At 55.7% G+C, this 56,392-nt stretch carries 53 protein-coding genes, 1 tRNA gene and 4 pseudogenes (1 of these 58 running past the window's edge); 38 read left to right on the forward strand and 20 right to left on the reverse strand.

The window, feature by feature from the left end; all coding sequences use genetic code 11:
* The 7 genes from PPTH39_RS21490 to PPTH39_RS21520 all read left to right on the forward strand — a co-directional run.
* Window positions 1–261 carry the 3' portion of a hypothetical protein gene (locus tag PPTH39_RS21490; protein WP_130872432.1) on the forward strand. The gene continues 138 nt to the left of window position 1, outside the view, so the window shows 261 of its 399 coding nt (coding positions 139–399); its start codon lies off the left edge, out of view; the stop codon is at window positions 259–261.
* Window positions 239–3,268 carry a host specificity factor TipJ family phage tail protein gene (locus PPTH39_RS21495; protein WP_130872433.1) on the forward strand — a complete coding sequence of 1,010 codons (3,030 nt, stop codon included), beginning with the start codon at window positions 239–241 and terminating at the stop codon, window positions 3,266–3,268. The genes PPTH39_RS21490 and PPTH39_RS21495 overlap by 23 nt, the downstream gene beginning before the upstream one ends.
* A 28-nt stretch (window positions 3,269–3,296) precedes the next feature.
* Window positions 3,297–3,761, forward strand: coding sequence for a hypothetical protein (locus PPTH39_RS21500; RefSeq protein WP_130872434.1), 465 nt, complete (start codon window positions 3,297–3,299; stop codon window positions 3,759–3,761).
* Between the two features lie 280 nt (window positions 3,762–4,041).
* Window positions 4,042–5,997: a GDSL-type esterase/lipase family protein gene (locus PPTH39_RS21505; protein WP_165446542.1), complete on the forward strand. Its 1,956-nt coding sequence runs from the start codon at window positions 4,042–4,044 to the stop codon at window positions 5,995–5,997.
* A gap of 200 nt (window positions 5,998–6,197) precedes the next feature.
* Window positions 6,198–7,895, forward strand: coding sequence for an SGNH/GDSL hydrolase family protein (locus PPTH39_RS21510; protein WP_165446543.1), 1,698 nt, complete (start codon window positions 6,198–6,200; stop codon window positions 7,893–7,895).
* A 69-nt stretch (window positions 7,896–7,964) separates the two neighbouring features.
* Window positions 7,965–8,570 (forward strand): glycoside hydrolase family 19 protein, encoded by a 606-nt coding sequence (locus PPTH39_RS21515; RefSeq protein WP_130872437.1) that lies wholly within the window; start codon window positions 7,965–7,967, stop codon window positions 8,568–8,570.
* Window positions 8,571–8,596: 26 nt separating this feature from the next.
* Window positions 8,597–8,941, forward strand: a complete 345-nt coding sequence (locus PPTH39_RS21520) for a hypothetical protein (protein ID WP_130872438.1) — start codon at window positions 8,597–8,599, stop codon at window positions 8,939–8,941.
* Between the two features lie 259 nt (window positions 8,942–9,200).
* Here PPTH39_RS21520 and PPTH39_RS23920 read toward each other — a convergent pair whose 3' ends face one another.
* The gene (locus tag PPTH39_RS23920; RefSeq protein ID WP_130872440.1) at window positions 9,201–9,491 is read right to left on the reverse strand and encodes a DUF3892 domain-containing protein; all 291 of its coding nucleotides are present in this window, start codon (window positions 9,489–9,491) and stop codon (window positions 9,201–9,203) included.
* Between the two features lie 284 nt (window positions 9,492–9,775).
* On the opposite strand from PPTH39_RS23920, the gene PPTH39_RS21535 reads away from it, so the two are divergent.
* On the forward strand, window positions 9,776–10,756 hold the full coding sequence (locus tag PPTH39_RS21535; protein WP_106117533.1) for an IS5 family transposase: 981 nt from the start codon (window positions 9,776–9,778) through the stop codon (window positions 10,754–10,756).
* A gap of 638 nt (window positions 10,757–11,394) precedes the next feature.
* Window positions 11,395–11,679 carry a hypothetical protein gene (locus PPTH39_RS21540; protein WP_130872441.1) on the forward strand — a complete coding sequence of 95 codons (285 nt, stop codon included), beginning with the start codon at window positions 11,395–11,397 and terminating at the stop codon, window positions 11,677–11,679.
* Between the two features lie 288 nt (window positions 11,680–11,967).
* Here the strand turns inward: PPTH39_RS21540 and PPTH39_RS21545 are convergent.
* Window positions 11,968–12,666: pseudogene (locus PPTH39_RS21545) on the reverse strand (tyrosine-type recombinase/integrase); the annotation flags it as partial.
* 192 nt (window positions 12,667–12,858) lie between these two features.
* Here PPTH39_RS21545 and ykgO point away from each other — a divergent pair.
* Entirely contained in the window at window positions 12,859–13,014 is a 156-nt protein-coding gene (gene ykgO / locus PPTH39_RS21550; RefSeq protein ID WP_095020762.1) for a type B 50S ribosomal protein L36, read from the forward strand.
* Window positions 13,015–13,134: 120 nt separating this feature from the next.
* Here ykgO and PPTH39_RS21555 read toward each other — a convergent pair whose 3' ends face one another.
* A complete protein-coding gene (locus PPTH39_RS21555; protein ID WP_232527680.1) occupies window positions 13,135–13,440 on the reverse strand; it encodes a hypothetical protein in 306 nt (101 codons plus the stop codon).
* A gap of 418 nt (window positions 13,441–13,858) precedes the next feature.
* Here PPTH39_RS21555 and PPTH39_RS21565 point away from each other — a divergent pair, with 418 nt between their 5' ends.
* From PPTH39_RS21565 to PPTH39_RS21585, 5 genes and pseudogenes are all read left to right on the forward strand, one after another.
* Window positions 13,859–14,395: a hypothetical protein gene (locus PPTH39_RS21565; RefSeq protein WP_095002910.1), complete on the forward strand. Its 537-nt coding sequence runs from the start codon at window positions 13,859–13,861 to the stop codon at window positions 14,393–14,395.
* A gap of 698 nt (window positions 14,396–15,093) precedes the next feature.
* Window positions 15,094–15,348: an antitoxin gene (locus tag PPTH39_RS21570; protein WP_130872442.1), complete on the forward strand. Its 255-nt coding sequence runs from the start codon at window positions 15,094–15,096 to the stop codon at window positions 15,346–15,348.
* Window positions 15,345–15,659, forward strand: a complete 315-nt coding sequence (locus PPTH39_RS21575; RefSeq protein WP_130872443.1) for a type II toxin-antitoxin system RelE/ParE family toxin — start codon at window positions 15,345–15,347, stop codon at window positions 15,657–15,659. Before PPTH39_RS21570 ends, PPTH39_RS21575 begins: the two co-directional genes overlap by 4 nt.
* 462 nt (window positions 15,660–16,121) lie before the next feature.
* Window positions 16,122–16,514, forward strand: a pseudogene (locus PPTH39_RS21580) (lysis protein); the annotation flags it as partial.
* A 150-nt stretch (window positions 16,515–16,664) separates the two neighbouring features.
* Window positions 16,665–17,459, forward strand: coding sequence for a DNA adenine methylase (locus PPTH39_RS21585; protein ID WP_130872444.1), 795 nt, complete (start codon window positions 16,665–16,667; stop codon window positions 17,457–17,459).
* 224 nt (window positions 17,460–17,683) lie between these two features.
* Here the strand turns inward: PPTH39_RS21585 and PPTH39_RS21590 are convergent, their stop codons facing one another.
* The gene (locus PPTH39_RS21590; RefSeq protein ID WP_095023646.1) at window positions 17,684–18,268 is read right to left on the reverse strand and encodes a hypothetical protein; all 585 of its coding nucleotides are present in this window, start codon (window positions 18,266–18,268) and stop codon (window positions 17,684–17,686) included.
* 242 nt (window positions 18,269–18,510) lie between these two features.
* Between PPTH39_RS21590 and PPTH39_RS21595 the strand changes: the two genes are divergently transcribed.
* Window positions 18,511–18,771 (forward strand): hypothetical protein, encoded by a 261-nt coding sequence (locus PPTH39_RS21595; RefSeq protein ID WP_095023647.1) that lies wholly within the window; start codon window positions 18,511–18,513, stop codon window positions 18,769–18,771.
* A 65-nt stretch (window positions 18,772–18,836) separates the two neighbouring features.
* Here the strand turns inward: PPTH39_RS21595 and PPTH39_RS21600 are convergent.
* Window positions 18,837–19,987, reverse strand: a protein-coding gene (locus tag PPTH39_RS21600; RefSeq protein WP_130872445.1) for an IS3 family transposase whose coding sequence is annotated in 2 segments (ribosomal slippage) — window positions 18,837–19,750 and window positions 19,750–19,987 — 1,152 coding nt in all. Because the reading frame shifts where the segments join, the coding sequence is not laid out codon by codon here.
* A 429-nt stretch (window positions 19,988–20,416) separates the two neighbouring features.
* On the opposite strand from PPTH39_RS21600, the gene PPTH39_RS21605 reads away from it, so the two are divergent.
* Window positions 20,417–21,508 carry a hypothetical protein gene (locus PPTH39_RS21605; protein WP_130872446.1) on the forward strand — a complete coding sequence of 364 codons (1,092 nt, stop codon included), beginning with the start codon at window positions 20,417–20,419 and terminating at the stop codon, window positions 21,506–21,508.
* Between the two features lie 548 nt (window positions 21,509–22,056).
* On the opposite strand, the pseudogene tnpC reads toward PPTH39_RS21605, so the two are convergent.
* Window positions 22,057–22,866 (reverse strand): annotated as a pseudogene (gene tnpC / locus PPTH39_RS21620) (IS66 family transposase); the annotation flags it as partial.
* Between the two features lie 8 nt (window positions 22,867–22,874).
* Window positions 22,875–23,021: pseudogene (locus PPTH39_RS23925) on the reverse strand (IS30 family transposase); the annotation flags it as partial.
* Window positions 23,022–23,323: 302 nt separating this feature from the next.
* Between PPTH39_RS23925 and PPTH39_RS21630 the strand changes: the two are divergent.
* From PPTH39_RS21630 to PPTH39_RS21640, 3 genes are all read left to right on the forward strand, one after another.
* Entirely contained in the window at window positions 23,324–24,130 is an 807-nt protein-coding gene (locus PPTH39_RS21630) for a shikimate dehydrogenase family protein (RefSeq protein ID WP_120266123.1), read from the forward strand.
* 229 nt (window positions 24,131–24,359) lie between these two features.
* Window positions 24,360–25,160 (forward strand): IclR family transcriptional regulator, encoded by an 801-nt coding sequence (locus PPTH39_RS21635; RefSeq protein WP_130872447.1) that lies wholly within the window; start codon window positions 24,360–24,362, stop codon window positions 25,158–25,160.
* A gap of 73 nt (window positions 25,161–25,233) precedes the next feature.
* The gene (locus PPTH39_RS21640) at window positions 25,234–25,968 is read left to right on the forward strand and encodes an MFS transporter (RefSeq protein WP_232527681.1); all 735 of its coding nucleotides are present in this window, start codon (window positions 25,234–25,236) and stop codon (window positions 25,966–25,968) included.
* A gap of 89 nt (window positions 25,969–26,057) precedes the next feature.
* Here PPTH39_RS21640 and PPTH39_RS21645 read toward each other — a convergent pair whose 3' ends face one another.
* The 5 genes from PPTH39_RS21645 to PPTH39_RS21665 form a co-directional block, all read right to left on the reverse strand.
* Window positions 26,058–27,029, reverse strand: a complete 972-nt coding sequence (locus tag PPTH39_RS21645; protein ID WP_095031007.1) for an ExeA family protein — start codon at window positions 27,027–27,029, stop codon at window positions 26,058–26,060.
* Window positions 27,019–28,656 (reverse strand): DDE-type integrase/transposase/recombinase, encoded by a 1,638-nt coding sequence (locus PPTH39_RS21650; RefSeq protein WP_198417417.1) that lies wholly within the window; start codon window positions 28,654–28,656, stop codon window positions 27,019–27,021. Before PPTH39_RS21650 ends, PPTH39_RS21645 begins: the two co-directional genes overlap by 11 nt.
* A gap of 4 nt (window positions 28,657–28,660) precedes the next feature.
* Entirely contained in the window at window positions 28,661–29,221 is a 561-nt protein-coding gene (locus PPTH39_RS21655) for a recombinase family protein (protein ID WP_095031005.1), read from the reverse strand.
* A 227-nt stretch (window positions 29,222–29,448) separates the two neighbouring features.
* Window positions 29,449–29,718 carry a hypothetical protein gene (locus tag PPTH39_RS21660; RefSeq protein WP_095031004.1) on the reverse strand — a complete coding sequence of 90 codons (270 nt, stop codon included), beginning with the start codon at window positions 29,716–29,718 and terminating at the stop codon, window positions 29,449–29,451.
* A gap of 1 nt (window position 29,719) precedes the next feature.
* Entirely contained in the window at window positions 29,720–31,960 is a 2,241-nt protein-coding gene (locus PPTH39_RS21665; RefSeq protein WP_095031003.1) for an S-type pyocin domain-containing protein, read from the reverse strand.
* 466 nt (window positions 31,961–32,426) lie between these two features.
* Between PPTH39_RS21665 and PPTH39_RS21670 the strand changes: the two genes are divergently transcribed.
* From PPTH39_RS21670 to PPTH39_RS21685, 3 genes are all read left to right on the forward strand, one after another.
* Window positions 32,427–32,705 (forward strand): hypothetical protein, encoded by a 279-nt coding sequence (locus PPTH39_RS21670; protein ID WP_130872448.1) that lies wholly within the window; start codon window positions 32,427–32,429, stop codon window positions 32,703–32,705.
* A gap of 725 nt (window positions 32,706–33,430) precedes the next feature.
* Complete coding sequence (locus PPTH39_RS21680; protein WP_095018644.1) at window positions 33,431–33,856, forward strand: SRPBCC family protein; 426 nt, start codon at window positions 33,431–33,433, stop codon at window positions 33,854–33,856.
* Window positions 33,853–34,281: a MarR family winged helix-turn-helix transcriptional regulator gene (locus PPTH39_RS21685; protein WP_095018645.1), complete on the forward strand. Its 429-nt coding sequence runs from the start codon at window positions 33,853–33,855 to the stop codon at window positions 34,279–34,281. Before PPTH39_RS21680 ends, PPTH39_RS21685 begins: the two co-directional genes overlap by 4 nt.
* Before the next feature lie 197 nt (window positions 34,282–34,478).
* Here the strand turns inward: PPTH39_RS21685 and PPTH39_RS21690 are convergent.
* A tRNA-Leu gene (locus tag PPTH39_RS21690) sits at window positions 34,479–34,565 on the reverse strand.
* 291 nt (window positions 34,566–34,856) lie between these two features.
* Here PPTH39_RS21690 and PPTH39_RS21695 point away from each other — a divergent pair.
* On the forward strand, window positions 34,857–35,903 hold the full coding sequence (locus PPTH39_RS21695) for an EamA family transporter (protein ID WP_095020707.1): 1,047 nt from the start codon (window positions 34,857–34,859) through the stop codon (window positions 35,901–35,903).
* 46 nt (window positions 35,904–35,949) lie between these two features.
* Window positions 35,950–36,546 (forward strand): DedA family protein, encoded by a 597-nt coding sequence (locus tag PPTH39_RS21700; RefSeq protein ID WP_095003319.1) that lies wholly within the window; start codon window positions 35,950–35,952, stop codon window positions 36,544–36,546.
* Here the strand turns inward: PPTH39_RS21700 and PPTH39_RS21705 are convergent.
* The 3 genes from PPTH39_RS21705 to PPTH39_RS21715 form a co-directional block, all read right to left on the reverse strand.
* Window positions 36,533–37,255 (reverse strand): anti-sigma factor, encoded by a 723-nt coding sequence (locus tag PPTH39_RS21705; protein ID WP_095020706.1) that lies wholly within the window; start codon window positions 37,253–37,255, stop codon window positions 36,533–36,535. The two genes, PPTH39_RS21700 and PPTH39_RS21705, sit on opposite strands and share 14 nt — an antisense overlap.
* Window positions 37,252–37,818, reverse strand: coding sequence for a sigma-70 family RNA polymerase sigma factor (locus PPTH39_RS21710; protein ID WP_095018709.1), 567 nt, complete (start codon window positions 37,816–37,818; stop codon window positions 37,252–37,254). Before PPTH39_RS21710 ends, PPTH39_RS21705 begins: the two co-directional genes overlap by 4 nt.
* A gap of 77 nt (window positions 37,819–37,895) precedes the next feature.
* Window positions 37,896–38,435 carry a DUF3455 domain-containing protein gene (locus PPTH39_RS21715; RefSeq protein WP_095025410.1) on the reverse strand — a complete coding sequence of 180 codons (540 nt, stop codon included), beginning with the start codon at window positions 38,433–38,435 and terminating at the stop codon, window positions 37,896–37,898.
* Between the two features lie 226 nt (window positions 38,436–38,661).
* On the opposite strand from PPTH39_RS21715, the gene PPTH39_RS21720 reads away from it, so the two are divergent.
* Both PPTH39_RS21720 and PPTH39_RS21725 read left to right on the forward strand, forming a co-directional pair.
* Entirely contained in the window at window positions 38,662–39,198 is a 537-nt protein-coding gene (locus PPTH39_RS21720) for a DUF4174 domain-containing protein (RefSeq protein ID WP_095018690.1), read from the forward strand.
* A gap of 228 nt (window positions 39,199–39,426) precedes the next feature.
* Complete coding sequence (locus PPTH39_RS21725; protein WP_095020704.1) at window positions 39,427–40,038, forward strand: LysE family translocator; 612 nt, start codon at window positions 39,427–39,429, stop codon at window positions 40,036–40,038.
* Here the strand turns inward: PPTH39_RS21725 and punR are convergent.
* Window positions 39,974–40,933 carry a DNA-binding transcriptional activator PunR gene (gene punR / locus PPTH39_RS21730; protein ID WP_095020703.1) on the reverse strand — a complete coding sequence of 320 codons (960 nt, stop codon included), beginning with the start codon at window positions 40,931–40,933 and terminating at the stop codon, window positions 39,974–39,976. The two genes, PPTH39_RS21725 and punR, sit on opposite strands and share 65 nt — an antisense overlap.
* Window positions 40,934–41,052: 119 nt before the next feature.
* Here punR and punC point away from each other — a divergent pair, with 119 nt between their 5' ends.
* The 8 genes from punC (at window position 41,053) to PPTH39_RS21770 (ending at window position 51,391) form a co-directional block, all read left to right on the forward strand.
* Window positions 41,053–42,234, forward strand: coding sequence for a purine nucleoside transporter PunC (punC, locus tag PPTH39_RS21735; RefSeq protein ID WP_095026752.1), 1,182 nt, complete (start codon window positions 41,053–41,055; stop codon window positions 42,232–42,234).
* A gap of 261 nt (window positions 42,235–42,495) precedes the next feature.
* The gene (locus tag PPTH39_RS21740) at window positions 42,496–43,473 is read left to right on the forward strand and encodes a WD40/YVTN/BNR-like repeat-containing protein (protein ID WP_095023740.1); all 978 of its coding nucleotides are present in this window, start codon (window positions 42,496–42,498) and stop codon (window positions 43,471–43,473) included.
* Window positions 43,470–45,896, forward strand: coding sequence for an efflux RND transporter permease subunit (locus PPTH39_RS21745; protein ID WP_130872449.1), 2,427 nt, complete (start codon window positions 43,470–43,472; stop codon window positions 45,894–45,896). The genes PPTH39_RS21740 and PPTH39_RS21745 overlap by 4 nt, the downstream gene beginning before the upstream one ends.
* Window positions 45,897–46,051: 155 nt before the next feature.
* Complete coding sequence (locus tag PPTH39_RS21750) at window positions 46,052–47,296, forward strand: helix-turn-helix transcriptional regulator (RefSeq protein WP_370688638.1); 1,245 nt, start codon at window positions 46,052–46,054, stop codon at window positions 47,294–47,296.
* Between the two features lie 90 nt (window positions 47,297–47,386).
* Window positions 47,387–48,154, forward strand: coding sequence for an SDR family oxidoreductase (locus PPTH39_RS21755; RefSeq protein WP_095003329.1), 768 nt, complete (start codon window positions 47,387–47,389; stop codon window positions 48,152–48,154).
* Between the two features lie 16 nt (window positions 48,155–48,170).
* On the forward strand, window positions 48,171–49,004 hold the full coding sequence (locus PPTH39_RS21760) for an SDR family NAD(P)-dependent oxidoreductase (protein ID WP_095003330.1): 834 nt from the start codon (window positions 48,171–48,173) through the stop codon (window positions 49,002–49,004).
* Between the two features lie 208 nt (window positions 49,005–49,212).
* Window positions 49,213–50,250: a Rieske 2Fe-2S domain-containing protein gene (locus PPTH39_RS21765; protein ID WP_095003331.1), complete on the forward strand. Its 1,038-nt coding sequence runs from the start codon at window positions 49,213–49,215 to the stop codon at window positions 50,248–50,250.
* Between the two features lie 127 nt (window positions 50,251–50,377).
* Window positions 50,378–51,391: an AraC family transcriptional regulator gene (locus PPTH39_RS21770; RefSeq protein WP_095018694.1), complete on the forward strand. Its 1,014-nt coding sequence runs from the start codon at window positions 50,378–50,380 to the stop codon at window positions 51,389–51,391.
* A 133-nt stretch (window positions 51,392–51,524) separates the two neighbouring features.
* Here PPTH39_RS21770 and PPTH39_RS21775 read toward each other — a convergent pair whose 3' ends face one another.
* Window positions 51,525–52,301 carry an IclR family transcriptional regulator gene (locus PPTH39_RS21775; protein WP_095003333.1) on the reverse strand — a complete coding sequence of 259 codons (777 nt, stop codon included), beginning with the start codon at window positions 52,299–52,301 and terminating at the stop codon, window positions 51,525–51,527.
* A gap of 171 nt (window positions 52,302–52,472) precedes the next feature.
* Here PPTH39_RS21775 and PPTH39_RS21780 point away from each other — a divergent pair, with 171 nt between their 5' ends.
* From PPTH39_RS21780 to PPTH39_RS21790, 3 genes are read left to right on the forward strand one after another with little or no spacing between them, the layout of a single operon-like run.
* Window positions 52,473–53,234 carry an ABC transporter substrate-binding protein gene (locus tag PPTH39_RS21780; protein WP_095018695.1) on the forward strand — a complete coding sequence of 254 codons (762 nt, stop codon included), beginning with the start codon at window positions 52,473–52,475 and terminating at the stop codon, window positions 53,232–53,234.
* 59 nt (window positions 53,235–53,293) lie between these two features.
* Window positions 53,294–53,950 carry an amino acid ABC transporter permease gene (locus tag PPTH39_RS21785; RefSeq protein WP_095003335.1) on the forward strand — a complete coding sequence of 219 codons (657 nt, stop codon included), beginning with the start codon at window positions 53,294–53,296 and terminating at the stop codon, window positions 53,948–53,950.
* Window positions 53,947–55,239: an NAD(P)/FAD-dependent oxidoreductase gene (locus tag PPTH39_RS21790; RefSeq protein WP_130872450.1), complete on the forward strand. Its 1,293-nt coding sequence runs from the start codon at window positions 53,947–53,949 to the stop codon at window positions 55,237–55,239. The genes PPTH39_RS21785 and PPTH39_RS21790 overlap by 4 nt, the downstream gene beginning before the upstream one ends.
* A gap of 44 nt (window positions 55,240–55,283) precedes the next feature.
* Here PPTH39_RS21790 and PPTH39_RS21795 read toward each other — a convergent pair whose 3' ends face one another.
* Together PPTH39_RS21795 and PPTH39_RS21800 are read right to left on the reverse strand one after the other, a co-directional pair.
* Window positions 55,284–55,505 (reverse strand): YgdI/YgdR family lipoprotein, encoded by a 222-nt coding sequence (locus PPTH39_RS21795; protein WP_130872451.1) that lies wholly within the window; start codon window positions 55,503–55,505, stop codon window positions 55,284–55,286.
* Between the two features lie 188 nt (window positions 55,506–55,693).
* Window positions 55,694–56,368 carry a histidine phosphatase family protein gene (locus PPTH39_RS21800; RefSeq protein WP_095003338.1) on the reverse strand — a complete coding sequence of 225 codons (675 nt, stop codon included), beginning with the start codon at window positions 56,366–56,368 and terminating at the stop codon, window positions 55,694–55,696.
* Window positions 56,369–56,392 lie beyond the last annotated feature (24 nt).

Consider the following 56,392-nt stretch of genomic DNA (forward strand, 5'->3'; position numbering starts at 1 on the left):
CGTCACAACCCCAAGGCCTGCACCAAAGCCTTCCGCGAACTCTCGGGGGTGATGGAAGTTTGCGAGCCTGAGTCCGGCGCGATCGCGGCGGTGCTGCGCGGTGACCTCTGCATCCATGTGGGTGTGGTGGTCGATATCGACGGCCGGCTGGCGGTGCTGGAAACCAACCCCAACTCGGGCCCGCGCTGCCTGTACCTGCGGCAGTTTGAAGCCACTTACCTGAAGGTCATTTATTACCGTGATCAGCGTATTCCCCAATAAGCTCGACGGTGCGGCCCTTGAGGTGCACAAAACCAGCCGGCGTATGACCCTTGCTGCCTGGCTGAAAACCATCGCGCCCAGCTACGAACCCCGTGAGGCGCCGCCGGTGAGCATCACCGTCAATGGCGAGCTCATCGAGGCGTACTGCTGGGCCGAGTTTGAGTTTGCGCCGGCCGATGACGTCGAAGTGCGCGTTGAACCAAAAGGTGTGGTGGCCGCCGTCGCGGCAGTGATCGCGGCCATCCTCGTGGCTGTGGTCATGTCGCGCAATATGGCGGTGATCCCCGGTACAGCAACCATGGGGCAGGGCAAGGGCCTTGATGAAGTCTCGGCTAAGGGCAACAAGGTAAAACTGGGCGACCTGATCCGAGAAATTGCCGGCCACCAGCGCGTGTATCCGAGCTACCTGACGCCGTCCGTGCGCCGCTTTGTTGACCGTCGGGCGCAGTGGGTGGAAATGCTGCTGTATGTCGGCAAGGGCAAGTACCAGATCCCGCTCAACAAGGTGAAGGTGGGCGAAACGCCGCTGATCAGCCTGGGCGCCGATGCGCAATTCACTCTGTACAACTCGGGCGATGACCTATCCGGCGAGACGGCTGCTCAGTGGTGGCACAGCGCGCCGGAAGTGGGCGCCAGTGCCAACGGCTCGGCCGGTTTACAGTTGACCGTCTCCACAACCCTGACCCGCTTTGTCACCGCGTCCGTGCTGCAATTCAACGGCTACAGCATCTCGATCCCGACAGGCTCCGGCTCATTCCCGGAGGACTGGACCAGCAGTCTGCTGATCAACGTGCTGTCGCCTTACCCCTACACCGTGATTGATGGCGGTGAGGGACGGGACATCATCACCGGCGACCTGGCCATGCTTGCGCCGTACCCGGGCATGCTGATCGAGGTCAACGGAGAAAACGCGGGCAACTATGTGGTGCACTCGTACACCCCGTATTCCCCGGCCATTCCGCCAAGCGCGGGCACGGCCTCAACGCTCACTGCCAGCGCGGCGCCGTCTCGTTATGACTTCGACGTCACGCCGCTGACATTTACCGTGCGCCTCGGCACGACGCCGTACTCGGTCGAGCTGGCCAGTGATGTAATCGACTTGGCGGGGCTGGTCGCGGCCTTCAATGCGGCAAAAGGATCGGCGCCGTTCGTTGCGAGCGCCTCATCCGGGCGCCTGCGGATCACAGAGCTTTCGCCCTTCACCGGGCTGGCCCTGGCCGCGTCAGGCGGCTCAAGCGTGCTCGGCTCAAGCCCGGCCAGCGTAAAGGGCGCCGCGACAAGCAGCGGCACCCCAGAGCGCCGCGCCGAGATGACCCTCAACTACGACAGCGGCCAGCCGGTCAACGGCCTGGCAATGGGGGAGGGCCTGGCCACCATCGGCCCGCGTGGCCTGCGCTATCGCATCATTACTACGGCTGTCGGCACTCTCACGGTAGAGCGCCTGACGTCCAGCGGCGATATCGACGAAGACTGGCCCGGGTTCAGCCTGCAGGAGACGATCCACGGCCGCATTGAACTGGACTCGTCAAACCTTGAGGGCGGCTATCGCGGCTCGTTTGCCGCGTGCCCTGAAGGCGAGCTGGTCACCGAGATCGAGTGGGACGTGTTTTTCACCGGCGGCCTGATCGGCAATGGCAAGAAGGGCGACCAGTACGCCGTTTCCTCCGGTCATCAGTTTGAGTATCGGGACATGGCCACGTCAGGCGCCTGGACGGTGCTGCCCCAGTCCGTCACCGGCAACTCGATGGATGCCCAGGGCTTCACCTATCGCCAGACCTTGCCCTATCCCATGCGCCCAGAGTGCCGCATCAAGCGCATGCCCAAGGTGGGCGGGGTCAACTCGGGCGAGGTGATGGATGACGTCATGTGGTACGGCCTGCGCGGCAAGATGATGGGCGCGCCGACGCGCTACAACGATATGACCGTTATTGCCGTGCGCGTGCGCAACGGTGACCGGCTCTCGGCGCAATCTGAAAGCCTGGTCAGTGTCGAGGCTACCCGGGTGCTGCCGGTGCGCTCGGGCGGTGCCTGGGCCGTGGAGACACCGACGCGGGATATCGTGCCGTGGTTCCTCTACATCGCCAAGTCGGCCGGCTACACAGATGCCGACCTAGATCTGCCCGAGCTCGACCGACTGCACGAGGTCTACCGCGCTCGCGGCGACACTTTCGACATGACGATTGATGACGCCAGTACGGTCAAGGACGCGATGAACGACGCGCTGGCTGCCGGGTTCTCCGAGCTGACCATCAACCGCGGGCTGCTGCTGCCGGTGCGCGACGAACCGCGCACGCAGTTCGAGCATATGTACACGCCGCAAAACATGACCAAGGGCCTCAAGCGCCAATTGGTGTTCCCATCGAGCGACGACTTTGACGGGGTTGATGTCGAGTACTTCAGCTCGATCACCTGGGCATGGGAAACCGTCGAATGCCGCTGGCCCGGTGACCTGGGCAACAAGGTCGAGAAGGTCAAGGTGCCGGGCATATCCGATCGCACCCGCGCTTGGCGTATCGGTATGCGCCGCCGTGGGCACCAGAAATTCCGCAATGACACCTATCGCTGGGAAACCGAACTCGACGCGCTCAACTCCGGTTACATGAGCTACGCGGCGGTTGCCGACGATGTGCCGGGGTATGGCCAGAGTTCGATTTTGCTCAGCGTTGAGGCAGTACCTGGTGGGATCGCACTTGAAAGCACCGAGCCATTTGATTGGTCCGCCGGCGGGCCGCATGTGATTGCGTTGCGCAGGCAGGACGGCACGCTCTCAGGGCCGTGGCCTGCTGCCCACGTCGATGACTACCGGGTAAGCGTAAACAGCCTTGACTTCGACCCGGATACCAGTTGGGACCCGGAGCCGCCGCATCTGCTGTTTGGCCCTGTCAACCGCTGGAGCTACCCCACGCTTGTCACGGTCGTGAATCCATCCAGCGGCGGCAACGTCACGGTAGAAGGAATGCCCTATGACGCCCGGGTTTATCAGTACGACAACAGCGCGCCGACATGAACCCACCAGCGGCATAAAGAGGCAGTGAATGATTGCATATCCAGAGTTTCTGCCCGAGCCGCAGCGTGACGGTTATGGCTTCCAGCCAGTAAGCCCGATGGCCCGTTCTGAACTCCAGAGCGGGCGGGCCAGGCAGCGCCGACGATTTACCTCGGTTCCCACCGTGGCTTCTGTTACCTGGTTGATGGATGACGGCGAAGCTCAGCTATTTGAGGGGTGGTTTGAACACATCCTGCTGTCGGGCAGCTTGTGGTTTCAGTGCCCACTCAAAACGCCCTTGGGCATGGATGAGCACAGGGCGCGATTCGTTGATATCTACGAAGGGCCGATTTTGGTCGGTGAGAGCTTTTGGCGCTTTACCGCGAAGCTGGAATTGTTCAAGCGGCCGATTCTGGGTGCGGAGTGGGTTATCGAAGCTCCGGACTACGTTGCTATGGTGGATATCTTCGACGTAACCATGAATCGAACTTGGACCAAGCACACAGAGGTCTGAGTCTTCGAAGTTACAGCCAGTTCTGACCGTTGTATCTCTACATCTTTTCGCCGGCAGCTCGCCGGGAACTTTTAAACAGCGCAGACGGCACTGCATTTTTTGCGACGGCGTCTGCGCGCCTGCGAGAAATATACCCATGGCTCACAATACTGGTAATCCGATCGGATCGACTTCCCCAAAAGACTTGTCAGATAACGCTCGGAATTTGGATCTATTGGCGCTTGGGGATTCCCCGTCATACCCAGACCGTAAGGGTGTATCGCGTAAGTCGTGGAAGGGGATGGAGCAGGAGCACGCAACAGATCAGGCTGGCCGTGAAACGACATTTAATGTTTCGCAAGCGAAGCGCGCAAATGATTTCACTGATTTTCTGAACTCAAGCGGATACGAAACCCCTGTTGATTATGCGTCCGGGATCAACATCACGCGCGTAACACAGCAGGTCCGTTATCTCGGTGAACTTTATAGGCCTAAAGATTCGTCAATCCCTTTTGTCACCAACACTTTTGCGGCGGATGAGGCAAAGCTGGTTTCCAATGGTGATAACTATCTCAGGAGTGAATTAAGCAATCCGGGTGAGCCAGGAAAAGGGGCTTCGATGGTCGGATGGAAAGGCACAGATCTGATTTCGGGGCTCAGCCTCAACGGCTCACGCAAAAAGGTTTGCTACAACGGCGGCCAACTGAGCCAGTTGATGCATGACCTTGAGGATCCGCTCTGCCAAGCTATTTTTATGAAGTTTGTGGGCGACTCAATCACTTGGGGTATGACTGTTCCAGGCAGTGCGCCAACCTCTCCAAGGTCTGGACAGTTGGCGGATGTCAGAAACAACATGTCCAGCCCAAGCTGGCTGAACCTGTTTCACCAATGGCTGGGCAGAAACTACTTCAGGCTGTCAGCACCTACCGCTACCGGGATAGGTGAGGTTAGCTATAGCCGGTCAGTTGATCTCTGGCCCGCATCCCCGCTGTTCGTCTTATCAGCCTTCGCGACATCTGAGGGAGTGATATCGAATACAAACGCAACATTAAGATCTTTTATCGATTATGTAACAGATGGAAAGTCGATCGAATTCGACATGTATGGAGCCTCCTTCACTTACGTTTATTCCCAGCTAACAAACGGAGCTGACTACGAGCTTTTTGTTGATGGTATTAGCCAGGGCGTATTCGGTACTTCCGGGACGTCCATGTTTCGCGCCTCCCGTGGTCATAACTTCGCTGTAGGGAGTCACAAGATAAAAATTACAAAGCGAGGCCCTGTATCCACTGCTTTGCGTACCGAGGCAATTCGCATCAATAAGATTCTCACAGTAAAAAATGACGGGATCATCGGGCGATCAACAGCAGACTGGCTGCCGGGGAAGGGGTTGCTTGATGAGTCTGTGCAGACCCGCGACAAATACGTTTTTGTGATGCTTGGCACGAATGACCGCGCCCAGACCAACCAGCCGACCAGCCCTTCACGAATTACCGAAAATCTATTTAGCATCGTCAACTGGCTCAATACACAGCGGCCACTCGCAAATCCGATTTTACTCTGTGCAAATGAGGCTAATCAGGATGCTGAAAGCCCATACTTTTACGATATGAACAGCGTCAGATCCGCCATAAGCGCAGTGGCAACTGCTCGATCCATAGATATGGTCGACTTTTACGAGGTCACCCGCGAGGCGCTTTCTGAAGGGGCTAATTATTTGGCGGATTCTGACCCTCTTCATCCAGGGGCCTTGGGGCATTACCTAATGTTCAGGGGGATTTCTGATGCCGTGCGAAACGCCGACTCAGCGACATTTGGATTTGGTCAAAATACTGTGTCCAGGCCTGCGTACGATCTGAACGACTTATCTTTGAGAGGTGATTACTACGCAGGTAGCGTCACGCTTAATAATCCCTCAGTAGAGTCCGCTTTGGTTCGAGTAAGTCCCCAGGGCGATGGTAGGGTCGTTCAGTTGATCTACCCGTACAGTGGAGCGAGATCCTGGAGAAGAACGCGTCTTCAGAATGGAGCCTGGGTCTCAAGGGAGGATGCTTTGAGGTCGGAGGTTATGCAGCTATCGGGCGGCGCGATGTCTGGTGTCTTCAGAGTCGCGCAATACTCTGTAGGTAGTCTCCCTGCCGTCACTGGTAACACAGGTGGATTCATAATGGTGACCGATACGGTAGATGGTCCTAGGCCTTGCTATTGCGCTGGAGGGGTTTGGCGACGGTTCGATAACAACTTGGGCGTTTCTTAGCGCTGGTGATAGGGCTGAGGAAAGTAGCGGACATTTTTACTGCGTCCCTGATCCAAGCATCATGGCTGACTGCAATCTTGCTGTCAGCCATTCTCAAGCGATGGCTAGCATGTTGATGTGATGGATAATTTTTTTGAGGTGTCAAATGGCTATCATGTGGCGGCCAAATGATGGCGCTCAGAAAAATTAAGGAAAAACACATGACAGATCAGGCTCAGAAGCCCTCATCTACAACAGGTACTGAAAGCCACTCGATAGCTTCAGAGTCAGTGGCAAATTCTGTATTGGAGGTGCAGGCCACATCAGACATGCCAGGTCCTCGTAGAAAGATGAATGTCATCGGCGGACAGTTGGCGCAATTACGTAGCGACCTCGAAAATTCGTTATGTCAGCGTATCGATGTTAACGAAATTGGCGACTCCATCACATGGGGTATGTCCACCACAGGTCAAAGCGCTACAGATCCACGGACGGGGTCGCTTACTGATCCACGAAACAATATGACAGCTCCTAGCTGGTCGAATTTATTTCACCAGTGGATGGGGGACCAGTTCTTTCGAATGAGTGCACCAACGTCTGCAGAGCCAGGAAAAGTCGTCTACAGCAAGTCGCTGGACCTATGGCCATCAAGCCCCAGCTTTACGCTATCTGCATTCGCAACCTCTGAAGGTGAGCTGGCCAACACCAACGCTACGCTTCGCCGTTACATTGATTATGTTACTGACGGTAAATCAATTAGCTGGAATATGTACGGAGATGAGTTTACATTTGTGTACTCTCAACTAGGCAATGGTGCTGAGTACGAATTATTTGTAGATGGCGTTAGCCAGGGCAGATTTACTACTGCTGGGACTGCTGCATTTAAAACCTCCCGTACACATTTACTTAGTCTTGGTAAACACAAAGTACAGATAGTGAAGCGCGGGAATCTGTCATCAACACTGCGTATAGAAGCAGTACGCATAAATAAGACGCTGAATTTCCGGAATAATGGAATCATCGGCAGAAGTACAGCGAACTGGCTTCCAGGGGCTGGTTTGCTTGATAGTGCTGTTACGACGTCGGACAGCTATCTGCTCATAATGCTTGGTACTAATGACAGGGCCCAGACGAATCAACCGACAAGCCCAAGTAGAATTACTGAAAATCTTTTTGCAATTTTATCTTGGCTTCAAACCCAAAGGCCTCTTGCACGTCCAATTCTTCTTTGCGCAAACGAGGCCGATCAAGACGTGGGGGCGACGTACTTCTACGATATGCATGACGTTCGCGGAGCGATCAGTGTTGCAGCTCACTCAAAAGCTGTTGACTTTGTTGATTTTTACGAAGTAACACGAGCAGCATTAACAGCTGGTCTGCCTTACTTGTCAGATGGTCTCCATCCAAACGATCTTGGGCACTTCTTGATGTCGAGGGTTATCATCGACGCCGTGTGCAATGCTGAGCTTGGAGCGTTTGGAAATGGAGTCCCACTGTCTTCCAGACCAGTGCTTGATTTGAACGATCCGTCTTTAGCCGGTCCAGGGTACGCTGGCAGTTTGACCCTCAATAAGCCTTCAACCCAACCTGGCTTCGTTGTTCCATTCCAGCAGGGGGATGGCCGAGCATTCCAGTGGTATCTCCCCCTTAACGGTGATCGCCCAATAATGCGTGTATGCACAGCCACCGGGGCATGGATATCCCGGGAGATGGCGATGCGCGCTGAAACATTACAAGTTGCCGGTGGCACTATGTCCGGCGTATTCAAAACGGCAACGTACACTCTGTCGACTTTACCATCGGTAAGCGGTAATGCAGCTGCTTTGATTTGGGTTAGTGACCTTACTGATGGTGCATTCCATTGCTACTGTGATGGCGCAGTTTGGCGAAGAATGGATACTAAAGCTATCGCATCCTAATACTTAGACCCCGCAAGTAAATTCAATTAAGCCCACACGTTGTGGGCTTTTTTCCGCCCGGAGAATGCCATGCCCATCACCGTGCAGCAACTGCTGCAGATATTCCCAAGCGCCGGCCAAGATGCTGGCGTTTTTGTTCCTGTCTTAAACGCCGCGATGAACCGGTACCAGATTGTTGGGCTGAAGCGAGTCGCGGCCTTTATCGCCCAGGTTGGCCACGAGTCTGGCCAGTTGACGCGCCTCGTGGAGAACCTGAACTACAGCGCTGATGTTTTGCGTAAAACCTGGCCAAGTCGTTTCGATGTGGAATTAGCCAAAGCAGTCGCACGCAAGCCCGAGCAGATCGCAAACATCGCCTACGGCAACCGTATGGGTAACACCGTCCCCGGCGACGGCTGGAGGTACCGCGGACGCGGCCTGATCCAAGTCACCGGTAAGAATAACTACCGCGCTTGCGGTGAGGTTCTGGGCCTGGACTTGATCGCGCAACCTGAGCTGCTGGAAAAACCACAGCACGCCAGCATGTCAGCTGCGTGGTTCTGGGCAACCAATGGGCTCAACACCCTGGCCGATGCTGGCAAGTTCGACGCAATCACCCAGCGCATCAATGGTGGCCAAACCGGCGCTGCGGATCGTCAGGCGCTGTATGCTCGGACGCTGAAGGTATTGGCGTGACGCAGGGGCCTTGGAAACTGACAGGTATGGGGCTTGCACTGGCCCTGCTGCTGGTGTTGGGCGCCGCTGGCGGGGCCTGGCTGGCTGCATGTTACTACCGACCGCTGCTTGATACCGCAAACGCAGGCCTCACCACGGCCAAGCAGGCCCGCGGCAACCTCGAAACCCTTGCGGGCGAGCAAGGAAGGAAGCTTAGCGAACTAGTTCTGGCTGGTGAGCTGCGGGAGCGGAGTGCGGCAATGGTCATAGCTAAAGCCAAGGAAGAGGCCCAGCCAGACTACGCGGCAGCCAATAAATTGCTGCAGGAGCGAACTGGTGGTGATCCAGCTGAAGCTGCAGCATCGATCATTGATCAGGAACTTGGCTTATGAAGTGGCTGCTGATGGTGTTGGTGGTCGTAATTGCAGGGTGCGCTAACGGAGAGCCTGAGGTACGAATTATCCGTATTGAGGTGCCGGTGTCAGTCCCTTGCAAAACTCAGGAAGTAGCGGTTCCAGCTTGGGCTGTAATCGGTTTAAAGAAAGTCGATTCACTGGAAATGAAGGTAAGAGCGTTGCTTGCTGAGCGACGGCAGCGGGTCGGGTACGAACGCGAGCTGCTTGCCGCCGTGGGTAGCTGTCGTTAGACGTGTCAGAACTCAGGCAGGGCTCCTAAATTGTCTCCCCTGGAACTGTTCTTGTTTGTAGTAAGGAAAGTATTTTCGAAGAGGTGCACGCGAGCCCCCATGGCCCAACGGCCGTCAGCGTTTTGGACTCTTGTTTGAAAGGTAGCCTTATCCAATCGAATGAGATCAGCGACAAATGCTCGTTCTACCGTCCTGGTAGAACCAATTTTCCCAGGAAGCTCTTCGCGGACGTGCACATATTCAATGTGTTCTTTTTCCTTACTGTATCTAACAGCAGTAATGCAAAAGTCAGTCATTTTTAACCCTACATGGATGGCGATATGCCTCTATTAAGGTGGGGAGCTTTCAAGGACATTGCAATGCTAGGCAGAAAATATCGCTCTAGCTGCTAGGTGCCCATGAGGGAAAAGGTTATGTCTGTGGGGATTTTCTTGCTCGGTAGGAACCCAGTGCGGCATAGATCGAGATCTATGGGCTCTGGGAGCCTACTGAGAGGTCTTTATTTAAGCGTGTTTAGGGAATCTCCGAACAAGTTTTCAAATGTGCTGAAATACGCCTGACCACCTGATCCGAGCCGCCTATGAGCCAGATGAGCTTTTCCGATTTCGAATACGCCGGCAAGCGCAAGCAGACACGCCGCGAACGCTTCCTCGCCGAGATGGATCAGGTCGTGCCCTGGACGGGTCTGCTGGGCCTGATCGAGCCGTTCTACCCCAAGGCCGGTGGCGGCAGAAAACCCTATCCTCTGGAAACCATGCTGCGTATTCATCTGTTGCAGAATTGGTTTTCCCTGAGCGATCCGACCATGGAAGAAACGCTCTACGAAATCACGCCCATGCGCCAGTTTGCACGTTTGACCTTGAGCGCCCCGATACCTGAAGACACCACGATCATGAATTTCCGGCACTTATTGGAAAAGCATCAGCTTGCACCTGCAATCCTCGCGGTCATCAATGGTTATTTGCAGGGCAAAGGCATGTCTCTGCGTCAGGGCACTATCGTCGATGCCACCATTATTCATGCTCCCAGTTCGACTAAAAACGAAGAGGGAAAGCGCGACCCCGAGATGCATCAGACCAAAAAAGGTAACCAGTATTTCTTCGGAATGAAGGCCCATATTGGCGCTGATGTCGAGTCCGGCTTGGTTCATCACGTCCACGGCACCGCCGCCAACGTCGCCGATGTCACACAGGTCGCCGAGCTTTTGCATGGCGAAGAAAATGCAGTGTATGCAGACGCCGGATACACCGGCGTTGAGAAGCGTGAAGAGCATGAAAATCGTGAAGTGATCTGGCAAATCGCGGCGCGCCGCAGCACCTATTCCAAGTTGAATAAACGCAGCGTGCTCTACAAGGCCAAGCGCAAGATTGAGTACTGCAAAGCCCAGACACGGGCCAAGGTCGAACATCCGTTTCGGGTGATCAAATGCCAATTTGGGTACGTGAAAGTGCGCTTTCGTGGGCTGATGAAAAACACGGCTCAGTTGACCACATTGTTCGCCCTGTCGAACCTGTGGATGGCTCGAAAACAACTGATGGGTATGGGCGAGTTGCGCGCTTAACATGGAAAACCGGGCGAAAAACGCCCTCGATGAACACTGCATCAGGTCGTTTTGAGCAAATAGCGCTGCGTGCCGTGCAAATTACGACTTGCGGCCGCCGCGCAGCAAGTTGATCGGAGCATCCTTAACGGGCACTAAAGCTGTTTTTTTGCACAGTGCTTTATGATGAAACATTTTGCGGAAGATTCGCTCACTGGATGGCGAGCGGTGAGCGAGCAACATTTTGACTTATTCACCAACCATGGCGGCCATTGGCCTAGGCTTGTGGATCTGCGATCGCTGTGAGTATTGCGAGTGTGGCGGGAAAAGGATCTGAGGTCTGATTATGGTTTTCTCCTATATCAGCATTAGGTGATACCTTTAAGCCATCATTCTAAAAATGGAGGTTACGGCTGTGGTAATACGCATAACTAACTGTCGAGATGTAGAAATCACGGGCACGAAAATATTTGGGCCGGACAATGGATTTGAAATTTTTGACTCCGAAGATGTCAAAGTGAAAAATGTGTATTGCGAGACACGCACGGCTGTTTATGGCGAACGAGTGAGGGGGCTTAAGGTGACAAACCTCTCGCATGATGATCGAGGTGGGATTAATCGTCTGACATTGCTTGCAGTCTTGGTTCGGAGAGCTGCTCATGGCAATGTTTGACCTCAGGGATTCAAGCGAAATAAAGCTTGAGCGCTGCCAGACTACTTCTGAAACATTACTTTCTGGTGAGAATGTTAAAGATGTGGTGGCGACAGACTGTAAAGCAGGCGCAAGCGTAATTTCGCAGAGTCCACCGTTACCGCCAGTCCCAATCTCCAGCTTGAGGAAAGCGCTGAATTTTGCCATGGGGCAGCTATGGGCTTTAGGTCTGGGGATTTTAATTGCTGTTGTTGCTGCTGTCGTAATTTTTAGGTTTGGATTAATCCAATAGCCAACTGGGTTGTTTTCCCGGCAGAACGTCGGGAGAGTTGAGAAAACCCCCAGTGACTTTCCGAGTGACATCGTTACTCGGTATCCAGCAGCGTTGGGCGTCGTTGCAGCGAGCGCCGGTTGCTGGAGTCCCGTATTTACTGGCGCTGAGTAAGTCCAGCTTGAATGGGGTGCTAGGGGTCGAGTGTTCGAATCACTCCGTCCCGACCATATTCTTCAATGACTTAGGCCAATGTCCCCGACATTGGCCTTTTTCATTTTCGGGAGATTTTCGGGGCTTTTCCGCTTTTCATCCCTGCCTCCTCTTCAAAATTGTCAGAACCGGACCTCGTGAGTCGGTTGCTGATACCATATTTGCAGCCTCAATCAGTTGCCCCAGCTCGGCGCCGGAGTAGTGACTGGTGATGCTACCGCTCTTGTGCCCGAGCAATGCCTTGCGGTCTTCCTCGGTTACGCCTGCTGCCCGAAGCCGTCGGCCAAACGTGTGTTTCAAGTCGTGAATCCTGATCGACTGATAGCCAGGGTGAGCGGGGCGAAGGTTTTTCTCCTGCCAGAGTTTCGCCGCTCTCACTCGCGCCTTCTTCCAGGCTGAGTCATTCATCCGGTGCATTGCGGAGCCGTTGTAGGGGAATACCCATTCCTTGCTGATACCGCGCTGCTTCTCAATGATCGATATGGCCACGGTGTTGAGCACCACCAGACGCTCATCACCATTCTTCACTCCCGACCGCTCATGCCGGCCGCCAAAATCGGCCGGTATCAGAAACACACTGGTGCCCAGTTCCGCTCCCGCAATCTCCCAATCCCACTTCAATGTGCAAACCTCCTGCTCGCGACAGCCCGTGTTCACCTTGAACAAGGCCATCGTCTGCAAGTGGGCGGGCAACTCGCCAAAAAGAATCGACTGCTCTTCCCAGGACATGGGGTAGGGCTTGCGGCTCGATTTCTTCTCTTCCAGTTTTGTCAGCATGGGCACGCTGTCCAGCCAAAGCAGCTTTTGTGCACCGGGTATCGGTCTTATCGACTTGATCCCAGATCCGCATATTCATGGACACGACAAAATCCTTGCCGCGATCTACGCAGCATCAAGAAGGGGTAGGGGAAATATGAGTTGCTAAACATTATCATTCGTATTTAAGATATGTTATTACGTTTCAACTCACCGCAAGGAGCCTCACCGATGAAAGTGCTGTCCTCACTCAAAGAAGCGAAAAATCGTCACCGTGACTGCCAGATCGTTAAGCGCCGTGGCCGTATTTATGTGATCTGCAAAACCAATCCGAAATTCAAGGCTCGCCAGGGCGCAGCGAAGAACAAGAACAAAGGCAAGGGCTGACCTTACGCAACGTCGGCTTTGCGTTGATCCGCCCGGTCGGCAGCAAGGTCTGTCGCCAGTTCCTCGGCGCGGGCCTGGCCGTACTCATTGGCTCGGGGACGAATCAGTGACTCGGCAAGATCATGCAGGGCTGTAGGGTGTTGCCTGGACTTGGCTGGGTCCAGAGCCGTGTATGCAGCGTCCACCGGCAACGATTTCGCAAATCATCTGCTCGATCGGATATTCGCGGTTGTCGGTCAGCAGAGGGGCGATGTGTTCTTGTGCGCCGAGGTGTTCGGCCAGTGCTTCGTATAGTGATTGTGGTGTCACCAATGTCACCTGTTTACCGAAGGGGCGCGGCGCCGTGACGGTGTCGCCGCAGATCAGGCTGTTGATGGCATCGTAAAGCAAGTCCGGGCCTTCGACGGTATCCAGAAAGTCAGTCATGGCAGCGGCTCCTGTTCGAGTTTACGTGCGAAAGCACAGGCATCGTTATGCTCGCGGCGAAAGCCTTTCACCTTGCCGGTACCGGTATCGACGATGTGGAAGAACTCGCCACTCACTGGCTCTACCCGGTAGCGCGGGGCGTTCTTCGGTGGGGTGGCGCCGTCAAGCCCAGGCGAAGCGCGACGAACATATTGCGGCGCTGGTTTATTGCGAGCGCTACATCATAGTAAGCGCGTTGACTTGGGGTCATGGTCGCCTGCAGAGCTGTGGATTATTCATCTTCACTTCTTTCGCTGACATTCATGGGGGTGAAATGAGTTTTTGAAGTTGGCTAGGATTTAGTATTTATGCGCTGAAATTTAATGAACCCTTTGAAGGGGAGAGCTTCTAAAGTCATTCAGTCCATCGGAGGCGTGCTGTGACTAAGATCATTACTGAGGAAATCCGGCTTCATCAGGAGTCGCCCTCAGACGTTTTTCTATTTGGCACTCCTAAAGATCGTCTAGATTTCTATCGGAGAGAAATTCACTATGAAACAAGTTTGCTCTCGAATAGAACGAACGCATATTTAACGGCCCAATCGTTCTTGGTTATTGCGTTTGCCTCTTCAATGGCGAACCTCAATCCCAGATGGGGCGAGCTTTTTACCTTGGTTGTACCAACCTTGATGGCCATCCTAGGAATATTTAGCTCATTGCATGCCTGGCCTGGGTTTAGGGCCTCGTATGTCATCATTGATCATTGGCATTTCAAACAAAGTCACTTATTGCGAAGTGACCCGGTTATGGGGGAGGCCTATGATGACTCACCCTTATTTAACGAAAAAGAATCGAGTCAGCAGGGGTATCGCAAATCGCTAATGTTCTCTATGAGGACACCATGGCTATTTGTAATTTTTTGGGCGCTGCTTGCAGGTTTTTGTATTTATGTTCAGCTCACTAATTCTAGTCCGTGAGCCTGGTAAACCTTTTCTATGATGGCTGACATTTCACCGTAGACTTTCCACAGCTTTCATTCCCTCCAACCTGCTCAGCGAGCGGCCTGCAGTGATGCTTTCCGTTCAGGCTGCGCTATGCGTCTCGCGCTCTGCCTGAATGCGCAGGTAAATCTCCTCCCGGTGACCCACCGCGTGTGGCCAATCAGAAGATTAACTTTATGACGCGGGAGCTATACGACAAGGCAGCAGCGCTTAAAAGCGCAGCGTTTGCAGCTGTTGTGGGTTCCGTGGCGAGCAGAGCGATTATTGATTAAGGGACGAATGCCAGCGGCAGCTTTATAAAGTTTGCAGATGGCATGTTGATCACATGGGGTATACGCATCATCAGTTATGGCGCAGGGGGTGATCTTCGCGCAGGACGCGGTTGGCGCCTTTGATTGCTGTCGAAGTTCAGTGGATCGAGCAGGAGCGTAAGTTTGTGGATGAGCAGTTGGAGGCCATCGAGGATGGCGAGCAGGTGCGGGTACGGAGCGCTTGTGGCGCGACTACCGTACTCAGATTCGAGCCTGGAAACTGGATGCAAAGGGCTATCCCGATTCAAACATGCGGCCATTACGCCCAAGCTAGCCTGGGAGAAGTCCCGGTCGTCCAGTCGATGACCCACATTCCCACATTTGTGCGAAGATCAGGGCGTAGATCACGTATGGAGTTGCCACATGAGCCGCCTGACCATCGACATATCCGAGCAGCAGCATCAGAGCCTGAAAGCGTTGGCCGCCTTGCAGGGCAAGACGATCAAGCAATACGCCATCGAGCGCCTGTTTCCGGGCAATGTTGACAATGATCCGGCATGGCAAGAGCTCAGAGGCGTACTGACCGCCCGCATCAATGATGGCCTGGCGGGCAAGGTTTCAGACAGGAGCATTGGTGACATCCTCGACGAAGAACTGTCCGGGGAAAGCCGGGCTTGAGCGGTGCCTACGTTCTCACGCTTGAGGCTGAAGCCGACTTGCGCGGGATCATCCGCTACACGCGCCAACAGTGGAATGACCAGCAGGTGCGTGTGTATATCGGCAGACTGGAACGCGGGATCGCGCGCCTTGCGGCCCGTCAAGGCGCGAACAGGGACATGAGCGACCTCTACCCGACGTTGCTGATGGCTCACTGCGAACACCATTACGCATTTGCCCTGCCGCGTGAAGGTGGACCTGCTTTGATCGTGGCGATATTGCATGAACGCATGGACCTGATGACGCGACTGGCAGAACGGCTGAACAAGTGATGTCTTGCTGAAATGAAACTGCAGTACCGAACCCGCCAAGTGCGGGATTTTTTTGTCTCGAGATAGGCATGCCTTCCAGCGAAGCAAGACTTCAGCCCATGTCGTTGGAAATGATGGCATAAAGCCTGCTACAGTCGGCGCCGAAATTATCCAGGTAAGGAAGTACCAAGTGAAGGGCATCCAGTTTTTGCGGCATTGTTGATGAATGGCTGCGTGGTGCAGAGCACCTATAGCAAGACTATTTCAGTGACGAAAGATGCCGACGGCAAGATCATTCAAACGGTTGAAAGCGAAACTGTGGTTCAGCCAGCCAATGGCTATCCAATGCGCCTGGAGAAAATCAAAGGTATCCAGCCACAGTAAATACCTGCACCGATTCAAAGAAACCCGCCGAGTGCGGGTTTTTTATTATCTAAAGAAACTCATGCCCATCACAGCGCAGCAACTGCTGCAGATCCTCCCGAAACCGAACGCACCGATCTGGCCAATGCCAACTCCGCACAAATTCTGGCAGAGCAGGGCAAGCGCCTCGCCCTGGAGCAATGGCTGGCAGCCAGTGACCAATCCCATTACCGAGCCCTGACCGATGAGAAAACCAAACAGGCACGTCTGCGTGATCGCCTTGCCACTGCTGACCTGCGGCTGTCAGTCCAACTCGACGCCACCGCCGCAACTGGTTGTGACGCAGTGCAAACCACCACCTGCACCAGCGGCATGGTTTATGGCGCCCATAGAGCCCGACTTGACCCAGCGCATGCTCAACGAATTATCGGAATCACCGGCGACGGCGATCAAGGACTGATCGCGCTGCAGGCCTGTCAGGCCTATGCCAAAGAAGTATCAGGCACAAAGTAAAAGGAGCGGTCGAAACTGGATGCATCAACATCCAACCCGGCCACCAAACCCGCAGATTAGCCCTGCAAGCCCAGTCAAGGCTCCTGCTTCGTGCACAAAACGGAGCGAGCCTAACACCTGTTTATCCATACAGCAAAGGTCTTGCGCATTATGTCTTCACCCATCATCCCTTGGATGGGCGGCAAACGCCGCCTGGCCGACCGCCTTATCCCCCTGTTCCCACCCCACGAATGTTACGTCGAAGTCTTCGCCGGCGGCGGGGCGCTGTACTTCCTGCGCCCTCAGGCCGCGCCTTGCGAAGTGCTAAACGACATCAACGGTGACCTGGTGACCCTGTACCGCGTGGTGCAGAACCACTTGGAAGAATTCGTGAGGCAATTTAAGTGGGCCCTTAGCTCACGGCAGATTTTCGAGTGGCAAAAAATGACCCGCCCGGCAAGCGTGACCGACATCCAGCGTGCGGTCCGATTCTTCTACCTGCAGCACCATGCCTCCGGTGGCAAGATCACAGGACAGGTCTTTGGTACCGCAACTACAGCTCCTGCAATCAACCTGCTGCGCATTGAAGAAAACCTGTCTGCAGCCTGGCAGCGCCTGGCCGGCACTTACGTTGAAAACCTGCCCTGGCTTGAGTGCGCAGAGCGCTACGACCGGCCGCATACCTTCCATTACATGGACCCGCCTTACTGGCAGACCGCTGGTTACGGTGTGGACTTCCCTTTTGAAAACTACGAGCGCATGGCTGATTTTATGCGTCGCTGCAAAGGTAAGGTGATGGTCAGCATCAACGACCATCCGGACATTCGGCGAGTGTTTGAGGGGTTTCATTTTGAGACAACCGAGATCAGGTACACGACCACGAATCAGCGGCAGGGGAAGGCTGAGGTGACGGGAGAGTTGATTGTGATGAATTGGGAGCAGGAGGCTTTGGGGGGGCTATTTTAGTAAAGCTTTAGGGTGGTTGGCTGTAACCGCCCTAAAGCTACTATTTACCTAAATCTGCAATCGCCTAGGATTGAACCAACTCTAAAGTCGTGCTTGTCCGAAAAACCAACGCTCACTCAAAATTGATCGATGCCCTGATCAGAGAGGCTCTCGCCAATATCTTGCCGACTTCTATAGATTTTATTGATCGGCTAGTAGAAAATTTAATTTTTACATGACCGTGATCAAATATATTTTCCGGTCTGATTGTCCCGAGTCCTGATGCACTTAATCATATTGGGCGAAATTGTTCCATCATAGAGGAACCAGCCAGGGTCGGAGATGGCACCTGAATATTGAACATCTCGTACTTCCTTATCATATTTCTTGGTTGCTATATGATCATGACCTAATGGATACCGAGTGCTGACCAGAATAGCTGCTTTGAAAAGGTTTTTATGTATTTTCGAGTAGTTCATCTGCGTCAGTATTAGATTAATAAAGCTGTTGTAGTCCAATAAATTTGGATCTGTATCGCTAATGTCCAGCTCTACAACTACCTCTGTCTGGTCGAATAGTTGCAACTGTCTATTGGGCGATTGACCTGTGATCAGTTGAGGATAAACGCTGGCCATGAATTGGAACTCTGGAGACGTCTGCTCGTAAAGCAATTGTCCGGTTATCAATCCATGTCCGCTCGGGTCAAGCCTTGATGTTAGGGAGACAAGCTTCGGTTTGCCGTTCTCTTGACATGGAACCTTACCAGGGAGAATTCCGTTTTTGAGAATGTCGTTGATAGCACCAGCACGGGTGAAATGATAAAGCAGCATGTTCGATTATTGTCCTTGTGGAGATGCTACAGACAATATCACACACGCAAAAAAGCAGGCATCTGCAATGCTAAATTAGGATTGTAGTGCTTCGCTTATGGAACGACGTTATGGTAGCAAGGGCGCCCGGACAGTCGGAATACGATCTTGGAAAATCGGAAAGCCCCAGCGAGAATTCAGCCATAACGTCTATTGCTCGACACATATGATACGCTCGGGTTTACCGACATAGGAGGTGCAAGATGAACTACAAGGGTAAGGCTGATTTAACGCTCCATTGCTTATATAGCAATCCCAGAAGAATGGTCATCCTGCCAGATAGAGACGTAGAGATCGAGAGCTGTGATAGCGGCACCAAAATCTCTGTTGAACTTGGTGAGTCAGGGCTTACGGTAGATGAAATTGACGTCTCTGTATCCGGAAATATTCACCGGTTCTTAGTCGACACAACCATCAATGCCAATCGTCAGTACACGCTCCACTGTTCCCCTCTTGCTGTTTGATAAGCTCTAGCAGTCTGTAGGACAGGAGGAGTCTCGTAGAGCCTCACTGAATCGCCCCGGGTTCTTTAGACACTCTCCAAGCTCGCTGCGTAACGCTTTTCAAACTTTACCGGGGACAGCTGATTGTTGAAACCATGACGACGTTTTGCGTTGTAAAACATCTCGATGTAATCGAATACATCACCACGAGCATCTTCCCGTGTGATGTAGATTTTTCGCTTGATCCGTTCTCGCTTCAAAAGCTGGAAAAAACTTTCTGCGACAGCATTATCGTGGCAGTTACCTCGACGACTCATGCTGGCAACCAAATTGTTCGCCTTCAAGAAACTACGCCAATCGGAGCTGCTGTACTGGCTGCCTTGGTCGCTGTGAACCATCACCTCTTGTTTTGGTTTACGCCTCCAAACGGCCATCAATAATGCATCATTGGCCAAATCGCTTGTCATTTGCGGTTTCATTGACCAGCCAACTACTTGGCGAGAAAACAAGTCCAGTACCACTGCCAAATACAGCCAGCCTTCGTACGTGCGGATGTAGGTGATGTCAGTGACCCAAACCGTGTTGGGTTCCACCACATCAAACTGACGCTTCAATAAGTTGGGTGAGGCCACCGCAGGTTTACCTCCGTACTTCCCTGGACGTCGGCGGTACCCTGTCTGAGAGCGCAGACCTTCAATACGCATCAATCTGGCAACCCGATGGCGACCGCAAGCCTCACCGATTTCACGCAGGTCATCATGGATTTTGCGATAGCCATAAACGCCGCCGCTCTCCAGCCATGAATGTTTTATCAGCCCCAACAGGCGCTGGTCGTCTTTGGCGCGCGCAGATTGCGGTTCCGATAACCAAGCGTAGTAGCCACTGGGGTGGATTTTGAGCGTCAGGCAAAGCCGTCGAACGGAGTAGTCGGCAGCCTGCTGCTTGATAAAGGCGTACTTCAACCGCACTCCTTGGCAAAGTACGCGGCGGCCTTTTTTAATATGTCTTGCTCTTCAGTGACCCGCTTGAGTTCCGCCCTAAGACGTCGAAGTTCAGCCTGCTGATCATCGCCTTGCTGTCGTTCTTCCTGTGGCTTGCTGTAGCGCTTTACCCACGCATAAAGGCTGTGAGTCGATACACCGAGACGTGCTGCCACATCAGCGACAGGCAGCTTCTTTTCGATCACTTGATTGACTGCTTGGATTTTGAATTCTTCGGGATAACGTGGGTTGCTCATGGCACCTCCTGATTGGCCTCATTTTAAGGCAAAGAGGTGTCTAGGAAACCCGGGGCGATTCAGTTCGTGAGATCGGTAACAGGGTTGTCAAGGTCCAGAAAAAACGTAGAGAAAATCTTTTCGGTGAAAAGGCTCCCGCGTCGATAATGTTGAGTGTCGAATAGGCCTTGCTAAAGACCGGCTCTATGAATTAGAACTGCTCCGATGATCTAAGAGACTAAGCCCTCCGTAATGCTTTACGACGGAGGGCTGTTGCTGAGTGACTAGTCTCCACGCCTGTGTTTATGTGTAAAAGTCTCGACTTGCTCCTTTTGGCCGACAACTGCCTTCCACCAACGTCAGCTTTGGATCGATGATTGTGCCCAGCCGCCTGCAGCAGTCGGGGACAAGCACTATCACGGTATTATTATCCAGCAGAAGGAAACTGCCATGCCACACACTCAGATGCCGCAGTTGTTCAATATCGATTTGTTGCTCGAGGAGCTTCAGGACGAAGTGGTCACTGGCGAAACCCTGGATCTATTTGTTGCGTCACTCGCCTTTAAGAACTTCGACGGCTTTGCCCGGCGACTACCATTCGTGCTTGAAAGCGTGACCTATAAAGCCGTGACTTGGCAGACGTTGGTGGACGCTGCCCCCGCGAAGTTCAGGATCCGCCAGACCCAAGAAGAGGTGCTGGTCTTTGCACAGACCGAACATTGCGGCTGCGTGCGAACCTATCGATATCGGCATGCACAGGGCATCGGCGAACATGATTCGGCAGACATGGGTTGGTGCGCTGTGTCGACACCTGAGACGTTTTACGCACAACTCGACACGCCGGCGGCTGCGGCTGTGTTCCATGCCTGGCAGGCCTGGATGACCCGCGCGACGGCAGAACAGGCCGCGATGGCTGAAGGACGCTTTGAGAACACCGCAGTCTCCCGATCGATAATTTTTACTGGAGTGGGCAGTTGTCTGGCTTGTAAGGCGCCTTCCGTCGCCAGTGCACGCACTACGTTGAGCAGCGCCACCGACAATGGTCTGCTGATTCAATTGCCGTTATGTGCTCAACACCTGCAGGCCGCCCAAGAGTATCCGTGTGTCGCGCTCTTTCTAGAAACGTTATTCTCGATCTCGCTTGGACTGCCGGAGGTCGAGCGAAGGGAGGCGATCCCGGATGAGCTGATCGCATCATTGCACGCCATGGTCGCCGAGGCCTTGGGCGGCACGGTTGGTACTGCGCTGAAACGAAAGCGCGGCTGGCACCTGCGCATTGCTCTATCGGATGGTTGGCATTGGTTGCTGCGCCTGCATACACTAATGGACTATGCGCACATGTTGTACCCGCCAGGTGCAAGCAAGGAGATCTACCGTGCCGACTCGGCGCCCGATCATCCTGACTTGCCATTTTTTCCCGATCATGAACATGAGCGGCCCTCGAAAAAAAACGAGGAGATCGCACCAAGCTTTCTTTACGGCAACCCGTTGTTGGATCTGAAACGCTTGCAGCGCGTAGAAAAGGATCTACGTCGTGCCTGACGGCACCGGGACTATGTCGGAACTCGGGGAAATACTGAGGGCTATCGGTTGGGCTTGCTGTCTAGAAGGTTCGGGGCAATTCAGTTTGCGCTGGCCTGCTTAATCTGGTCAGGTTTTAATTCGGCAGGTACGTCGGCGATACAGGATGCGTCGAATTCACACATAGCTGATTTGTATATGGCACCGATTTCCAGCAGTGCAGCAGCGGAGCTGTGAATCGACTCAAATACGTCACTCTTGTATGTATTAACCATCACAGATCTCCACCAATTCTTTGTCCTCAAAGCGTTGTTACCTATGCTTGGCTCACCAACCCACTCCTAAGCAACCCTTCAAACAAAGCCGTCTCGGCTGCTGAAGATTGCGGGTATTTCGTAAACCAAACCTCCAGCACAGCCCGCAACTGAACTTCAAAATCCCGACGTTCCACCGCCCGCACCAACACCTCCTGCAACTGCTCAACCAGCACCGGCGCGCACACCTCCAGCGTCTGCAGCGCATCTTCCCCTGGTTGTTGCGTAACCGTCCGGGCATCCCATCTTGCGCAACTAATCCGGTTGCCAACGATGCGGCAGCAGCTCCTGAATCTCACTTGCCCGCTGCGTCGGCAGACGAGTGAAAACGTCCTTCAAGTAGGCATACGGATCATGCCCGTTGAGCTTGGCCGACTGGATCAGGCTCATCAACGCAGCAGCGCGTTTGCCACTGTGTAACGACCCTGCGAAGAGCCAGTTTTTGCGTCCAAGAGCCCAAGGCCTGATTTGGTTTTCGCACCAGTTGTTATCAATGGGTACAGCACCGTCATCGAGGTAGCGCGACAGCGCCGCCCAGCGCTTGAGGCTGTAATCCAAGGCTTTGGTGATGGCCAACCCCTCAAACACAAGCCCGCGCTGATCGATCATCCAGGCATGTAAGGTTTCCATCAGCGGAACTGCTTTTTCCTGACGTATTCGTCGTCGCTCATCAGGCTCAAGGTCTCGAACTTCGCGCTCAACCTCGTATATCGCAGCGATGTACTGCAACGCCTGCTCCGCGAGGAAGCTTTTCTTGGTGGCGTGCAATTCGTAAAACTTGCGCCGGACATGGGCCATGCAGCCGATTTCAGTCACGCCCAGAGCAAAGCTGGCTTTGTAGCCGTCCTAGTCGTTGCAGACCAACTTGCCTTTCCAGTCGCCAAAAAGTTGCGGGCATACTCGCTCGATCGACCAGGGCTGCAGTTGCACACCGTAGGTACCAACCCACTGGGCCAAGGTTGTAGTGATGCCTTTATCAATGACCGGCGCGGGAACCGGTGCTTGGATCATGGTTTCGCAGTCGTTGCAGACCCACTCGCCACACACTTGCCGTTCAACGCTGAACCATTCGCTTACGATGCAACAGATGGGCTAAATCGTTCAGCGGATGTTTCGTAGTTTAGTGTCTTGCGAGGACGGCTATTTAGCTGCCTTACGACAAGGTCGGTTCCTTTAGGGAAGCACTGCGTTAACAACCGGTTGGTGTCATTGCACGAACCCAGCCGAGCAGCTCGTGACTCTGCTGACATGACATGGGAAAAATTACCAATCGATCATGGATTATTGTTCAAAACGGAAGCGTAGGCCTGCATCAGCGCTAGCTAAAAGGAATCAATTATTTTATTGGAATAGTATTCCAGTATTGATATGGTAGGTTTTTACCGCCGACCCAGGCACTGCGTAAAGCGCTGGCTCTGTGCGCAACACGTGATGCTCATTCGTCAATTAGCCGGGCCCACATCGCCTTCATCCCAGGCGGATAGTAGCCGGACAAAGCCATGGAATACCCTAGGAGAACGTGATGTCTGAGTTTTTGATACCCAGTCCTACAGGCAATACCCGATTTTTTGCGGTTGTAGGTGATCCGGTAATACAGGTGAAGGCTCCACAGTTACTGAACAAGGTGTTCGCCGAGGAAGGCGTGGATGCGGTGATGATTGCGGTGCATGCGCGGCCTGAACAGCTCGCTACCGTGATACGCGGCCTACAAGCGATGGAAAATTTTTCGGGAATGCTGATTACCATCCCTCATAAGTTTGCCGCTCGTGAATTCGCGGATAAGGTAAGCCTCGCCGTTCAGGTCTCCGGCAGCACCAACGCATTGCGGCGCAACGAACAAGGAGTGTGGGAGGCTGATAACTTCGATGGTGCAGGCTTTGCCCTGGGCATGCAGCGCAAGGGATACGAACTGGCGGGGAAGCGTGTCGTAATGGCCGGAGGAGGTGGTGCGGGAAGTTCGATAGCTGCAGCATTACTGCAAGCAGGAATAGACCGGTTGTATCTGCAGGAACCGGATACGGTTAAAGCCCAAGATCTGCTCGCCAGGTTGGATCAACATTGGCCAGGGCGTTGCGAGGTTGCTCAGCCGCAACACCTTAAGTTAGTCGACATTGCCATCAACGCAACGCCGTTAGGGCTTTCGGATGAAGACCCACTGCCTATTGATCTCGCCAACTTGTCTGCCGGAGCACTGGTGGCAGATATCATCATGCAACCCGTCGAGACTCGCTTGCTTCGCGAGGCGCATGCGGCGGGCCACCCTGTGCAGCCAGGGAGCTACATGCTCAATGAGCAATTAGGCTGCTACAAGACGTTTTTCGGGATCTGAGTCCCTCGCGACCATGATCCTCGGCATTAGCGTGATTACCCTCATTTGTGCGGCGCGGTAAACTGAAAGCAGCGTTGAGTGATTTTCTGCGTGGCAATGAATCATGAGCTACCGCAGCGAATGGCTGAAAATTGAGGCGACTCCCTTGGTTTGCAGCCTCATAACGATTGGAATAGTATTCCAATATATTTTCGTCGGGAGCTTATCTCTCACACGCTAAGGAACAACAATGAGTAATGCGCTGGAACGCGGGCTGCACGCTATTGAGCTGTTGGCCGGAAAAAGCACCGGGCTAGCCCTTCAGCAAGTGGCTGAAGCCTTGGACATTCCGCCGAGCGCTACTCACCGCATGCTTAATTGCTTGGTCGAACAGGGTTTTGTGCGCCAGAACCATCAGCATGGCAATTATGTTCTTGCCCTCAAAGTAGTCTCGCTTGCACTTAAGCACCTGTCCCAGAGCAACATAGTCGACCTCGCCAAACCGATTCTTGATCGCCTCGCCCGCCTGTCCGGTGAACTCGTGCGGTTGAGCATTGTAGATGGCGATAATTTGGTATGGATCTCCAAGGCACAAGGCACGCGCTCCGGGCTGCGCTACGACCCTGATTCGGGAGCCGAAGCCAAACTCTGTTGCACAGCCTCAGGACTTGCCTGGCTGAGCAGCTTGAGCAACGAACGCGCACTGGAACTGGTTTACCGTCAAGGCCTGGCTAAACCCGGTGAATATGGTCCTAACGCAGCGACCACAATCGACCATCTGCTAAAAAATCTGCAGCTCGCACGTGATCAAAGCTATGCCTCAGTCGACGAAAGTTTTGAAATTGGCGCGGCGGCGATGGCAGCGGCGATCCGAGACTCGCAGCATCAGGTTATCGGCGTCATCAGCATTGCCGGCCCAAGCGTTCGCCTAACCCCTGAGCGTATGCAGACCCTCAAAGCGGCGTTGCTCGAAGCGGCTGATGAAATCACCGCAATCAACCTGGACAGTCTTCCCAAACTGTCGACTCTGACCTCCAGAGGCAGCGAATAGAACCACTGATCGGCCACTGCGATCGAACGCGGCCTGTCGTCCCAACCTGGCCGCATCCTCAAACGAAACCTTGATGTTTAGCGCTTTTGCACTGCGCAGGATTCCTGCCGAGCAAAAACAAGATTGGAATATATTTTGTTTGTGGAATGGCATTCCAATAATGGTAGTATCATTGCCACAATTCTCGAATTGCTTTCGGCACGCTCAGAAAAATGCCATGGCAAAGAAAGGCGTTTTTATAAAAATAAAAATACAGGAGTCACCTATGTCGAACTCTTCAACCCTCGATGTCAGCACCTTTATGGACTCAAGAAAGATGAGCGCCAGGCAATGGGTGGTGCTGTTCCTGGGCTTCATGGTGCTGGTCTTTGATGGCTTCGATACGACGTCGATCGGTTTCATAGCACCCGCGCTGGTCGATGACTGGGGTTTGCTGCGACAAGACCTTGGCCCCGTGATGATGAGCGGCCTGCTGGGACTGGCTTTCGGTTCATTGACTGCCGGTCCGTTGGCCGATCGTTTTGGCCGCAGGCCAGTGATCATCGGATCAGTGCTGCTCTTCGGTTTCTGGAGTCTGGTTTCGGCTTGGTCTACCGGGATTGTCAGCCTGACAGTGCTGCGGTTTCTGACCGGGGTCGGTCTGGGTGCATCAATGCCTAATACCGCGACTCTGATCTCCGAATTTGCGCCCAAGCGTTATCGCTCTCATATGTGTAGCGGCTCGCATTTGAAAACCCTCGGGCTCGCATTCAGCGGCATTTCTGGCTCATATTATCTGCAACCAGCCAAAGGCTCCGGCTCAGATTAATTGCAAATGAGCTTGCATTCGACGGCGCGGGCTCGCGTTTCATTGCGTCGGGCTCACATTATCTGCAAATGACCAGCGGTGGTTTGGGATCACAGAGGAATACCGGCCGCGAGCATCTTGTCGCGCAACTCAGTCGCCCGTTCGAGGTCCAGCGTGTTATTGAACAGCGCCTTGAACTCGTGCGGCTTGGCACTGAATTGCTCCACCAAGTCCTTCATGCGATAACCATTGCGCGTCAACGTGGGCTCCAGGTCATCGATATGTCGTGAGAGTACCGACTCGACGACATCCACCGACACAGGGCGCTCGCCGGTCTGGTATCCAGCCTCTAAGGCCAGCGTCAGGTGAAGTTGCACTTGCAGCGGTGTCCGCAGCTTGCTCGCGAGCAGGTCGATGGCATCGTCCGTCAGGATTGACTCGCAGGCGTCTTCCGCTCCAGTGCAGGTACGTAATAACCACTCGATATACTCGCGCTGTGCCCCAGTAATGCCGTCCAGCGAGAACACATCGGTACGGGCGCCGATTTCCTCCATGTTGTCCTTGCGCAGGTCATTGCGCAGTTTAGGGTGGCCCGCAAGCACTACCGAAAGCAGTCCATCCACGTCTTCGGCCAGTTCCATCAGACGTTTCAAGCCAGTGAGGGTGTGCCCATTCAAGTCATGCGCCTCATCGACGAACATGACGATGGGCTTCTTACCCTTTAAAATCATTTCTTGAAGCTGTCGGTCTCGGCGCTCGATCTTCTTGGGAATTTGCACCTGTTTTTCGGACGATAAGTCGTAATAAAGAGCCTCGATCAACGTGGCCAGCTTGATGTTGTGCTTATCCACGGCGACAGATTTGGAGACGATCACTTTTTTGTCGTCTTGCAGCATCTTGGTCAACCGGCGTAGCAGAACGGTCTTGCCGCTGCCGATCACACCACAGATTGCGACCAAACGACCTTCCTGCACCGCTCCACGAACGTCCTTTATCAGATCCTTGTGGTGTTCAGTCTCATAGTAGCCAGCCTGCTTGAACGGCACCGTCAACCCGAAATGCTGCATCACTTCAGCCCGCATATTGAGCTCCTTTTTTGTGTCGGAAATATTCGCGCACGCGCTCCAGAACGACACGGCGCATAAGCGTTTCTGCCAGCACCTGATCGATGAATACTTTGTCTTCAGCCACAAGCTTGGCCAGCGGTTTGGCCAATTCGTCAGCGATGGCCAACTTGGCAGCAATCACTGTCGGATAGTGGTATTCGTGGGCATGCGGGTCGAACGGCTGACGTGGAATGTCCGCCGCGGACATGGGAGCATCAGACAAGCGCACGTCGGTGCCAGATAGCGCTGCAATCGGCAATCCAAGCTGGTCGGCCAGCAAACGGATCCGGTCTGCGCGCTCATCCGCCTTGGTTCGTTTGAATGCCCGATACCGGCGCAGCGGAATAGGACCGTCTACCGGATAGTAGGGGCCGAAGCGCTCGCCTTCATATTCGGCGTACAACTCATCGTCGAACAGGCCCCACAACAAAATCGCATGGTCTCCGGCCATGCCGGGCTCAAGCTCATACTGTGTACCATCAATGGTAATACGCGCATCAATGCCAACCTTGCGCCGTTCCGGCTCGCGTGCAAATCGACAAAACTGCTCCCAGGTACACATCTCGTGCAGGCCATCATCTGGCAGCATAGTGAGCCAGTCCGCCATGCGGGTGCGCGACTCTGAACGATGACGCTGCTGATTGTAGGTGTGCACCAGATAGTGCGACAGCCATTCGTTGGCCTGCTGCTCAGTTTCCGGCTTGTGAAAGTGGTACAGCGTCTCATGCGCCTCCTTGACCGTACGAAACGGACGTTCGACCTTTCCCTTGGATCGAGCCGTTGTTCGCGTACCGTCCTTGCCGGCAGGCAGGTGCGTCTGCCATTCAATCGCGAGCGCTTGCATCACATTCTGGAACACGCGAGATTTAGCGACAGGGCCATTGTCGAGATAGATCATCTTTGGTCGGCCCTGGAATGGATTCTCGGCGTCGGCCTTTACCGCCATGGCATTGAACAGAAAACGCAATGCTGTTTCTGCATCCTCGCCGTAGATGCAGTGGTACTCCTGGTAAGCAGTACCACTGCGGTCATCGACCACACTGAAAATCGCCAGTGTAGGCTCGCCTTTACTGGGGTCGATCCAGTTTGGCTTGTCGATGCGCTTGAGATCGGACGGAGAGATATCGAACTGCCAGCAATCGTTGCTGTGTTCCGCCTGGAAACGCACCGCAGCTGGTTCTCGCGTCAAATGCGCATGATCCAAGTGCCAACGATCCAGATAGCGATTGACGGTCGGCTTGGTCAACAGCCCCTTGGGAGCCTTTATTAAGCCTTGCTTCGTCTCAACACCGAAATCCTCCAGCAGCTTGATTGCGTTGGCTGTAGAGAGATGGCGGTTGTTCTTGTTGGTGGTGCGCAGTTTCAAAGCCGCGACCAGATCGCAATAGCGCTCTAGCTCGGCTTTTGGGAGTTTGCGTGGTTTGCCGTGATCAGCGCGATGTACTGCGTGCGGTTTGTTGAAAGCATGCAATGCACGGTAGACCGTGGTAGACGAGATGCCGTATAGCTCGGCAACGGCCTGCACCTGTCTGGCGCGTTCAGGACTTTTGCGTGGCAAAAGATCCAATCGCTGCCGCAACTGCAACAGCGAGTCGACAGGAATGGAATTACGCTTGGTGTCCATGCTGAGCTAACACTCGATACACTGAGGCACGACCGACGCCAAGCCGTCGAGCAATCTCTGTCGCGCCTAGTTTTTCTTCAGCCCGCAAGCGTTGAACCTCCAGAGGGTCAATGGACGGTTTACGGCCTCGGTAAACGCCACGAGCTTTAGCGTCAGCAATCCCCTCGAGTTGGCGCTCACGTCGCAAGTTGGTTTCAAATTCTGCAAAAACGCCCAGCATGTCCAGGAAGGCTTTCCCCGCCGCGCTGAGTGTATCGATTGGCTGCTCAGTCGCCTTGAGACTGACTCCCCGCTCTTTTAGCGTGTAAACGATGTCTTGAAGATCTTTGATGCTGCGTGCAAGGCGGTCAATGCGTGTAACCACTAGCGTATCGCCAGGGCGTAGGAAATCGAGCAGTGTTTGAAGCTCTGTTCGACCCACTCGGCTTGCCCCGCTTCCTTTTTCGGAACGAACGACGTCACAACCCGCTTCGCGCAAGGTTTTTTCTTGCAGCACAAAATCTTGGTCGCTGCTGGAGACTCGGGCGTATCCGTAAAGTGCCATGGGTGAGGTTTGTCTCGTTAGGCTTTAGACGTTGTAAAAGCTAGCATACCAAAATCGAAAGACAACCCTATTGAGACAAGAAAACTGTCTCACCTGAGAGTATCGGTTGGGTATACCTAAAAAATACGACCAGCAAGAGTCTCCAACATACAAAGAGGAGCCATTTGTCAAAGTTCGGGAAAAAGAAAGCCAAGCTTGAGCTGGGCTTTCTTTTGCAGACCTACATATCACTCAAGCGTATACTTATTCTCAGCCATAAAGGCTGGCTCTTTCCAATTAGGACCTTTTTTAATTCCCCCATCAGAATTTTCAATTAACCCTTCTAGTTTCATGTTATGAACAAGCTTTAATAGCTCAAGATTATTACCAATATTTACCCAGCTGTTTCCGCTATATAGCATATCCACCATAGGATATGAAATGGATTTATTTCTCACAATAAACAATATAACATCCCTGGGATTTTCATTTGCAACCACATCATTAATATTGCTCATTTTATTCTCCGTATGTTTGTTTGTTGTATGCAGCAATGGCTTCCGGCGTATAGAATACATCTGATCCATCTTTAAGTTTGTAGTCTTCCAGAGTCGCAGCGTGAGTATTGTTCCAAATAGCACCACCATCTTTAGGTTCTACACCATCCGCTACACCTAGAGCCCTATACCGCTCCAGCTCACGAATCTCATGGGTGTAAAATCGCTTATCGACATCGGTAATGGCCAATTCGCCAGTTAGGATTTTTTCCAGACGGTCAATCATCACAACATTTGCGTCCGATGGGTCGAACCGTCCTGTATGCAACTTGACTAGATCGATACCTTCCTGAGTTACCGAGGCTGTTGTCCAGTCCAAGTCTTGAGTGGGGCCCCCAGCTTTGTCGGGATTGTACATGCGACCGCTGTGCTCACCTTTAGTGGTTGCACCTTCGTACGGGCTACTGAACACTGCGTAAATGGGCGGCAAGCCGGAGTCCGATGGGTAAACGTAAATACCATCTCGGATATTCAGCTGACTGGCTGCTGGGAATGGTTCAGCCTTGACCTCAATCGGTGTCAGTGTTATCCCGGTATACACTGGAGTTTCCACAGGCTGCGCAGGCGTCGCCGTCGTGCTATTACCTGGAACTGCGATAGGAAACGTCAGGGTGATCGGCGGTGTGTCAGTTGTAGTGAATGTATAGGCGTTGGCTACGGGATCAAGCACTAGCGCTCTTACCGGAACGGTAGCTGCCAACCCTCCAGTGGCCTGGGTGGCCACCACCGAGTATTTGGATTGATCGCCGTAAATCCGATAAGGCACATTAACCGTGCCACCTGCCGCAGCTAGGTCAAGCAGGTTATCAGGTAGATCAGGTGCAAGACCTTTGGCTGGCAGGTTCAGCATCGTTGCAGGCAACTCCCCGTTTCCCAGGGACGAGGAATAGGACAGCAAGCCAATACCAACAGCTGTAGGCACACTAACGATCGTGCCCAAAACTGCTTTGATGGCTTGGATAAGAGCGTCAAGCGTGATGCCTGAACCTGAAGTAATGGCGATAGGGCCTGCTGCGGTACTCAACTGAGTCGCACCGGCAGCGGGGAGCCTATACGTGTGAGCTGCTTTAAGTGCTGCGGCTTCAGCGGCTACCCTAGCAGCCTCAGCTGCTGCCGCTTCATCCGCGATCCGCTTAGCTTCTGCCTCGGCGGCTATCCTGGCAGCTTCAACAGCAGCAGCTTCGTCTGCAACACGTTTGGCTTCAGCTTCAACCGCTAATCTAGCCGCCTCGGCGGCTGCGGCTTCATCGGCAATGCGCTTAGCTTCGGCCTCCGCTGCAAGGCGTGCTTGCTCAGCGGCTTCGGCGGCCACACGTGCCGCTTCTGCTTCTGCTGCCAATCGAGCTTGTTCTGCCGCCTCAGCAGCCACCCGCTGAGCTTCTGCCTCTGCCTCTGCCTCTGCCGCTACTCTCGCCGCTTCTGCGGCGGCTGCCTCATCAGCCACGCGTTTGGCTTCTGCTTCAGCAGCAACCCTAGCGGCTTCAGCAGTTGCCGCTTCATCGGCAATACGTTTCGCTTCAGCTTCGGCCGCAAGACGTGCGTCTTCTGCTGCTTGCTCTGTCGCAATGCTACTGGTGAGCGCTGTAGATTTTTCAGTCAATAAGCGGATTTTTTCCGTTAGAATTTTACTTGTGTATGCTGCTGAAACAGAGCTAATAAATTCATTATAAAGTGCTAATGGGCTTAATGGGTTTTTTCGATCTTGAAATCGAATTAAAAAATCCACCCCATTTAAGTCAGCATCCTTATCCAGAGGATTCCTTCCAAAATAGGAGTTTGCCGTCACAGTACTAACGCCAAGCTCACTCTGCTTTAAAGTGATAAGCTGATCAACAACTGCTTTTTCCTTTATGGCTTTTTCCAATGGAGACAATACTTCAGTTCCGACAGAACTATTTATTTCATAGTCAACTTCAGAAGGCACATTCGGCAAGTGAGCTACGTAGGAAGCTTCTACGTTTTTTTGTCCTGCAGCCACGGTTAAAACTACTGCTTGGATTTTATTGAGAGCAAAAATATCCTTTTTATTAAAGAAATCCTCAACTTGGGCGCTGGTAGGAATATTTGCGTCCCATACTGGTGGACGATCACCTAAACCACCCGGTACGCCTACAGGTGGCGGAGGTAGTATTACTGGTGGGGGGTTATTAGTGTCGGTGATAATAACAGGCCCGATTTCAATTGGGCCGCCTGGTTCTGACATAGTGTTCTCCTGAATTAAGTGCTCATCCCTAAAAAGATGAAAGTGAGCATCTGTGCACCGGAGGTCCGTGCTTGGACTTCCCGGCGTCCGTGCCATAACCGTCTCCAACATCGCTGATACGGGGGAGGTGAAATCAAGACACCGATATACTGTACATAACCACAGTAAATACGCCAAGCCAAAATATGCATTTATGCATATTTGGGCCGACCAGCGGTAGTGATCACTATTCCAACGCTACGGCTCTGAGCTGCCACTGGGGTCACCATGAATGCTGGTACTTAACAACCGAGGTTTTCCAGATTGCCGGGGCGATTCACCTCTGTGATCAAAAACCGCCGCTGGTCATTTGCAGATAATGTGAGCCCGTCACAATGAAACGCGAGCCCGTGTCCTCGAATGCAAGCCCATTTGCAATTAATGTGAGCCGGAGCATTTGGCTGGTTGCAGTTAATGTGAGCCAGAAATGCCGCTGAATGCGAGCCCGCGTGTTTTCAAACGCGAGCCGCTACAGGTAGTTGCCTTCTTTTCGATGTTTACTGACGAAGAGCATATGTGGGGGGTCGTGAGTAGCGTCAGTGCATTCAACGGCGGAGAAATGTTTCGCCTGAATGCTGTAGTTCATAGCGCAATATCGGCTGACAGCACTTTCAGTCTATTGACTATGGCCCGCTCTCATCAGGCAGCGCGGGTGTCGGCGTTGTTCTTCATGGTGCCGCTATTGGCATCGGTAATGGCGAACTAATTGCTCGATGAGGTCATGCCAGGGTTGGCATGGCATGGCGTGGAATGGTTGTTGCTGTGCTGGGGGTTTGGCTCGCTGAGGGAGTGACGTTGAACATGACCCGACACCAAGCAGTTCTCGATTGGTGGCAGTCAAGCGAAGACCTCGCCAACCACTCGAAACAATGAACGATGGCATAACCCGAAAAAATCGCAGCGAACAAAACAAAGGGCCTGCACGAGGAGTCTCATGCAAGCCCTTGATTTGTTTGGTGCCCGAAGCCGGAATCGAACCGGCCCGTCATTATGAACGGGGGATTTTAATTCAAAAAATTTATTTTTTAAAAACAGTAGGTTAGATCTGTGTCTGTGTATGTTTCGCAGCGAGACGGTGCCAGGACCCTGAAGGCCATTGCTTCTACGTGATCAAAAATAAGTGCTGTGAAGAATGCCCGTCAAAAATCATTTGGTTGGGTTGCCTTTTTGCCGCCCCTTTGACGGATGTAAATCTCGGTCATCACGACCGTTGTATGCCCCAGCTGGCCACTGAGCCTGAGTCGTATCTCGGCGGTGTGCTTATTGTATTGCCGGTGGTGCTGACCGGTGATGAGCAGGGAGTCCAACTCTGGAGCTGAGTCCTAAGAGGATCGTGTTTGTAGCGATTTTTATCAGCCGTTGCTGGTGTGTGGTTTTATATTGTAAATGCATTTACAATTATTTTGACCCTACAGACGCAAGGCAAAGGCCATGGAAATCAAAGAGTCTATTGAAATCAGATCGACCCCCGCGCAAGTGTTCCGCTTGTATAGGGATGCGGGACGGTGGGCTGACTGGGACCCAGAAGTGAGTAGTGCCAGCTTGCCTGGCGGTCTCAAGTTGGGAGCCAAAGGTTGGCTTAAACCCAGGGTAGGGCCCAAGGCTGGCATTCAGATTGTTGAGATGACCGAAGAAAAGTCGTTTTCGGCGCAAAGCCGTTTGCCGTTATGTCGCATGGAATTCGGGCACCTGCTCACGGAAAAAGAGGGGGGCACTGTCGCAACTCACTGGGTTGAATTCTCCGGGCCATTGAGCTTTCTGTTTCGATACCTGATAGGTAGATCCATCCAGGCAGCGTTACCCAATACGATGCAGGGGCTTAAGAAGTCCAGTGAAGCCCGGGCAAGCTCCCTATGAGTGTGAGCAAGGACGGCGTCGAGGAGAACTGGAGTGGTTCTGCCTTCGCGGGGCCAAGCGACAGCCCTGGATTCAGACTCTGGCGCGACTTTTTGGACTGGCAGCGTCAACTTAATGTCCGCTTGAAGCCCTTGGGGCTTACCCAGCCACAGTTCGCTATCCTGGCTGTAAGTGGTTGGCTGACTAGAGAGGGCGAGCAGGTGACTCAGCATGGAATCGCCAGTTTTACCGGTATGGATCGCATGCATATTTCGCAAATCATATCCCGCCTGGGTAAGGACGGGCTTATTGAAAAGCAAGTGAACCCGCAAGATCATCGCGCAAATCTGGTGTCACTTAGCGAAGAGGGCCACCGACGATTGCGTGCTGCTATGCCGATTGTTGAAGGCTTCGACAAAGAGTTCTTTCTAACGCGCAACACCTGATTACCTGTCTGGAAATCAGGTGTGATAACCCCCGAGCCCGGCCTAGTGCTGGGCTTTGTGTTTGCGCAGGAGAATGACGCCCGTTTTGGCAGGAAGACAGAGAAGGGGTAAAAAACAGAATCGCGGAGCGGTCTGTTTTTTTGCGGTGAAAAAACAAAGGGCCTGCACGCGAATCGCATGCAAGCCCTTGATTTGTTTGGTGCCCGAAGCCGGAATCGAACCGGCACGTCCTTACGAACGGGGGATTTTAAGTCCCATGCGTCTACCAATTTCGCCATTCGGGCGGTAGCGCTATAAAGCGGGTCACGAAGGAAGGTGCTTTAACAAAGAAAGTACTCAAGAGCCTGCGCAACAGGTGGACGAATATATAGAGCCTGCGCTCATGAGGCAAGGTCGATAGTGTCCATTGTGGTACATTTTTTTTCTCCGTGCCTGGGTAAAACCGTCGAAAAATCATAGATATATGCACCACGCCGGGGGTGTCCCCGCTGTGTTGAGGGTATTTGCAGCGCTGTTGCGGCGCGTATTCCCGAGTAGGCTAGGCTGCTTGCACAGCTGGGACATGAGTGGGCGTGATGAATACGAGTGTGATTTACGCATTGGCAGCGGCAGCGCTGTTCGGGGCCAGTACGCCATTGGCCAAGCTGCTGGGTACCGAGGTATCGCCGGTGATGCTGGCCGGGCTGTTGTACCTGGGCAGTGGCTTGGGTTTGCTGTTGGTGCGCTGTGTACGCGATCGGGGCTGGAAGCCCTCGGGTCTGGGTGCCGGTGAATGGCCCTGGCTGCTCGGCGCAATTGTATTTGGCGGGATCCTGGGCCCCGTGGCGTTGATGTTCGCTTTGACCCTCACCAGCGGGGCGACGGCTTCGTTGATGTTGAATCTTGAACCAGTGCTCACGGCACTGCTGGCCTGGGTGGTGTTCAAGGAGAACGCAGACCGGCGAATCGTGCTGGGGATGCTGGCAATCATTGCCGGCGGCGTTGTGTTGTCCTGGCCATCCGGGGCATCTGCGGCGGTGTCGCTTTCCTGGCTTGGGCCATTGGCGGTGGGGTTTGCCTGTTTCTGTTGGGCGGTCGATAACAATCTGACGCGCAAGGTATCTGCTTCTGATGCGCTGTATATCGCGGGCGCCAAGGGCCTTTTCGCGGGGTTGGTGAACTGTGCGATTGCATTGGCTTTGGGGGCAAAGGTTCCGTCGTTTGGGGTACTGAGCCCGACCCTGCTGATCGGTTTCCTGGGCTACGGTGTCAGCTTGGTGCTGTTTGTCCTGGCATTACGCGGCCTGGGGGCGGCGCGCACCGGGGCGTACTTTTCAACGGCACCTTTTCTGGGGGCGGCAATTTCCATTGTGCTGCTGGGCGAGTCGGTATCGCTGCTGTTCTGGCTGGCTGCTGGCTGCATGATTGTCGGGGTCTGGCTGCATCTGACCGAGCGCCATGAGCATGAGCATTTACATCAGCCGCTGGAGCACTCCCATCGCCATACCCACGATGAACATCACCAGCATGAGCATGCCGCAGATATTCCTGCGGGCAAGGCTCACAGTCATGCACATCAGCATTCGGTCATCAGCCATAACCATCCGCATTTCCCGGATATCCATCATCGCCACCGGCACTGAGCCATTGCGTTTTAAACCCTGATTTCAATGGAGCTATGGATCGCGCATGTTTGAACATATTGACTTCAATTACCTGCTGGCAACGTATGGTTACCTGGCCATTTTTATCGGCTGTTTGCTCGAAGGTGAAACCATTCTGATCCTCGGGGGGATGGCGGCACACCAGCATGTCCTCAAGCTGTTGCCGGTGATTGGTTATGCCAGTCTGGCGGGGATGCTGGGTGATCAGTTGTTGTTCTGGCTCGGGCGTTATTTCGGTGCTCGCCTGTTGCCCCGCCTGCACAAACAGCAGGCCGCTATTGATCGCGTGACGCAGTTGATTGGCCAGTATCCGACGGTGTCCATTTTTTCGGTGCGGTTTTTGTATGGCATGCGCCTGATCGGGCCCATGGTGATCGGTGCCAGCAAGGTCTCGCCATTGAAGTTTCTCTGCATCAATGCCGTGGGCGCGGCCGTGTGGGCAACGCTGTTTGCCAGTGGCGGCTATTGGGCCGGGGAGTTTCTCGAAGGCGTACTGGGCGACCTTAAGCCCTATCGCTTGCCGATTGCCCTGGGCGTGGTCGCATTGATGGTGGTGGTGGCCGTTGCCCGTCACTACAGGGCGAAAACCAGGGCGAAAACCAAAGCGGTCAAATCACTTTGACAGCCCGGCCAATAAACTGGATCGGCCCTGTCGGCTTGCCTGTTGTCGAACCGTTGGGGCCTTCCAGGGTCAGCTCGAAAAGTTGATTGGGCGACAGCGGCGGCAGGCGATCCAGTGGCAGTGACAGCACTTGTCCCGGCTTGACCAGCCCCAGGGACACCGGCCCGGCCCAGTCGTCGGCCTTGGTCCAGAACTCCAGGGCCTTGTCGCCGGGCACTTGCGCGACGCCAAGGGGGATCAGCTGGATGTGTTCACGATCGTTGGCCTGGATGACCCAGCCGGGTGCCTGACTTTGTGGTGCCACCAGAACCACCACATAGGCGGGCGGTGAGATGGCTGGGGTCACGGACCACAATGCCACGCCCAGTGTCAGCGTTGCGGCCAGGCCTGCGGCCGTCAGGCCGCGCCACAATGGCAGAAGGTTCCACCAACCAGTACGGGCCTGTGTTGGCAGGGCTGGGACATTCAGGGCGTTCAGGCTGCGCTCGATTCTCGGCCACAGCTGCTCTGAAGGCTGTTGCGCCGGGGCAAGGTCGTTGAGGGGCAACAGTCGCGCTTCCCAGCGATCGACTGCGGCCTGCAGATCAGGCTCATGGGGCAGGCGTTGCTCAAGCGCACGCCGTTGTTGCCCATTGAGCGTGCCCAGCACGTATTCGCCCGCCAAGGCATCGAGATCGGCCGGGTCGCTATTGTCAGGTGTAAAAGTCATCCCATGCACTCGCGCAAGGCGCTCAGGCTGCGTTTGATCCAGGCTTTTACGGTGCCCAGAGGGGTGTCCAGTTTGTTTGCAATTTCTGCATGGGTATAGCCGTCAACATAGGCATGCACAATGCAGGAGCGTCGGGCCGGGTCGAGTTGCTCAAGGCAGCCGTATATGCGCTCGCAGCCATCCGGCCATTGCAGTGGGTCCTGCGTCTGGTGGCGCCCGTCGAGAGTGGCCAGAGGTTGCAAGGCCAGTTCGCTGCTTTCGCTGACTTGAATTTCCAGGCGAGTGTCGCGCCTGCAGTTCAGGGCCAGATGCCGGGTCAGGCTGAAAATCCAGCCTCGTGCAGAACCGCGCCCGGGATCGAAGCTGGCGGCGCGCATCCAGATTTTGATAAAAGCGTCATGCACGATGTCCTCAGCCAGTGCGCTGTCGCGGGCAATGCGTTTGGCTACCCCCAGCAAGCGCGCGCTTTCCTGGGCATACAGGGCCACCAGCGCCTGCTGCTCGCCGCGGGCGCAGGCCAGCAGGCAGGCTTCATAGTCAAATAGTGGCTCAGGTAGTGTCACTGTGTTCCGCCGTTGCAGATGGGACATCTCCGGTCATTGCCCGGTCTCCATCGAAGCAGCGTAGACGATGTAACGCATTAGCGGCTGGCCCAGAAAATGTAATCGGCCTGGTATGGCACTACTTGTCGCTGGCCCTTGTTGGCGGCTGTGCAGGCGCTGGCAGGTGCCGCACCGCCCTTCAGTGCCACACGCTGGATGTAACTCACACCGTTCATAGCACCTTTGCCCTCTGCAGGATTGGCCTTGACCAGTTGATAGGGCAGGTTGCCAGCCCCGGCAGGGGCCACTGCGAGCTGGGTGCCGGTGACTCTGGAACCGTCCAGGGCTTGCCAGGTCGCGGGCGGGCCAAAGTAGCTACCAACTTGTTTACCAGTTGTGTCATTGAGCTGAGCTTTTGGGCCTACAAAAAACCACTCCATTTCGCCTGGAGTGCTGGCTTTTTCTTTGCACTCATATGTGATTTCGCCTACACCAACTGTTGTCATTGCCATCTTGTGGCCGTCGGGAACTCTAATGTTTTCGGGTAAATTCGACTGTGCCCAGGCGCCCTGGGCTGCCACCAGCAGCATGGCGGCAAGTGTCAGGCTGGCATGGCTGATCAAAGGTTTTGCGTTCATGTTCCGATCTCCTGATGGGATAACAGCACGCTGCTGTTACGGGTACTACCCGCAGCAGGAGGATTTGGATGCAGTTGCAAAAAATAAACTTGAAAGGCAAAGTCCGGGAACCCGGTTGCGTGACGGATCCCTTGGCCTAAGCTTGGGAATACAGGCTCAACGCCAAGGGTTTCAAGGCATTGGCAGCACGTTCGCGAAGCCGGTCCGATAATAAAAGGAGATCTGGATGTTTATCCGTTTATTGATCCTTGCTTCTGTGCTGGTTGCAGGCACGGTGCAGGCCGTTGAAGTTCCAAGCCCGCTTGAACAGGACCGCGGCAAGTTTCGCCCGCTGGTAGTGGTCGCCCGTGCAGATGCCGACCCAACCCTGGTCAACCTCAAAAAAGCCCTTGAAGATCCGGCCAACAAGCAGGCTTTTGACCAGCGCAATATGGTGCTCTATACGATTGTGGGCATTACAGGCAAACGCGATGGCAAGGACCTTGAACCCCAGAGCACCATGTCGCTGATTCGCGGGCTCAAGCCGGGGATGATTATCGACAAGGCCAAAGTGATCCTGATCGGCAAGGATGGGGAAAAGAAAGTCGAGACAGTGGGGGATGTTGACCTGGCCGAGCTGTTTAAAACCATCGATGCCTTGCCCGCTGCCGAAAAGGAAACCCAGGCACCGGTTGCGGTGGAGACGCCGGCCAAGGGCGCAGCCGCTGGCAAATCGACAAAGCCCGCCAAACCGGCAAAAGCGGCTCAGACCCTGGATGACTGAACACCAGCCAAAAAAAAGGCCCGCTGGGGGAAGCGGGCCTAAATGGGATTCACTAAAGGAGTGGATCCAATCTAGGCGCAGCGATGTGAAAGTGATGTGAAAATTGCGCAGTCAAATCATTTGATCGGGCAAATGTGTGTGGTCAAAATAATGGCCATCTGTAGCGCAATTCCGGCTCGGTAATCCGATAGTGTGAACACACCGCTCACCAGACTGCCGGATAACAAGATGCCGTTTTCCCTCGAACTGATTTCTGCCTTCGCACTCTTTGCCTTTGTGTCGTCCATCACCCCCGGCCCCAACAACACCATGCTGCTGGCATCGGGGGTCAACTTCGGCTTCAGGCGCACCATCCCCCATGCTCTGGGCATCAGCTTCGGCTTTATGTTCCTGGTGCTTGCGGTTGGATTGGGGTTGGGGGGTGTATTCAAGGCCGTGCCCATGGCCTACACCGTTTTGCGTTATCTGGGGGCGGCGTACTTGCTGTATCTGGCGTGGAAAGTCGCCACTTCGGGGCCGGTGTCCGAGTCGGGTGCGGCCCAGGGCAGGCCACTGGGCTTCTGGGGCGCGGCGGCGTTTCAATGGGTCAATCCCAAGGCCTGGGTGATGGCCATTGGTGCAATCACCACCTACACGCCGTCTCAGGGTTATATCGCCAACGTGTTTGTCATCGCGCTGGTCTTCGCCATCATCAACTTGCCCAGTGTCTGCGTGTGGGCCGGTTGCGGCAGTGCGTTGCGCAATGTGCTGACCCGGCCCAAGTGGCTGCTGGCATTCAACCTGACGATGGCGATTCTGCTGGTGGTGTCGCTGTATCCGATTCTGTTTGATGTTCATTGAGCCATTCCTGGCTCAGGGTGGCGGTGTCACCCAGGTACTCCAATAGCCAGCTCATGGCCGGGGAATGGTTGTTCTGTGCCCAGGCAATGCACGAAGGGCTGGCCGGAAAGGGTCGCTGCAGGCTCAGCGCAAGCAGTTGGCCCTGGTCGATCAGTGGCTGGGCCAGATGGGCGGGCACCATGCCGACACACAGACCGTCGCTCAAACAGGCCAGCCCCGAAGCCCAGTCGGGCACCATCATGCGGCGCTGGTTATCCAGGGTCCAGGTGTCCCGTTTGGGCAGGCTGCGTGAAGTGTCATCCATGCACAGTGCAGGGTAGGGGCGCAGGTGCTCATCACCCAGCAATCCGCCAATGGACGCCAGCGGATGCCGCGGGCTGGCGACGCACAGCCAGTGCAGAAAACCCATGTCGCGAAAGGCAAAGCTCCCCGCCACTGGCACTGCACGGGTGGCTCCGATAACCAGATCGGTGCGGCCGTCTACCAAGGCATCCCACACACCGTTGTACACCTCGTATTGAACAATCAGTTCCACGTCGGGGAAATGCCGGTAGAAGTCGATGACCATCTGCTGGCAGCGCGGTTTTTTGATGATTGAATCCACGGCCACCCGCAACTGGCCGCTCCAGCCATTGGCAACCTGCTGGCAAAGGCGGCGGGTGCCGAGCATTTTTTTCATGACGTCGCGGGCTTCTTTGACAAACATCCGCCCGGCAGGCGTGAGTTCCACATCCCGGTGACGACGTACAAACAGCGGTACCGCCAGCCATTGCTCCAGTTGGCGCACGGTGTAGCTGACGGCGGAGGGAACGCGGTGCAGTTCCTGGGCTGCGCCACTGAAACTGCCGTGGCGGGCGACTGCATCAATTACATCCAGGGAGTATTCAGACCACATGGGTTTGCCTTCAAAAAATTCGATGCCAGTTGGCAATTATTATCGCTTCACAAGCAAATCCTCAGCTGGATAATGCGCGGCAGTCAACAAATTGTTTGATGGCAAGTTTTTGGGTGCACATGAAAAACACTTTTGGTTTTACCTGTTATCTCGCCGGGCTCAGCATGCTGGGCTACCTGGCAATGGATATGTACTTACCGGCATTTGGCACGTTGCGCAGTGAACTGGGGCTTTCAGCCGGTGCGGTGGGCGCGAGCCTGAGCATCTTTCTGGCCGGGTTCGCGATCGGCCAGTTGCTCTGGGGGCCGTTATCGGACCGCCTGGGGCGCAAACCGGTGTTGTTGGCGGGGTTGTCGCTGTTTGCCCTGGGGTGCGCGGGCATGTTCTGGGTGCAGGACAGTGTGCTGCTGTTGAGCCTGCGGTTTATTCAGGCCATCGGCATTTGCGCGGCGGCAGTAACCTGGCAGGCGCTGGTCATCGACCGATACCCGCCTGACCAGGCCAACCGCGTGTTTGCCGGGATCATGCCGCTGATGGGACTGTCACCGGCACTGGCTCCTTTGCTGGGGGCCGTGGTACTGAGTCACCTGGGCTGGCAAGCGATTTTTGCGGTATTGCTGGGCCTGGCGGTGTTACTGATCGTACCCACGTTGCTGCTCAAGGAAAAACCCCGTGTGGCGCCAAAGGCAGTTAAAACCGGGGTGAGCTATTGGCACCTGCTGTGCACGGCTAAATTCAGTGGCAACGTCATGATCTTCGCCGCATGTTCGGCCAGCTTTTTCGCCTGGTTGACGGCCTCACCCTTTATTTTGGGCGATATGGGTTATAGCCCAAGCGATATCGGTTTGAGCTACGCGCTGCCTACTGTGGCATTTATGGTGGGTGGTTACAGCTGTCGCAGCGCGTTGCAGCGGATCAGTGGGCGGGCGTTGTTACCCTGGTTGCTGGTGGCTTACTGCGCAAGCATGGTCGGGCTGTATGGGGTTGCGACCCAGACCGTGCCGACGCTGACCACCTTGCTGATCCCGTTTTGTTTGATGGCGCTGGTTAACGGTGCGAGTTATCCGATTGTTGTCGCGAGCGCACTGATGCCATTTTCGGAGAACTCAGGCAAGGCGGCGGGTTTGCAAAATACATTGCAGCTTGGGTTGTGCTTTTTGGGCAGCCTGCTGGTGTCGACCTTTATCAGCCAGCCGCTGCAAATCACGGTTGAAGTAATGCTGGCTACGGCGCCGCTGGCGGTGCTGGGGTATTTTATTCAGCGACGCAAGGTGAAGGCGCAGGCATTAGTGGCGTCTTGAGGGGCAGGTCGCCCCGGTGATTTCAGCTCAACGAAAGCGCCGGATATCAATCCGGCGCGTCAGTCAAATCCGGCTATACGCTTGCACCCCCCATTCCAGCTAGGCCATTTGGACGATGTGCCTGTGACTCACCAGTCCGATTATCGAAGGAAGGTTCTGGACGCCTCGCCGAGGAGGCAGCCAGAGCATCCACGATAATAAAAAGAGGACTGGCTGCATGAACTCTGCCCAGCAACTGAATCGTGCAGCGAGGCATCGACCATGCGCTCAATAATTGGCTATCTGGTTTGCCTGATCGTCGCTGTCACCATCGCGTTTACCTTCTCTCCACGTCATGCCTCCGATGTCGCTTCGGCCCAGTTGCGGCCCGATCGTCTGCAAATCAACGGTATGTTGTATCTGGATAAGCGGGTGGTAGCCGTCGGCGAGCGCGGCAATATTTTGCTCAGCGACGATCAGGGGGGCTCGTGGCAGCCAGCGACGGTCAAGCCGCAGCGTGATCTGACCCTTACCGCACTGGTGGCGCTGCCGGATAAAAGCCTGCTGGCGGTCGGCCATGATGGCTGGATTGTGCGCTCCGAAGATGAAGGCGCCAACTGGTCAGAAGTGCGCTTCGACGGCGAAATCGCCGAGCCTTTGCTGGGCATCTGGAGTGCCGGCGGCAATCGTGTCCTGGCGTTCGGCAGTTTCGGCAAATTTTACCAGTCCGGGGATGACGGTCGCACCTGGCAAGCCCAGCCGCTGGAGGTGGATAGCGCTCACCTCAATGGCATGGATGGCGGAACAGACGGTCGCCGCATGGTGGTCGGCGAGCAAGGGCTGGTGCTGCGCAGCGACGATGCCGGGCACAGCTGGCACAAGCTCGAGCCGTTCTATAACGGCTCGCTGTTTGGTGTGGTACGCCTGAGCCCCGATCGTTGGGTGACCTATGGCATGCGCGGCCATGTGTTTGTCAGTCAGGACTTCGGCCAGACCTGGGAACCGGTAAAAGTCGGCAATCAATTGCCGCTCTACGGCCATGTCCTATTGCCCAACGACGGTGGCCTGCTGATTGTCGGTGCTGGCAGCTCGGTAGTACGCCTGGACGGCAAGGGTGAACTGGTCAGCGCTACGCGCTTGCCGGGGCTGGGTACTTTGACTTCGGCGGTAATGGTGGGCTCACGGCTGCTGGTAGGCGGCGAGCGCGGTGTGTTCCAGGGGACTGATGGCGGTGTTGCTGCCCTTGGAGGTGCCCGGTGAGCAGTGAAAACAGTGTTGTAAATCGCACGGTCGAGCGTATTGCCGACTTGCTGATCGTCTGGCGCAAGAGCCTGTTGGCGCTGTTTGTATTATTGACCCTGGCCCTGGGTTACAGCGCCACACACACGCAACTGGACCCGGGCTTTAACAAGCAGATCCCGGTGCGCAATGCCTTTATGGTCAACTTTCTCAACTTCAGCCAGTACTTCACGGGGGCCAACCGTTTTCTGGTCAGTGTGAAGTGGAAAGGCGAAGGCGATATCTATAACCGCCAGTACCTGGAAACCCTGCGCAAAGTCACGGATGACGTGTTTTTTATCAATGGTGTGAGCCGTGCCAGTGTGACGTCGCTGTTCACCGCCAATGTGCGCTATATCGAAATCACCGAGGACGGTTTTTTCGGCGATGTGGTGATGCCACCGCGCTTTACCGGCACGGTCGAAGACTTGTCCCAGGCCCGCAACAACGTCGCCCGCTCCGGACAGGTCGGGCGTCTGGTGGCCAATGATCTGACCTCGTCGATGGTGCGCGCCGACCTGCAGGACATGAACCCGCAAACCGGCAAATCGGTGTCCTATGCCGAGGTGGCCCAGCGGCTGGAAGATATCCGTGCCAAGTACAGCAATGATGATATCGAGATCAACATCGTCGGCTTCGCCAAGCTGGTGGGGGACGTGGTTGAAGGCCTGACGACGGTCATCGGCTTTTTTGTGATTGCCTTTGTCATCACCGCGTTGATGCTGTGGGTCTATTCACGCTCATGGCGCCTTACGGTGGTTGCGCTGGCCGTGGCGCTGCTGCCGGTGGTCTGGCTGTTGGGGTTGCTGCCGTTGCTGGGGCTGGGGATCGATCCGATGTCGATTCTGGTGCCGTTTCTGATCTTCTCGATCGGCGTCTCCCATGCGGTGCAAATGACCAATGCCTGGAAACAGGATGTACTGGCGGGCAGCTCTGCGGTGCAGGCTGCGCACGGCGCTTTTTGCAAGATCTTCATCCCGGGTTCGCTGGCGTTGCTGATGAACGCCCTGGGTTTCGGCGTCATCATGCTGATCGACATTCCCATCGTGCATGAACTGGGCGTGACCGCATGCATCGGGGTGATGCTGATGATCATCACCAACAAGCTGATGCTGCCGATCATCCTGTCGTATCTCAAGCTTGAGCCGGGGGCGATGGCCCAAGGGCTCAAGGTGCAGGGCAAGCACGCGCTGTGGTGGCGGCTGTCGGCGCTGGCCGAGCCAAAACCGGCGCTGGCGGTGTTTGTGGTCAGCCTGCTGCTGCTCGGTGTCGGTGCCTGGAAGGCCCGGGATCTGGCAGTGGGCGATATCGGCGTGGGTGCGCCGGAGCTGCGCGCCGATTCGCGCTACAACCAGGACAACCAGAAGATCATCAACAGTTATTCGATTGGCCTGGATGTGATGTCGGTGTTCGTGCAGGTCAAGGGCATCGAAGAAGGTTGCCTGGCGCCGCAAGTGATGCGCGCCATTGAATCATTCGACTTCCAGATCCGCAGCGTGGCGGGTGTGCAGTCAGTGCAGAGCGTGGCAGGCATGGGTAAAGCCGTGATTGCCGGCAATAACGAAGGCAACCCGCGCTGGTCGGCGATCCCCGGTTCCGAGCGCGGCCTGAGCCAGGGCTCTCGCGCTTACATGCCGGACGACGGCCTGGTGACCGAAGGCTGCCAGCGCATGCAGATCCTGGTGTTCCTCACCGATCACGAAGGGTCGACCGTGAGCCATGTAGTGGACGAAACCCAACGCATCATCGGCGGCTTGCAAGGGCCAAACGTGGAGTTTCTGCTGGCCGGTGGCAACGTGGGGGTGATGGCGGCGTCCAACGAAGCGGTCAAGCAGGCCGAGGTGGTGATGCTCGCGGCGCTGTTCGGTTCGGTGGCGCTGTTCTGCTGGCTGACCTTTGGTTCATTGCGCGCGGTGCTGTGCATTCTGGTGCCGCTGGCCATCGTCGCGATCCTGTGCAACGCCCTGATGGCGACCCTGGGCATCGGCCTGAAAGTCGCGACCCTGCCAGTGATGGCACTGGGTGTGGGGGTGGGAGTCGATTACGGGATCTATCTGTACGAGCGGATTGCCCATGAAATGGCTGACGGCAAGGATCTGCGCACGGCGTTCTACCAGGCCATGTGCCAACGGGGTACGGCGGCGGTGTTTACGGCGCTGACCATGTCCATCGGCGTGTGTACCTGGGCCTTTGCTCCCCTGAAGTTCCAGGCTGATATGGGTGTACTGCTGTCCTTCATGTTTCTCGTCAACGTGCTCGGCGCAATCTTTTTGCTACCGGCGCTGGCGGCCTGGTTCAATTTGGCACGACCGTTGGTCAAGGTCAAAACCCGCCCGGCGCAAGCGACCGCCGGGCATTATCCGCTCAAGCCGAGCGTTGCTGCGAAGGACTCTTCAAACCGCTGAAGCAGACAGCTTGCCGGGCTTGTATGACGGCAGGCATACAGACACACTGAGTCGCTTTTGCACAGCTTTACGGATGTGGTGCAAAGGTTAGCCGCTAGTCATAAGAACAATAAAAAGGGCCGGTCATGAACCTGGCCCGAAGCGAGGATAAGTCCGTGGATACAGTGACCTTGAATCACCAGACCCTGGCCGGTCTGGGGCTTGAACTGGCCGATTACGATCAGATGGTCGGCAGCTTTTATGACGGTGCCCTGGACCCCAAAATAATGGGTCGTACCTTGTGTACCGTGCGTGGCATGTTCCGGGCCAACTACGCCACCCTGATCCTGCGAGTGCCCGATCAGCCCGATCTGGGCTTGATGATCGTTGCCGGAGATATCGAAGGCGAGGGCGAGCTGACCTATCAAACCTATCCGCAAACCAATACCCCCTTTGTCGGGCAGGCGCTGGACCAGGTATTTACCGTCGAAGACCTGATGAGCGAGAGCGAGTGGGTGCAGTCGGCCTATTTCAAGGCCTACTGCGGTCCGCAGAATGTCTATCACGTGATGGGCGCCGACATTTCCACGCCCGATGGCGGCAAGCTGCGGTTTCGCATCACCCGGCCAAAGTCTTCCCCGGCTTTCTCCAGTGCCGAGCGTGCCCTGTGCAGCAGTTTTCTGCCGCATTTGCGCCGCGCCCTGCATCTGCACAACCTGCTCGATCGCAGCGAGTCCATGAGCGAGTTGTACGCCCAGGCCATCAGCCGCCTGTCGGTGGCGACCATCGTGCTCGACGAAACCGGCAAGGTTCTGCGCCTCAACCCGGTGGCCGAAGAAATCCTCAAGAACGCTGATGGACTCAAGTTGGTGGGGGGCAGGCTGGAAGCCACTTACCCCAGCGACAACCGCGAGCTGCAACGCCTGGTCAAGCACGCTTTCAGCCAGGAAGTGCGTGAGGGCGGGGCGACAGCCGATGCGATGTCCGTGACCCGACCTTCGGGTCAGGTCAGCCTGGGGCTGGTGGTCGAGGCCATTCCGTCGCTGGAGTGGGCCGAAGGCAAGAGCAAGCCGGCGGCAGTGATCTATATCCGCGACTCGGTAGGCAAATCGCTGGCCAGTGAAGTGGTGACCAAACAACTGTTCAACCTGACCAAGGCCGAGACGGCGCTGGCGATGGAACTGGCCAACGGCTTGTCCCTGGAGGAAGCGGCGGAAAACCTGAATATCCGGCGCAACACCGCGCGGGCGCATTTGCGTTCGATCTTCTCCAAGACCGGTGTGCGCCGCCAGACCGAGCTGGTGAGGATTTTGCTGAACAGCGTGGTCGCGTTGGGAAAGCCCAAGTGCGCCTTGCGAGCGGCTGAGTCCGTGGTGGTGCCGGCGCCACAACTGGCGCGTCCGGTTCGTAAAAGCGCTTAAGGATTTTATGCCCGCCGGCGAGGGTGTTTGCGCCACCGCCGGTTTTTCGTCAGCCAGGCCGCCTGCGCCTGCATCATCAAGGAAAGTCTTATGCCAGTTACTGCTGTCAGCGGTTCCGCTTCCGGGATCGGCGCCGCCGTGTGCGCGCAATTACGAGCTGCGGGCCACCGGATAATCGGAATTGACCGTGGCAATGCCGAAGTGGTCGCTGACCTTTCGACCCGTGCCGGGCGCCAGGCGGCAGTGGCGCAGGTGCTTGAGCAATGCGGCGGGGTGCTCGACGGGCTGGTGTGCTGCGCCGGGATCGGGGTGACCGCACCTTCCAGCGGCATCGTGCTGGCGGTTAACTACTTTGGCGTCAGTGAACTGCTTGATGGCCTGGCCGATGCGCTGGCCAAGGGGGAGAACCCGGCTGCACTGGTGATCGGTTCAGTGGCGGCCACCCATTCGGGTGCCGAGCAGGAACCAATGGTTGCCGCGATGCTCGCCGGTGACGAGGCGAAGGCGTTGGAACTGGCCAATGCCCTGGGTCAGACGCACCAGGCCTATGCCGGTTCCAAGTATGCGGTGACCTGTGCCGCGCGGCGCAAGGCGGTGCAATGGGCCCCGCAAGGTATCCGTTTGAACGTGGTTGCACCGGGCGCGGTGGAAACTCCGCTGCATCAGGCGGCCAAGGACGATGCGCGGTTTGGCAAGGCCGTACGTGAGTTTGTCGCACCACTGGGGCGCTCGGGCACTCCTGAAGAACTGGCCCGGGTTGTGGCTTTTGTGCAATCGGCGCAGGCCAGTTTCATGACCGGCAGCGTAGTGTTTGTCGACGGCGGCATGGACGCAATGGTGCGTACACAGCGTTTCTGACCGCTAAGGGGCTTTTATGAACAAAGTGGCATTTATTACCGGCGCCAGTCGCGGCATTGGTCGTGCAACCGCGCTGGCCTTTGCCCGTGCAGGTTTTGATCTGGCCATCAGTGCGCGCAGCCTGGACGAAGGTCAAAGCCATGCCCACGGCTTGCGCAACCCGGATGGCACGCCGCTGCCCGGCAGTTTGAATGCCACCGCAGCGGCAATCCGTGAGCTGGGACGCAAGGCGCTGGTGGTGCCCATGGACCTGCTCGACAGTGAGTCGGTACTGGCCGCCAGCCAGGCTGTGTTTACCGAATATGGCCGGGTGGATGTACTGGTCAACAATGCCATCTACCAGGGCAGCGATCTGAATGTACCTTTTATGCAGTTGCAGCCCGAGACCCTGGAGCGAGTCTTTCAGGGCTATGTGATGACACCGTTCTTGCTGACCCGGGCGGTGGTCAGCCAGATGCTCGAGCAGGGCGGCGGTGTGGTGATCAACGTCACCTCCGGTGCTGGAGAAACCGATCCGCCGGTGGCAGCGGGCAAGGGCGGCTGGGGTTACGCCTATGGTGCGGGCAAGGCGGCAGTGTCGAGGCTGTCGGGCATATTGTCGGTGGAACTGGGGGAGCAGGGGATTCGTGCCTACACCCTCAACCCGGGTGTGGTGACCACTGACGCATTGCGCGCCACCATTGGTGACAAAGGCGTCATTGCCCTGCGTGCAGGCTCTGCGCCGCCAGAGGTACCAGCAGCGGTGATGCTGTGGCTGGCCACCCATGAAGGGGCGGTTGATCACCAGCGCAAGACCATCCACTGCCAGCCGTTTGCCCGTGAACACGGGATTGTCGAGGATTGGCGCTAAGCGCTCCCTCACCCTGTCCCTCTCCCAGGGGGAGAGGGGGCTGACCGCACGCGGCCCAAAGATCACCGCTAACCAGCTCCCTCTCCCTGCGGGAGAGGGTTGGGGTGAGGGCAGCCCCTCTAGTCCATCTGAACGATGAGCCCACCCCGAACCTCGGTGAAGATCATCGGGTAAAGCGCCCTGGCCCTTAACCTGAGGAATAATAAAAATGACTAAACTCGCACACATCCACGTCGAGAATGCTTTGTCGCCCCGCTATGGTCGCGGCTGGCATTGCCTGGGCGAGGCAGACGAGTACCGTGATGGCAAGCTGCATACCCTGAATGTGTTCGGCTCGCGACTGCTGGCATTTGCCACGTCAAAGGGCGAGATCAGTGTGCTCGACGCCCATTGCCCGCATATGGGCGCCGACCTGTCCCAGGGCACTATCGAAAACGACCGTGTGGTCTGCCCCTTTCACCACTGGCAGTACGAAGCCAGCGGCAAGTGTGTCGAGATCCCTTACTGCAAGCGCATTCCGCCCAAGGCCAAAACCCGTGCCTGGCAGACCTGCGAGGTCAACAATCTGCTGTTTGTGTGGAACAACCCTGAAGGCAAGCCGCCCGCCGAAGATGTGGTGATCCCCCATCTACCTGAGCTGGACAGCGATGAGTGGCTGCACAGCTGGCATATGGACAAGCTGATCATCGACACCAACCCGCGCGAGCTGGTCGACAACCTGGTGGACGCCCAGCATTTCGGTCCGGTACATGGCACGCCGACCAAGTACTTCCACAATGTGTTCGAGGGGCATATTGCTCAGCAGATCTTCCATGGCGACTCCGAGCGGCTGGGCGGTGACCTGGTGGCCGAGTCGGCCTATTACGGCCCCGCGACGCACCTGACACGCATGAGCGCGGTGTTTGAAGGGCTGGAAATAAAGTCCATCCTGCTCAATTGCCACGTGCCGATCGGCCCCAACAGCTTTGAACTGCGTTTTGGCTGCATGGTGAAAAAAGTGCCGGGCTGGACCCATGAACAGAACGAAGCGCTGGCCGTGGATTATGTGCAGCGTAACCGCGACTCGTTCTATCAGGACGTTGATATCTGGACGCACAAGGTGCGCATCAACAACCCGGTGCTGGCCGAGGGCGATGGTCCGGTCTATCAGCTACGCGAGTGGTACCAACAGTTTTTCACCGACGAAGAGGGCGTGCCGGCAAGCATGGCCGAGCGTCGTGAAATCACCACGGTGGATAACCGCTGATTGATTGCCTGAGCCACGGGCCGCGCCGCTGGCGCTGCCTGTCCAGCGGCAAGTTACTGCTGGCTTTTTGATCCGTGCTGCTTAAGATGGCCGTCATCGATACGTCATCGGGCATGGAACAGGGCCAATGCTGAACAAGGACACCATCTCCATTCATCTGGTGCGTGAGGCGCTGCTGCAAAGCTGTGCGCCGGGCAGTGCCACGGATGAAGTGCTGCACAAGGTCGGCATCGCGCGCGAGTTGCTTGACCAGCCGGATGCCCGTGTACCGGCCATGGTCTATGCGCGGATGTGGCGGTTGCTGGCGCGGCGCCTGGACGACGAATTTTTTGGCATGGACCCGCGCAAGTTGCGGGCCGGCAGCCTGGAGTTCATGTGCCGTTCGGCCATGGCGCAGCCAACCCTGGCCCGGGGTCTGGAGGTGGTACTGGGGTTTCTGTCGTTGATGCTGGAGCGTTTGCCTGCACGCCTGGTGCGTCAGCAAAGCGTGGCCGAGATTGTCCTGCACGAGCCTGAGCAACAGGCCAGCCGTGGCTTTACCTACTTTGCCTACTGGATGATCGTGCACGGTGTGGCCTGCTGGCTGGCCGGGCGCAGGATTCCGATTCTGGCCATTGAGCTGCGTTGTGCTGCGCCCGATTACTGCGAAGACTACGAAGTGATGTTCTCCGAGAACCTGCGTTTTGAGCGGCCACGCACGCGGATGATTTTTGCCGCTGATTGCCTGGATGCACCGATCAAGCGCAGCGATCAGGAGTTGAAACGGTTTTTGGCCGAAGCACCGGCCAATATTCTGGTCAAGTACCGCGACCCGCAAAGCCTGGCCAGTCAGATAAAACAGAATCTGCGCCAGTTGCCGGCCGTGCAGTGGCCCGAGACCCAGGGCATGGCGCAGAGTCTGTGTATGTCGGCATCGACCTTGCGCCGTCGCCTGGCGGACGAAGGGCAAACCTTTCAGGGGCTCAAGGACAGTGTGCGCAAGGAGCTGGCAATCGGCTGGCTGGCCGAGCCTGAGCACAGCTATGCCGACATTGCCCAGCGCCTGGGCTTTGCCGATACCAGCTCATTCTACAAGGCCTTTCGCAAATGGTCGGGGACCAACCCCGGGCATTACCGCGGGTTAATTTTGGGCGCGGTTTGAAAACCATTGGCGCCTCTGACTCTTCTGTCCCCTGAAGAGACTCTGTTGCCGATCAAGCCTTTTTGTGGGAACGAGCCTGCTCGCGAACGACCTTCGCGAGCAGGCTCGCTCCCACAGTCGTCGTATATACGGGCTACAGCGTCCTGATCGAGTTGCTGATCCCGCGGGCGCACTGAATCACTGTAGAGGCCAGTTTTTCTTCGGCTTCTTCCATGCTCCAGCGGCTGCTGGGCACCACCACATGCACCGCCGCGACCGGCAGGCCGTTACTGTTGAAAATCGGCGCGGCAATGGTCATGTCACCCAGAAACATTTCTTCCTTGTTGGTGGCATAACCCTGTTTGCGGCTGATCTGCACCCGTTCAAATATGGCGTCGGCATCGGTAATTGTATGGCGTGTCAGTTCGATCAGCTGGCTGTCTTGCAGCACACCACGGATTTCATCATCTGCCAGGCCACTCAGGTAAGCACGCCCGCCACCTGTGCAGTACATCGGGATACGGCTGCCGATAGGCATATGGATCGGGATAAATTTCGGTGCGACGAAACGTGACACGTAAACCATGTCCAGTCCGTCGGGCTCGGTCAGGTTGACCGTCTCGCCGGTGATCTGGTTGAGCTCGGCCAAGTAGGGGTTTGCCACATCTACCAATATATCGGCGGCCAGATAGTTGTAGCCGATCTCCATAACTTTGGGCGTTAACTGGAAGCGCCGGCTTTGCGGGTGTTTGCGTACATACCCGAGTTCTTCAAGGGTATGCACCATGCGTTGGGCCGAGCTTTTGCTGATGCCTGCCACCAACGCTATATCTGCCAGGGTCATGGTGCGCCGCGCCGCGCCGAAACCGCGAAGTACGGCCAGGCCCTTTTCCAGTGACTGGTTGAAAAGAGGGTTGTTGTTATCGCTCATGGCGCATCCTTGGCTTGTTTCAGGCCTATAAGTATCGATATGCGATACTTATAAATCTCTTTACGATTTAAGTAAATTGGTTATAGTCGATGGCGGCATTTTGCACCAGAGGCTGCAGGGGTTGTTGAGTGCCGTATCGCAACAATAAAAGCGACCACAGGGAGATTCGCTATGCACAAACCTTTTCAAGTGCTGACGCTGGTATGCGCAATGGCTGCCGGGTTGATTGGATCAGCCAGCGCTGTTGCAGAGCCTGTCTATAAGGTCGGGGCGACAGCAACGGGCATCCCGTTCACCTTCCTCGATATCAAGAGCGGGAAAATCCAGGGCATGATGGTCGATGCGGCCGAGGCGGTGGGCAAGGCTGGCGGGTTCGACACCGAGATCCAGCAAACCACCTTTGCGGCTCTGATCCCTTCGTTGACCACCAACAAGATCGACCTGATTTCCGCCGCCATGCTCAAAACCCCAGAGCGTGAAAAGGTTGTGCAGTATTCCGATCCGATTTTCAGCTACGGCGAAGGCCTGATCGTCAAATCTGACGACCCTAAAGAATACAAAACCATGGATGACCTGGCCGGTGAAGTGGTCGGCGCCCAGGTTGGTACGGTCTTTCTCGATGCGCTGAACAAACACGGCGGCTTCAAGGAAGTGCGCAGCTACGACTCCATTCCTGACCTGATGCGGGACCTCAAGCTGGGCCGTATCAAGGCGGCATTCGGTGATCGCCCGATCATCGCCTACCAGTTGGCCCAGGGTAAAAACCCGGACGTAAAACTGTCGAGCACCTATGTGCCGGTGGTGATGGGCGACGTATGCCTGGTGATGCGCCAGGGCGATGCCGAGAAGCTGGCGCAGGTCAACAAGGGCATTGCCGCCATCAAGGCCGACGGCTCGCTGCAACGCATCATCGAGAAGTGGCAACTGAACTGATGATCCTGTGGCCCCCGTGTTGCGGCGGGTCACTTCTTGTAGCGGTGCGCAGGTAGTTTATGTTTCTCCAGGACGCGTTGGACTTTCTTCCAATTCTGCTCAAAGGCGCAGTGGTCACTGTGCAGGTCACTGCAGGTTCGTTCCTGCTCAGTTCAGTGATTGGCTTGCTGTTTGCGCTGATGATGGTTTCCAAGATTCGCGCCATCGCCTTGTTCGCCATCGGCGTGGTCAATGTGATTCGCGGGCTGCCGATCATCGTGCAGCTGTTTTATATCTATTTTGTGTTGCCCGACTTCGGTATCCAGCTCAGTGCCATGCAGGCTGGCGTGATCGGTCTGGGCATTGCCTATTCGGCCTATCAGGCCGAGAACTTCCGCGCGGGGATCCAGGCCATCGACCTGGGCCAGATCGAAGCCGCCGAGTCGTTTGGCATGCGCGGTCTGCTGATCATGCGCCGGATTGTGCTGCCCCAGGCATTTCGCATTGCCTTGCCGCCCTATGGCAACACGCTGGTGATGATGCTCAAGGACTCCTCGCTGGTGTCGACCATCACCGTGGCGGAAATGACCCGCCAAGGGCAACTGATTGCGTCTTCGACCTTTGAAAACATGACGGTCTACACCCTGGTTGCGTTGCTCTATCTGTCGATGAGCTTGCCGCTGTCCTATGGCTTGCGTCGTCTGGAAGGCCGCTTTGCGCTGCGGAGGCGTACATGAAAGCACCCTCGAAATTGATCTTGCCACCTTCCCTCTGGTCCGCTACGGCGCGCCCCGCGGCTCTGACCCAGGCACTGGCGGAAAACAAGCGGGTGGACGTGGCGATTGTCGGTGCCGGGTACACGGGGCTGGTGACTGCACTGCGCCTGGCAGAGTCGGGTGTCAGTGTCTGTGTGCTGGATGCGGGTGAGCCGGGTTGGGGCGCTTCGGGGCGCAACGGCGGGCAGGTCATCCCCGGCCTCAAATACGACCCCGATCAGTTGCTTGAGCGTTTTGGCGCTGAGCGTGGCGAGAAAATTATCGAAGCCTGCGGCGGTGCCGCAGATGAAGTGTTTTCGCTGATTCGCGAATACGGCATTGCGTGTGATGCCACGCGCAAGGGCTGGATTCAGCCGGCCTTTTCCAGCGCGACGATGAAGACTCTGGAGGGTCGTGCCCGCCAGTGGCAACAGCGCGGTGTAGCCGCCGAGTTGCTGGACAGTGACACCGTATGCCAGCGCATCGGTACGCACAATTACGTGGGTGGCTGGGTTGACCCGCGGGCTGGCAGTTTGCATCCGCTTAACTATGCTCGCGGCCTGGCCAGGTCGGCACTGGGGCGTGGCGTGATGATTCACAGCGATAGCCAGGTGACGGACTTGCGCCGCATCGGCACGCAGTGGCAACTGACCACCGCACAAGGTCATAGCGTGACGGCCGAGCGTGTGGTGCTGGCTACCAATGGCTATACCGATGGCTTGTGGCCAGGGCTGCGGCAAACCGTGCTGGCGGCCAACAGTTTCCTGATTGCCACCCGACCACTGTCGCCGGAGCTGCGCAAAACCATTTTGCCGGGCGGGGAAGTGTGCTCCGATGCGCGGCGCCTGCTGCTGTACTTCAAGCAGGATGCCCAGGGGCGTGTACTGCTGGGTGGGCGCGGGCCGTTTGCCGAACCGCGGCGTGCCGAAGACTGGGCACACCTTGAACGCTCATTGATCAGCGTGTTTCCGCAGTTGGCAGGCGTGGCGATCGAATACCGCTGGAGCGGGCGTGTGGCGCTCAATCATAGTGTGTTGCCACAGTTGCATGAGCCGCAGCCAGGCCTGTCGATCCTGATGGGCTACAACGGCCGCGGCATTGCGATGGCGACAACCTTGGGCAAGCATCTGGCGGCGCGAGTTTCGGGGGCCAGCAATGACTTCCCGTTCCCTGTCACGCCGATGCGCAGAATTCCCTTCCACAGCTTGCAGCGCCTGTATGTGGCGGCGGGTATCAGTTACTACCGGTTGCTGGATGCCCTGAACGGGTAAAAGCAGGGGCAAGCGTCAACAGCCTTGGCGCTTGCCGCTGATCTTCAATCCGCCTTGATCGTTGATACATCATCGGCCCTGACCTTTATGTGCTTGCCTGCTATATCGACGAACTCATAGAAGCCATCCTTGTTGGTGGTAGTGGGCAGGTCCTTGGTCAGGTATTGCGTGCCGTTTTGCAGGGTCACAACGCTCGGGGTCGCGCAGCCTGCCAGGCCCAGCAAGGCCACTATCAGCAGGGGTAAACCGGTAACCTTGATCTTCATGCATGTACCTTGAGCTGTTCGCAAGTTGGAGATGGGTCGCGCCGAGGTTGTTCGAGCAGCCAGCGCTGGAAAGTCAGTGTGGCATCTGACAGCGTTTTTTGCCGAGAGTGCGCCGGATGATCGGCATTTGTGCTGAAAAATTCAACCGCGCCGCCACCGCGCCGTGATCCCGGTGCGGGTGGATCAGATCAGGTCGGGCACGCCCTGGAGCCATTATTGAGGTCCTGTTTGTCGACGCGACTGAGCAGGCTGGCCTTGCCGTCTTTCCAGGTCAGGGTCAACACATACAACGAGTCAAAGTCGCCACCGGACCAGTCTTCGGTCAACGAGGTCTTCTTGCCCAGCGCCTGACTGGCGACGCTATTGATCAGTTCCGGCAAGTAGCCATGGGACCAGGCGGTGTAGATCGTTGAGCTGTGATACTGGTCGTCGGTCAGCTCTTTGGCCAGTTGGCGGGTATCGTTGGCCGAATACTCCAGATTGATCGGCAAGCCCAGTTTGATGGCGCTCGGGTTGATGGTCATCAACGGCCGTACGTAGCTGTAGGCATCATCATTGGCGCCTTCTTCAACCTGGCGCGAAGGGTTGGCTGCAAACACGTAGTCAGCCTTGCCATAGCGCTGAGGCAACAGGGTGGCCAGGTCAATCGCGCGGTTCAGTCCCTGGCAGGTGAGCTGGCCGAGGCCATCGGCGGGTTTTTCCGCATGGCGTAAAAACACCAGGGTTTGCACACCGTCTACCGGCTGGGCAAAGACGTCATCCGCATGTACCGCCAGCGCAACAGCGCCGGCAATCAGTAACAGCGGGATAGCCGCCAATGCATAGGGCTTGAGTCGAGGTTTAATCCAAACAGACTGGGTCATGGGATTCTTCTGCATACATCTGTT

The sequence above is a fragment of the Pseudomonas bubulae genome (assembly GCF_900618535.1).
Classification (GTDB): domain Bacteria; phylum Pseudomonadota; class Gammaproteobacteria; order Pseudomonadales; family Pseudomonadaceae; genus Aquipseudomonas; species Aquipseudomonas bubulae.

Bases quoted from the DNA above. Each gene is read 5' to 3' on its own strand.
- PPTH39_RS21630 (WP_120266123.1), top strand. From the start codon at position 23,324: ATGTCTGAGTTTTTGATACCCAGTCCTACAGGCAATACCCGATTTTTT.
- PPTH39_RS21770 (WP_095018694.1), top strand. From the start codon at position 50,378: ATGCTGAACAAGGACACCATCTCCATTCATCTGGTGCGTGAGGCGCTG.
- PPTH39_RS21790 (WP_130872450.1), top strand. From the start codon at position 53,947: ATGAAAGCACCCTCGAAATTGATCTTGCCACCTTCCCTCTGGTCCGCT.
- PPTH39_RS21775 (WP_095003333.1), bottom strand. From the start codon at position 52,301: ATGAGCGATAACAACAACCCTCTTTTCAACCAGTCACTGGAAAAGGGC.
- ykgO (WP_095020762.1), top strand. From the start codon at position 12,859: ATGAAAGTGCTGTCCTCACTCAAAGAAGCGAAAAATCGTCACCGTGAC.
- PPTH39_RS21505 (WP_165446542.1), top strand. From the start codon at position 4,042: ATGGAGCAGGAGCACGCAACAGATCAGGCTGGCCGTGAAACGACATTT.
- PPTH39_RS21655 (WP_095031005.1), bottom strand. From the start codon at position 29,221: ATGGCACTTTACGGATACGCCCGAGTCTCCAGCAGCGACCAAGATTTT.
- PPTH39_RS21500 (WP_130872434.1), top strand. From the start codon at position 3,297: ATGATTGCATATCCAGAGTTTCTGCCCGAGCCGCAGCGTGACGGTTAT.
- PPTH39_RS21635 (WP_130872447.1), top strand. From the start codon at position 24,360: ATGAGTAATGCGCTGGAACGCGGGCTGCACGCTATTGAGCTGTTGGCC.
- PPTH39_RS21605 (WP_130872446.1), top strand. From the start codon at position 20,417: ATGCCACACACTCAGATGCCGCAGTTGTTCAATATCGATTTGTTGCTC.
- PPTH39_RS21595 (WP_095023647.1), top strand. From the start codon at position 18,511: ATGAACTACAAGGGTAAGGCTGATTTAACGCTCCATTGCTTATATAGC.
- PPTH39_RS21795 (WP_130872451.1), bottom strand. From the start codon at position 55,505: ATGAAGATCAAGGTTACCGGTTTACCCCTGCTGATAGTGGCCTTGCTG.
- PPTH39_RS21780 (WP_095018695.1), top strand. From the start codon at position 52,473: ATGCACAAACCTTTTCAAGTGCTGACGCTGGTATGCGCAATGGCTGCC.
- PPTH39_RS21765 (WP_095003331.1), top strand. From the start codon at position 49,213: ATGACTAAACTCGCACACATCCACGTCGAGAATGCTTTGTCGCCCCGC.
- PPTH39_RS21660 (WP_095031004.1), bottom strand. From the start codon at position 29,718: ATGAGCAATATTAATGATGTGGTTGCAAATGAAAATCCCAGGGATGTT.
- PPTH39_RS21515 (WP_130872437.1), top strand. From the start codon at position 7,965: ATGCCCATCACCGTGCAGCAACTGCTGCAGATATTCCCAAGCGCCGGC.
- PPTH39_RS21665 (WP_095031003.1), bottom strand. From the start codon at position 31,960: ATGTCAGAACCAGGCGGCCCAATTGAAATCGGGCCTGTTATTATCACC.
- PPTH39_RS23920 (WP_130872440.1), bottom strand. From the start codon at position 9,491: ATGACTGACTTTTGCATTACTGCTGTTAGATACAGTAAGGAAAAAGAA.
- PPTH39_RS21785 (WP_095003335.1), top strand. From the start codon at position 53,294: ATGTTTCTCCAGGACGCGTTGGACTTTCTTCCAATTCTGCTCAAAGGC.
- PPTH39_RS21755 (WP_095003329.1), top strand. From the start codon at position 47,387: ATGCCAGTTACTGCTGTCAGCGGTTCCGCTTCCGGGATCGGCGCCGCC.
- PPTH39_RS21670 (WP_130872448.1), top strand. From the start codon at position 32,427: ATGCCGCTGAATGCGAGCCCGCGTGTTTTCAAACGCGAGCCGCTACAG.
- PPTH39_RS21555 (WP_232527680.1), bottom strand. From the start codon at position 13,440: ATGACTGACTTTCTGGATACCGTCGAAGGCCCGGACTTGCTTTACGAT.
- PPTH39_RS21705 (WP_095020706.1), bottom strand. From the start codon at position 37,255: ATGACTTTTACACCTGACAATAGCGACCCGGCCGATCTCGATGCCTTG.
- PPTH39_RS21800 (WP_095003338.1), bottom strand. From the start codon at position 56,368: ATGACCCAGTCTGTTTGGATTAAACCTCGACTCAAGCCCTATGCATTG.
- PPTH39_RS21590 (WP_095023646.1), bottom strand. From the start codon at position 18,268: ATGCTGCTTTATCATTTCACCCGTGCTGGTGCTATCAACGACATTCTC.
- punR (WP_095020703.1), bottom strand. From the start codon at position 40,933: ATGTGGTCTGAATACTCCCTGGATGTAATTGATGCAGTCGCCCGCCAC.
- PPTH39_RS21585 (WP_130872444.1), top strand. From the start codon at position 16,665: ATGTCTTCACCCATCATCCCTTGGATGGGCGGCAAACGCCGCCTGGCC.
- punC (WP_095026752.1), top strand. From the start codon at position 41,053: ATGAAAAACACTTTTGGTTTTACCTGTTATCTCGCCGGGCTCAGCATG.
- PPTH39_RS21510 (WP_165446543.1), top strand. From the start codon at position 6,198: ATGACAGATCAGGCTCAGAAGCCCTCATCTACAACAGGTACTGAAAGC.
- PPTH39_RS21740 (WP_095023740.1), top strand. From the start codon at position 42,496: ATGCGCTCAATAATTGGCTATCTGGTTTGCCTGATCGTCGCTGTCACC.
- PPTH39_RS21680 (WP_095018644.1), top strand. From the start codon at position 33,431: ATGGAAATCAAAGAGTCTATTGAAATCAGATCGACCCCCGCGCAAGTG.
- PPTH39_RS21715 (WP_095025410.1), bottom strand. From the start codon at position 38,435: ATGAACGCAAAACCTTTGATCAGCCATGCCAGCCTGACACTTGCCGCC.
- PPTH39_RS21520 (WP_130872438.1), top strand. From the start codon at position 8,597: ATGGGGCTTGCACTGGCCCTGCTGCTGGTGTTGGGCGCCGCTGGCGGG.
- PPTH39_RS21720 (WP_095018690.1), top strand. From the start codon at position 38,662: ATGTTTATCCGTTTATTGATCCTTGCTTCTGTGCTGGTTGCAGGCACG.
- PPTH39_RS21685 (WP_095018645.1), top strand. From the start codon at position 33,853: ATGAGTGTGAGCAAGGACGGCGTCGAGGAGAACTGGAGTGGTTCTGCC.
- PPTH39_RS21645 (WP_095031007.1), bottom strand. From the start codon at position 27,029: ATGCGGGCTGAAGTGATGCAGCATTTCGGGTTGACGGTGCCGTTCAAG.
- PPTH39_RS21725 (WP_095020704.1), top strand. From the start codon at position 39,427: ATGCCGTTTTCCCTCGAACTGATTTCTGCCTTCGCACTCTTTGCCTTT.
- PPTH39_RS21760 (WP_095003330.1), top strand. From the start codon at position 48,171: ATGAACAAAGTGGCATTTATTACCGGCGCCAGTCGCGGCATTGGTCGT.
- PPTH39_RS21540 (WP_130872441.1), top strand. From the start codon at position 11,395: ATGGCAATGTTTGACCTCAGGGATTCAAGCGAAATAAAGCTTGAGCGC.
- PPTH39_RS21695 (WP_095020707.1), top strand. From the start codon at position 34,857: ATGAATACGAGTGTGATTTACGCATTGGCAGCGGCAGCGCTGTTCGGG.
- PPTH39_RS21570 (WP_130872442.1), top strand. From the start codon at position 15,094: ATGAGCCGCCTGACCATCGACATATCCGAGCAGCAGCATCAGAGCCTG.
- PPTH39_RS21700 (WP_095003319.1), top strand. From the start codon at position 35,950: ATGTTTGAACATATTGACTTCAATTACCTGCTGGCAACGTATGGTTAC.
- PPTH39_RS21535 (WP_106117533.1), top strand. From the start codon at position 9,776: ATGAGCCAGATGAGCTTTTCCGATTTCGAATACGCCGGCAAGCGCAAG.
- PPTH39_RS21640 (WP_232527681.1), top strand. From the start codon at position 25,234: ATGTTTAGCGCTTTTGCACTGCGCAGGATTCCTGCCGAGCAAAAACAA.